Below are 57,238 nucleotides of genomic sequence, written 5' to 3' on the forward strand. Positions count from 1 at the left end.
ATTTCTCAATAATAAAATGAAGAGAAAAGCATGAAGAAGTAGAATGCATTCATTTATAATAGACTTAAATTAATTAATATAATTAATTGTTAATTTTGTTATATTAATTGGATAGGAGAGAATGTTATGGCAAATGTACTCGTAATAAATTTCCCTGGGGAAGGTCATATTAATCCGACTTTAGCTATTGTAAGTGAGTTAATTCAGCGAGGGGAAACAGTTGTTTCTTATTGTATTGAAGATTATAGAAAGAAGGTTGAAGCAACAGGTGCGGAATTCCGAGTGTTTGAGAATTTTCTCTCTCAAATTAATATTATGGAACGAGTAAATGAAGGTGGGAGCCCTTTGATGATGCTATCTCATATGATTGAAGCATCAGAGCGTATTGTTACTCAAATTGTAGAAGAAACAAAAGAGGAAAAATATGATTATTTAATATATGATAATCATTTTCCAGTAGGACGTATTATAGCGAATATTTTACAATTACCAAGCGTTTCATCTTGTACAACGTTTGCTGTTAATCAGTACATTAATTTTCATGATGGGCAAGAATCGAGACAAGTAGACGAAATAAATCCATTATATCAATCTTGTTTAGCGGGAATGGAAAGATGGAATAAGCACTATGGAATGAAATGTAATAGTATGTATGATATTATGAACCATCCTGGTGATATTACGATTGTATATACTTCAAAAGAATATCAGCCGCGTTCAGATTTATTTGATGAATCGTATAAATTTGTAGGTCCATCAATTGCTACTCGAAAAGAAGTGGGGAGTTTTCCTACCGAAGATTTAAAAAATGAAAAAGTGATTTTCATTTCTATGGGAACAGTTTTTAATGAACAACCTGCTTTGTATGAAAAATGTTTTGAAGCGTTTAAAGATGTAGATGCGACAGTCGTATTAGTCGTTGGTAAGAAGATAAATACAAGTCAATTTGAAAATATCCCGAAAAACTTTAAGTTGTATAATTATGTCCCGCAATTAGAAGTTTTACAGCATGCTGATGTATTCGTGACACATGGTGGTATGAATAGTTCGAGTGAAGCGTTATATTACGGTGTTCCATTAGTTGTAATTCCGGTAACAGGAGATCAGCCATTCGTTGCAAAACGATTGACTGAAGTAGGGGCAGGCATAACACTTAATCGTAACGAGTTAACTTCTGAATTGTTACGTGAGACTGTAAAGAAAGTAATGGATGATGTGACGTTTAAGGAAAATAGTCGTAAAGTGGGAGAGTCGCTTAGAAATGCTGGTGGATATCAAAGGGCAGTTGAGGAAATATTTGAATTAAAAATGAAGCCGTACGTAAAGATTAAATAGATGTTAGAAACACACTTACTTTTAATTTGTAAGTGTGTTTCTAGTATTACGTGTTACATAAAAATAGCGATAAAGGTGAAACTTTTTTGTATATAAATCGATACCTTTGAATTAGTAGTAAAATTACGTTAAAATAATACTAAGAAAATATATAAGTTTTGGGGGTAATGAATGAAGAAAGTATTTGAATACGTATTATTAACAATGGGCTCAATTATAGTAGCAGGTTCATTAGAGCTTATTTTAGCACCTAATGGATTAGTAGATGGCGGGGTAACGGCTATTGCTATTATGGCAAATAAAGTCGCAGGATTGCCGCTTTATGGTGTGTTCTTAGGAATTAATATCCCAATTTTATTATTTACTGCAAAAGTAATGGGAAAGAAATTTTTTATCCGTACATCTTATGCGAATGTAGTTACAACACTCGGATTAATTTATTTAAAACCATTTCCAGCAATTACGACTTCTGAGTTATTAATTGTACTTTATGGTGGAGTGCTGTTCGGAATTGGTGTTGGGATTGTTGTTAAAATGGGTGGAGCAATTGACGGTTCGGAAATGTTAGCAGTTTGGATGAATAAACACTTTAATGTACCGATTAGTACATTTTTACTTGCAGTAAATGCAGTTATTTTCATCTTTGTTGCCATTTTATTTTCAATCGAACAAGCGATGTTCTCATTAGCCATTTTCTATATTGTTACGAAAATGATTGATTTTATATTAGATGGTATAAATCAAGGTAAGAGCGTTATGATTATTTCTGGTAAGAATAAAGAAATAGGCGATTTACTTATGAAAGAATTGCAACTATCTGTTACGTATCTACATGGAGAAGGTGGTTTTTTAGGGGAGCATAAGAGAATCATTTATTGCATTACAAACCGATTCATTTATCCGAAAATGAAAGATCTCGTTCTCTCTGTAGATCCAACCGCTATAATTGAAGCTTCTTATTCAACAGAAACGACTGGTGTGAAACGTCCGGGAAGGAAAGCTAGGTCAGGTGAATAACTAGCAGAAGGCTGTCCAAAAAGTTATTTTGGAACAGCCTTCTTTTTTATTTTGTTGAATTGTTAGTATGTTACAAGTTAAACCCACTGTTAACAAGTTTCCTTGCAACTAGGGAACCAAGCGTTTTTCAATAATATAGCCAACGTTTCAATTTTATTTTCTGGAATGCTACCAAAACCGAGTAATACGTATGATTCCTTACGTAAATCATTCACGAAATCATATGGAGAAAGCGGGTATAATTTAACGCTTTGTTTTTTAGCGGATTCAATCAGTTCGTTTTCATTCATACTGTTATTTACACATAAAACAATATGAAGTCCAGACTGTTCGCCAAGAATTTGAACATTAGCCCCCATTTCTTTCATAATGGATTTTACTAACGTATGATGTTTTCTTTTATATAGTGTACGACTCCGGTTAAGATGACGTTCCCAATTCCCGCTTTGTATAAAGTTAGCAAAAGCAAGTTGTTGTATTGTAGCGACTGTTTGTTTAAAAATTCCATGCAGTTCTTGATATATTTTTAAAAGATGTGGTGGTAAAACAACATATCCCATTCGTAAAGAAGGTAAAAAAGATTTTGAGAAAGTCCCCATATAAATAACGCGTTCATTTGAATCAAGACTTTGCAAAGAAGGAATCGGCTTACCAGCGTAGCGAAACTCACCGTCATAGTCATCTTCAATAATGTATCCGCTGCAATCATTAGCCCACTTTAACAATTCTGTTCTTCTAGATAAAGGCATAATAATCCCGAGTGGAAATTGGTGTGATGGTGTAACGTATGCGACATTGGCATTTGTATTATATAAGCTAGAAATATCAATACCTTTTTCATCCAATGGTATGGGATGAATTTGTCTATCACAGCTTTTAATGATTGCGTGTATACGGTGAAATCCAGGGTTTTCAATGCCGTATTCTTTTGTAGGGCCAAGCAGTTGAAGTAGTAGCCAGAGAAGTGGCTGCGTTCCGGCACCGATCACAATTTGATCAGGTGAAGAATGTACACCGCGAGAATGATATAAATATGTTGATATATGCTCTCGAAGAGCGAATTCACCTTGAGGGTCTTCTTTGGCAAATAGTGCATTTTCGTATGTAAGAATGGATTCTTGTAATGCTCGTTTCCAATTTGTAATCGGAAATGTATTTTGATCAATAAGCCCTTGGCTACAATCATATTCGAATTTTTCGTCTATTAAATTGCTCGTCTTCATTGCTGCATTTCGTTTTTTGTTTGGGATAACGTCAATATCGAAATTTGCTACAAAAATACCCCGTTTCGGTTTACTTTCTACATAACCTTCAGCTAATAATTGTTGATAAGCTGATTCAACAGTAATGCGGCTAATATTAAGTTGTGATGCTAAATTTCTGTGTGAGGGTAGACGTGTGCCGACAGAAATAGTCCCTTGTATAATTTCAGCTTTAATATATTCGTAAATTTGCAAGTAAATAGGTGTGTTACTTTGTAATTGCAATGGGATAGTAAAATCCATATAAAACTCTCCTTTAAAACTGGCCTTATAAAAAATACTTAAACTGTCACTTAAGTAAAGGGCAGTTACTTTCTATAATAATGATATAACATTTAGAAAATTAAATAAATAGTTAGGGAGAGTTAAAAATGAATGTTAAAGAAGTAGTAACGGAAGAGCAATTACATGAAGTATTACCTGTTTTACAGCAATTAAGAACGAAACTTTCAAAAGAGGAAACAAGCTCTTTATTTCGAAATATGAAAGAAGAAAATTATAAATTATTTTCGCTGCGTAATGAGGAGGATGAAGTTGTTAGCCTTGCAGGTGTAGCGATTTGTACGAACTTTTATAATAAGAAGCACGTTTTCGTATATGACCTTGTAACGGCAGACGCACATCGTTCAAAAGGACATGGAAATGTATTACTTTCGTATATAGAGAACTGGGGAAAGGAAAACGGATGTGAATCTATCGTCCTCACATCAGCATTTGCAAGAATTGATGCGCATCGTTTTTATGAAAGAGAAGGGTATGATAAGGTGAGTTATTCTTTTCATAAAGAATTATAAATAATAAGAAGAAGCTGTCCCGCAAAAGTTGGGAACAGCCTCTTCTTATTTTTTAAGTTATTATTAAACCGTAAATAGGTTGTAAGTTATGGTATATGTATTTGAAAAGGTTATATAGTGTATTTTGTCGAATTGTTTTAATTTAATAAAGAGAATGATTGGAGCGCTTATACTTGAAGAAAATAAAGAAACTATCAATCCCTAATGATGCTAGAGTTATCGTCATATCTGATATTCATGGAGAATTAAATCTTTTAAAAGAAGCACTACATAAAGTTAACTTTAAAGATGAAGATTATTTAATTATTAATGGAGATCTTTGCGAGAAAGGACGAGATAGCGTAGGTGTAGTAAACTACGTTATGAATCTTGTAAAGAACAATTCAAAGGTTTACGTTGTTGAAGGAAATTGTGAAGTTTTAGTTGATGCTCTTCTAAATGAAAATCCTCGTCTTATTAATTATTTATGTACGAGAAAGCATTCGATTTTTAATGAATGGCTAGAGCAATTGGATTTTTCAGTTCATGAAGGCACTTCAATTCGTGAAGTGAGAGAAGCATTGCAAAGTGAATTTTCACAAGAAATACATTGGCTAACGGAGTTACCGACAGCGATTGAAACAGAAGATTATATTTTTGTGCATGCCGGGCTAGAAGATAGAGTAGATTGGAAAGAAACAGAGCGCAAAAATGCGATAGCAATGCCAGAGTTTTTTTATAAATCACATAAAGCAAATAAGTATGTAATAGTTGGTCATTGGCCTGTCGTGAACTATTCTGAAGAAGCACCGTCTAACAATCCAGTTATTGATGAGGAGAAAAAAATTATTGCAATAGATGGAGGAAATGCAATTAAAGAAGCAGGACAATTAAATGCATTTATCATTCAGAGGAAACAAACGGGCGATACGTTTTCTTATACATATGTAGACTATTTTCCAGGGTACGAAGTAATAGCGGATTTTAATGCGAATTCAGAAATGCAGGGCGGAGTGACATATCCGTATTATTACATAGAGCCTATCGAGAAGATGCAAGATTACACAATATGTAAGCAAAAGGAAACAAATAAATTACTCACTGTAAAAAATGAATACATGAAACAACTTGAGTCAGGTGAATATACAGTGAAAACTGATATTTCTTGTGCGCAAATAAGCGTTAGAAAAGGAGATATCGTTTCTCTCATTGATGGTAGTTGTTCAGGATATGATTTAATTAAAAAAGATGGTGTAGAGGGGTGGATAGAGAAAGGCATTTTGCTTGAGCTGAAATAGGAGGGATGTAACCTCCTATTTTTTATTGCCTATTTTGCGCCTTCGTACTTCAATTAACCTTTTAAATTAGTGGACTGCCTGCTGTCTTTAATAAGTAAATAAATCGTACTCGGTAGAATGATAAGCGTCATTCCTAAAAGAATTGCTAGTATGCCATAACCTCTATAGGGAGCAGAAACGCTAAAAGGAAGTATCGCTAAAAAAATCCCTGCTATCATCATTGAAATACTACTGATATTTGAAGCTCTTTTTTCGAGGTGCTTATCATTCCATTCTAATGAAACGGTTGATTTAGTCGTATCAATTTTGGAACTGAAATAACCTATTAATATAAATAAAAGCCCTAATGCTAAAAATATGAAATGATCAAGAGGAAGTGAAAAGCCAAGAGCGATGAGGGTAATGACAATATCGACAAAAAATAAGAATAGTAACATTGTGTTGCCGATCCAATGGAGAAATTTCTGGTTACTCGCTGCTTTAGATAAAGCTAAAAATACAAAGAATAAGAAGGAACATATAATTATATTTACGATTACAAAAGTGCTTTTATCCATTGTTGATGTAGGCGTTCCATTGAAGTCCCATTTCGTAACAATATTTGATGGTAAGAAGAAATATAGAATAATATTTGTCGTAATAATAGTGAGAAATAAAGCAATACTAAATTGATTATTCATTGAATCACCAGCTTTCTAAATCAATAATTGGTATCTTATAACAAAATTATACAATATAATATATGATATTAGTTTTGATTTTTCTGAAAAAATATTATAATTATATATGAAATAAAGGTGAATGCAGGAGGGAATTATGCAAAACGTTGTATTAAAGGGGAAGAAAGTTACAATTCGTACAATAGAAGAATCGGATATAGAAACATTATGGAATATCATATTTAAAGAAGAAAGCCCAGAATGGAAGAAATGGGATGCGCCATATTTCCCGTTCTCAATGCAAGAATACTCTTCCTATAAAGAGAAGATGCAAACTCGTTTGAAAGAAGAACCACTGTCAAATTTAATTATAGAAAATAACGGTCAAATCATTGGGACAGTCGGGTTTTATTGGGAATATAAACCGACGCGTTGGTTAGAGATGGGGCTTGTGATTTATGACCCAACATACTGGAATGGTGGATACGGTACAGAAACATTGACATTATATAGAGATTTGCTATTTGAAAAAATGGAGATTGGTAGAGTAGGAATCACGACTTGGTCTGGCAATGAACGAATGATGAAAGTAGCGGAGAAAATAGGAATGAGCTTAGAAGGTAGAATGCGAAAGTGTCGTTATTATAAAGGAACATACTATGATTCTATTCGAATGGGAATGATTCGTGAAGAATGGGAAGCACTATGTGTAACGAAGGGGTGAGAAAGACTGTACGCTATTATTGCTACATTTGATCGTGTATTTACTAATAAAATTACAGAACTGCAAAATGAATTAACGAATATAATGGGAACAAATCAATTAGCTGGAGTAGAACCTCATATCACGATTGCGGATTATAATGAGTTAGATGTTCATTTGTATACGGAGAAACTAGGGGAGTTTGTAGCTATTCAAGAAAATATGGACGCAGTAACTTTTCCTTCTGTTGGAATTTTTCCTACTAATGGAACGGTCTTTCTAGCACCGATTGTTACCGATGAATTGTTAAAACTTCATCATTCTTATCATGATTATTTTTAAAATTTTCATGACAATCCAAATTCATATTACGTACCGGGAAAATGGGTTCCGCATTGTACGATTGCAAATAGATTACATACAAAGCAGTTTTTAAGTGTAATGGAATATATTTATGAAAAATTTGATTTTGCAACAGCTTCAATTGAGAAATTAAAATTAATTAAGGTGAATTATAAAAATGGTTCTGCCATTTCTTCTAGTATATTAGCAGAATATAATTTAAAGAGAATGGAGACATCGAGATGACATATGTAATTAGAGAAATGAAGCAAGAAGACATTCACGCTGTACAATCAGTAGCAAAAATAGCTTGGCATGATACATATGAAGGCATTATTCCAAGAGAAATTCAAGACAGTTTTTTAGACGAGGCATATTCTGATGAAAAAATGAAATATCGTCTTAAAAATACACATTTATTCGTTGCGGAAGAAGAGGGAGAAGTAATAGGATTTGCTAACTTTTCACCTGTTAGACTACAAAATGAAGCGGAATTAGGTGCGATTTATTTGTTACCAGATCAGCAAGGAAAAGGGATCGGAAGTGCTTTATTACAAAGAGGGATTAAGGAATTAAATGGGATACGTAAATTGTACATACATGTAGAAGCAGCAAATAAAAAAGGAAAACGCTTTTATGAAGCGAAAGGTTTTGCTGAATTAGAGCAATTTGAAGAAGACTTTGAAGGACATATGATGCAGACAGTAAGGATGGTTTTATACGTATAAGGAGGACTAGCAATGAAAATTTTTGATTTTAGTGAAAAGTAGGAAAGCACATATCAGTATTTCAATCTAATTTCATAATGTCGAAAATAGTAAACCATCAAGGAAATGTACATATCGGTGCTATGCATTTACACGAGAATGGAATCATCGGTAATCATGAAGCAGTTGTATCTCAACTGCTTCTTATTGTGGACGGAGCAGGATATGTATGTGGGGCAAATAAAGAAAAGATAAAGGTAGAGGCGGGACAAGCTGTGTTTTGGGAGAAGGGAGAGCTCCATGAAACAAGTACAGAACAAGGATTAACGGCAATTGTTATGGAAGCGGAGAATCTTGAACAAGGGATAGTAATGCCTATTATTCAAGGGGAGTTGTAAAAAATGATAATTAAGGCGAATCAAGAAGATACCAATGAAATATTAAAATATGCGGCTCAATCGCTTTTTGAAGGGACGAGAGGGAATTGTCAATTAAGTACCGAGAAAGCGATTGAAATTACAAAGCCGATTGTAGAAAAAGGAGCATATTATTTAATCATTAAAGAAGAAAATAAAGTAATGGGATGGATATTAATAGGGGAAAATACAGACTATTTTTCTCGTGAAAAACTTGGATTTATATATGAATTGTACGTTTTCCCAGAATATCGCGGGAGAGGATTATCGCGAGAACTGATGGAAGCTGGTATTAAGGAATTAAAGGAGAAATATTCAGAAATTAGGTTGAATGTATTTGCTGGGAATTTTGCAAAAGAGATGTACGAAGAGTTTGGGTTTGTTGAAAGACAGGTAATTATGACTTTGAAGTGAGTATAATAGTCTGAATGAGGGAAGCGAAAGCATGAGAAAAGAAAATGAGTATGTATAAAAGCCGATTTTAAATCGGCTTTTAATTATCGATACATCGTCTATTCTTATATTTTCTATGTTATTGCCATATAGCCTACCTAAAAAGATTGCTCTTATTACTTTTGTTTTAATTATAGGAGCTATTTCATTGGGGGCGAATAAAGTGGTAGGACGAATACATAACAAATTTAAACAATAATAAAGTTTGAAAAAGGATAGAGGTAATTCAATATTAATTAGGGAAAGAAACGGGATTATACGTTAGAGATGGTTATAGGATAGGTGATACCAATAAATTGAAGGATTAAGAGAGGGGCATATTAATATGCAATCATTTAAGGCCGGAAAATATATTACATATGTTGCAGTTGCGATACTTCTTATATTTGCTATGTTATTGCCATATAGCCTACTTAAAAAGATGGCTCTTATTATTTTTGTTTTAATTTTAGGAGCTATTTCCTTAGGGGCGAATAAAGTGGTAGGACGAATACATAACAAATTTAAACAATAATAAAGTTTGAAAAAGGATAGGGATAATCCACTATTAATTAGGAAAAGAAACGGGATTATACGTTAGAGATGGTTATAGGATAGGTGATACTAATAAATTGAAGGATTAAGAGAGGGGCATATTAATATGCAATCATTTAAGGCCGGAAAATATATTACATATGTTGCAATTGCTATATTACTTGTAGTCGCTATTATGTCTCCTTATGAATTACCTAAAAAGATTGGCTTTATTATAGGTGTTCTTATTTTAGGGGTATGTGCACTTGGTACTAATAAACTTTACGAACGGATATTCCTTATATGGAAGATATAACTGTAACTCAAAAAATGCACGATTTTAGTAGTATTGTAGGTTATGATGAGTATACAGCCAAGGTAGCTGCGGAATATAGTTCGCGCAAGTATGAATTGCTTTTAGAGAAAATTGATGTTCCGGATATTATTCCGTATTTCAGTGATCACGATATAACAATCCGCTTAGAATTGGGAGTAGGGACTTATGGGTATAAGCTTCACATGGGTCAAGAGAAAGGTTTTTATGCATCATACGAAGGTTTTGGAGGAGGTTTTTTCTTGAAACCTGAAAAAAAGGAGTAATCACACATGTTTAAACAAGGACGTATTTTGATGTATATTTTTACCGCGGTTTTATTTTTTTCTTCATTCTTTTTTCCGCAGCCAATGGAAAAAAGGTTTTTAACAGCTATTGCAGCATTGATTATTGGTGGAATAGGTATTGGAATTTCCTATCTATTAGAAATTTTGAGTAACAAGTCGAATATATCTAAAAAGAACGGAGAATGACGATGGAGCTTTTCCCGATTGGTTCAGTTGTGAAGCTAAAAGATCTAAACCAACCTGTTATGATTATTGGAAGAATGGTCATTTCAGCAGATAAACTTGATTTTGATTACGTAGGGGTTCTTTATCCGGTTGGTTATTTAGGCGATGAAAAAGTGTTATGCTTTAATCATGATAAGATTGTAGAGGAAATACATAGAGGGTATTTGAATGAGAGTGAATTAATTTTACGTGAGAGATTAGTAGAATTGTAAAAATATTGAAAAATACATATTGATTTTAAAAATACGATAGGGGAAACAAAATGGGAAAGATAATGAGAACTATAGTAATCATTGGCATACTTGTTCCTCCAGTGCTGCTGTGGAGTGCACCTGGTATTCCTTTAAATGATAAACTGCTGTTTACAGGTTTACAACTAACTGTAGGATTCACCACAGTAGTAGCGTTAGAGATTATATTTAAAAATCGAAAAAAGAAGAGGGCAAAATAGAGATAGATTGTATGGAATAACAGCTGAAAATATGTAACATGTATTATTAATCGTTTTACTTGGGAGGTGACCTACTGGTTGCCTCTTTTAACGTTATGCTTATAGTTTTATCTGAAAAAGAAAAAAGGAGCAATCAAGCATGTTTAAACAAGGGCATATTTTAATGTGTACTTTTACCGCAGTGCTATTTTTTCTTCCTTCTTCTTTCCACAGCCAATGGGGAAAAAGGTTTTAACAGCTATTGTTGCTCTAATTATTGGTGGAGTAGGTATTGGAATTTCCTATTTATTAGAAAATTTCAGTAGCAAGTCGAAAAATATATCTAAATAAGAAAAGAGAATAACGATAAAGCGTTCCTAATTGGTTTAGTTGAAAAGATAAAAGATTTAAATTGTTTTTTTATGTTATAGAAATTAACAAGCGTTAACAAGTAAATACGTAGTATATCATATAGTAACGGCAAGCGGAGTACATGTGAATAGATATTAGTTAAGAAGAGGCTACTTATAATAGGCAGCCTCTCCTGCGTGTATTATGCATTATTATCGATACATCGTCCACATCCCAATGTCTTTAAACCCTAGTCGTTTATAAATACGTCCAGCAGCTGGATTGTTATAAAACAAACAAAGCGTTCGGCCTTCATTCGTAAAGTCTTGAATCATTTTTTGTAATATGAGCGAAGCGTATCCGCTTCCGCGATAATTCGGATGTGTACATACGCCAACTACCATAGCGGATAATGAATTTTCAGCGGAAGTAGAGGCGGATGCAATAATAGCACCGTCTTTTTCAATATAATATGTGCGTCCTGTATTTGTTTTGAGAGCTTGTCTTAATATTTTCTCTGATTCATTAGCAACTGGAAATTCAGCAATGTTACCTCGCAATTGCATAATTCGCTCTACATCATCTAGTGTGGCAAGTTTAATTGTTTCTTGGATAGGCGTGCTAGGTAAGTTGTTGTCATTTAGACATTCGCAAAAATACATTTCATTTTTGGCGCCTAATTGTAGACTTGGAGAAGTTTCAAACCTTTCTACAATAGTTGACTTGCCAGAGAGTTTAAGCGGTTTATATGCGGAAAGAAGTGCCTCATAATCAAGGGTAACAAAGTCTTCTTTACTATATGGTATAAATGAATCGTGGAATCGGAGTAGAATTGATTTTAATGTCCCATTCTCTTTAAATACTCCCCATAATTCTTGGAAATCTGTGTCATAACCGAAAGCTTCAATATCTCCAATAATAAACAAGTTAATGGCTGCTTCTTCTTTTAGGTAAGCGAATACTTGTTCATGATCTTTCTTTGTTAATTTTCGCATCATAAAGAATCGACCTCTTTTTTTATTTTTCTAAATATTACAACTTAAGTTTTTTGAAATCAATATAAAATTTTATGTTTAGTTCACAAACTTTCGGAAAAACTAGGAAAGATATGACAAAGGAGGTTATGAACGGTGGATCATCCAATTCAAGGGTTAATGAAAGCAGCAATGGAAAATTTAAAAGAAATGGTTGATGTAAATACGATTGTTGGAGAGCCTGTTCAAACGGCTGACGGTGGTGTGGTGTTAACGGTTTCTAAAGTAGCGTTCGGTTTTGGAGCAGGAGGTTCTGATTTCCAAACGAATGATAGACAAAGAGCGAACGGTAACCCTGCATTTGGTGGCGGTAGCGCGGGTGGTGTTTCGATTACACCAGTAGCATTTCTTGTGGTGAATAAAGATGGAGTAAATATTCTTCATTTACAAAATGCGACACATTTAGCAGAAAAAATGATTGAATTAGCTCCACAAACAATTGATAAAATTCAATCGATGTTCCAAAAAGAAGAAAAGAAAGAGGGAAATCATCATCCTCAAAACCCTGATGAAATCCTTTAAAAACGCCTGCTTATGAGCAGGCGTTTTTTCTTGTAATCACTATGTAATAAAACACATGAAATTGTAAATAGTTTTTGAAGTTTTTTCTATGTTTCTAAAATTTTTCATGTTAAAATATGCTATAGAATTGAAACATATAAAACGAAGGTGGCTAGGTGCTTTGTCTGGAGGATCTGACCAAGTAAAGAATATGATATATATTAATGGTAATCGTCGAGGTCATTGTTTTATTACATCAGGAATTACGTTTAAAGAGTTTGCGAGTAACATCCCTTCACCGCTTCATCAAGTGTTGCTTTTGAAGCACAACTTTGAATGGACGGATTTTCATTATCATACTTTATTTGAATATGTTGAGGAAGAAAATATACATAAGTTAATTCAAGCAGAGATTGATGAATTTGATGAATTTTGTTGGGTAGATTTTGATGATGCAAGCGATTTAGATGAATTAGAGCCGAAAGAAATTGCAGAATTATTATATTTGGCTCACAAAAAAGAACCACTTGCAAGAACATTCTTTCCGTTACTGAAAAATAGATTTGTTTATTTTTCACATGATGACGGATGGTACAACAAAGTGTATTATCGTAGAATTGCCGATTTTGTAGGAATGTTAAGTAAAGTCATTCCGTATAAACTCGGTGCTTTCGGTAAGAAACGTTTTTCTTTCTTCCAAAAATCAAAAATTTTCCCAGCAATTTCAAAAGAATTGATTATGGGACTTATTCCACTAATGGAAGATGGTCTTTACATAGATCTAGCAGGGAAGATTGAGTCAAGAAGAGGTCTTGAAATTCCGGTATATGTAGTTGGTTCGTATGAAAGTACGGATGAGGTGCTAGATAATATCGATGAATTGAAAGAGGAAGCAACAGAAACAGGTTGGCTCATTTTTGATAAGAAAGAACAAGAGTGGCAATGGGTTGTTGACTAAGAAAACTTGGCGCATGAAGTCAAGTTTTCTTGTCATTTGAAAGGAGTACAAATGAAGAAATATTATACAATTGTGGGTATTGTAAGTATTATTCTCGTGGCAATATTACTTATAACTTGTCCGAAAGAATCAGATTTTAAAGTGTATGTAGAGGATAAGTATGCGTTGAATTGTAATGAGAGTAGTTTTGAATGCACGCAAAATGTAGATGGTAAAAAAGAAAAACTACAATTTGAAAGTACAGATGCACGAAATGGTGTATTCTTTATGACTGTAAAGCAAACATTTAAAACAGAAGCTGGTGTTTCAAAAGAATATAACGGAGTAGGAATGTTTGGTACATTTCTTTTTGTTTCAGAGAAGACTTTCTAGTAATAGAAGGTCTTTTTTTTATGCTTATGTTCATATAGATGAAGTAAGACAAGCATAGGAGGGATAGCGATGAAGAACACATGTATCGTTTGCGGTGGTGAGGAGTTTTTTTCCTCAACATTATATGCACGTACGAAACAAGATTGGGCATATGCACCAAACATGTATCGGTTTGAAAAAGTATTTATTGAGCATAGGGATGAAGAAAATTATCCAGTGTTTCAAGAAATTACAGCGAAACATTGTTGTGGATGCGGTCATATTATGTTGTATCATGAATGAACACACCAAGTATAACTTGGTGTGTTTTTTTAAAACGCTGACAAAGCAAGCGGATAAAGTAAAGTAAATAAAACAGAAAAACTACCAAAACCAATTGCTGTATATCCAAGTGTTCTTGCTCCGAAATTGACAGCTAATAGGCCAACTAAAATTGCTAGGGAGCCGAGCGTAACTGGATAAAAAGCAATGGAGAATAACGAAAGAAATAAAGCGACATAGCCTACCATTGCGCCGGTATTTGTACCTTCTATCTCATTTGCAATTTCTTTACGCTTATGTCTAATTGGAATGCCAGCTGGTGATATTTCAGCAGCATACTCTTCGTTTTTTTCACCACTTTTAAAATGATGATTTCTCTTTCTTCGCATGTACATCCCTCTCTTTCAATTGGGTGTACCTATAGTATCTTTCATAAAGAGAAGAACATGAGTATGAGTTAAACCCAAGTAAAGCAAAAATTGGAGAATACGTATTCCATCGTTAACATATCCATTTCCTATTGAAGATAAAGTGCGGGATTTTTTCCATCACGACTGATTATCAGCCAGCAACAATTGGATTTTTATGAGCAGTTCTCTCCCATTAACTGGTCCGCATCCATTGAATTCTGAGGTAGGTGTCTTACTGCAAGCGGGATAAAACAGGAATTTTGGAAAATGATGTAGAATGAAATGAATGATAATACGTGAAGGTAGGGGAATGTATGACAACATTTAATTGGCATGAATCAGCAGAGAAGAAATGGGATAGTAGTGCGGAGTTTTGGAATAAAAATAGTCAGGAAATGTGGGATAGCGGGAGTAGGAGCACAATTATTCCGTTTTTTGAACAATACGTAAAGAAAGAAGCACAAGTGCTCGATGTTGGTTGTGGTGATGGGTACGGTACATATAAATTAAGTAGCGCAGGCTATAAAGCAGTGGGAGTAGATTTATCGGAAGTGATGATTCAAAAAGGTAAGGAGCGCGGAGAAGGACCAAATTTATCTTTTATAAAAGGAGATCTTTCTGCATTACCATTTGAAAATGAGCAATTTGAATCAATTATGGCAATTAATTCTTTAGAATGGACGGAAGAGCCATTACGAGCGTTAAATGAAATAAAGCGTGTGTTAAAGAAAGATGGATATGCATGTATTGCAATTTTAGGACCGACAGCAAAGCCACGAGAGAACAGTTATCCTCGCTTGTATGGAAAAGACGTTGTTTGTAATACGATGATGCCTTGGGAATTTGAACAGTTAGCGAAAGAACAAGGTTTTAAAGTTATAGATGGCATCGGCGTATATAAGCGCGGAGTAAATGAGAAGATGTTAGGTCAACTACCTACAGAGTTACAACAATCGTTAACATTCTTATGGGTATTTATGTTAAAAAACGTATAAAGAAATGAAAGAATTTTTAGGAGGTAAATAAGTGCAGAAAATACAAAAAACTGATACAATATCATCAGAACCAATTAAAGGGGGACTAGGGTATATGACAACTACTACAACAGTGAAATCCGATATTGAAATCGCACAAGAAGCGAGTATGAAGAAGATTCAAGAAATTGCAGCTGATTTAAATATTTTAGAAGATGAATTAGAGCCATACGGGCATTATAAAGGTAAGTTATCTCTCGATATTTTTAAGCGCTTACAAGATGAGGAAGACGGTAAAGTTGTTTTAGTAACAGCAATTAACCCAACTCCAGCTGGAGAAGGTAAATCAACAGTAACAGTTGGTTTAGGTCAAGCTTTTAACAAAATTGGTAAGAAAACAGTAATTGCACTTCGTGAACCATCTCTTGGACCGACGATGGGATTAAAGGGTGGAGCAGCAGGTGGCGGTTTTTCACAAGTCGTACCAATGGAAGACATTAACCTTCACTTTACTGGAGATATCCATGCGATCACAACTGCCAATAACGCATTAGCAGCGTTTATTGATAATCATATCCAACAAGGAAACACACTTGGAATTGATACGCGTAAAATTGTTTGGAAACGCTGTGTTGACTTAAATGATCGTGCCCTTCGTAACGTAGTAATTGGTCTTGGTGGACCTGTACAAGGTGTACCACGTGAAGACGGTTTTGACATTACAGTCGCATCTGAAATTATGGCCGTATTCTGCCTTGCAACAGATATTCAAGACTTAAAAGCGCGTCTATCTCGCATCGTAGTTGCTTATAACTTTGCAAATCAACCTGTAACGGTTAAAGATTTAGGTGTAGAAGGTGCGTTAACGCTATTATTAAAAGACGCATTAAAACCAAACTTAGTACAAACATTAGAAAATACACCAGCTATTATTCATGGCGGACCATTTGCGAATATTGCTCACGGTTGTAACAGTGTTATCGCTACGACAATGGCAGCAAAATTAGGTGATTATGTTATTACAGAAGCTGGATTTGGTGCTGATTTAGGCGCTGAGAAGTTTTTAGATATTAAAGCTCGTGCAGCTGGCATTAAACCAGAAGCAGTTGTTATTGTTGCGACGATTCGTGCGCTTAAAATGCATGGTGGCGTAGCAAAAGATCAATTAAAAGAAGAAAATGTAGATGCATTAGCAAAAGGTATGGAAAACTTACAGAAGCATGTTGAAACAATTCAAAGCTTTGGTGTGCCTTTCGTAATTGCAATTAATAAATTCATTACAGATACAGATGCAGAAGTTACATACTTACAAGAGTGGTGTAATGAGCGTGGCTATGCAGTATCCTTAACAGAAGTTTGGGAGAAGGGTGGCCAAGGCGGAGTTGACCTTGCTGAAAAAGTACTAAAAGAAATCGAAAAAGGTGAAAACAACTACGCACCACTTTATGGATTAGAATTACCATTAGAAGAAAAAATTCGTACAATTGCTCAAAAAGTGTATGGCGCAAAAGATATTGAATTTGCTCCGAAAGCACGTAAGCAATTAGCTCAATATGAAGGAGAAGGTTGGAGTAACCTACCAGTTTGTATGGCGAAAACACAATACTCTCTTTCTGACGATGCAACAAAATTAGGTCGTCCATCTGACTTTATCGTTACAATTCGTGAGTTAAAACCATCTATCGGTGCAGGCTTTATCGTTGCGTTAACAGGTACAATGTTAACAATGCCAGGTCTTCCAAAACAACCAGCAGCACTTCAAATGGATGTAAATGAAGATGGAAAAGCAGTAGGTTTATTCTAAAAGGTTGTAATTCATCTCGTTTATCTGTAAACTATATATACATCAAGTGGCGCCTTTCCATCGAAAGGCGCCTGTTTTTTGGAGGAAATTATGTTTGATCCAACTGCTTTTGACAATTTAAAAGTAATCGTAGAAGGTGCTGTGTATGATTTTGATCTACATGGAGATATTCTTGTAACAGATCGAAAAGATATGATGGACCTTGCCTCATTAAGTCGTATATATCATATCTCATTTCAATTAACAGAACCGTTCGAACCATTAGTAGAAGCAACATTTTCATTATCTGTGGATGCAAAGAACTTGTCTGGTGAAATACTAGAAGTGCCTCAGTTTACACCAGGTTGTGAAATGAAGCTAGCATTTTCATTCCCGTTAGAACAACCAGAAGTAGGATGCGAAGAAATTGAAACTTTAATGCGTTCTATATGGGGAAAAGAAAGAATGATTATGCAGAAAGTTTCATACGAATATAATAAGCAAGCGATTTCATATCATAATAAGGTAGAGGTTCTATTTCAAAAAGCGATTACAGAAGACCATGTTGATGATTTAATAGCTGTTATTTCACACATGATAGAAACGGTGCGAACAATACAGCATTTTCTTCAAAAATAGAGATAAAGGAGAAAAACAAATGATAAAAGATATGCAACCATTTTTACAAGAAGCTTGGGAGAAGGCTGGTTTTAAAGAATTAACTGAAATTCAAAAACAAGCGATTCCAACTATTTTAGAAGGACAAGACGTTATAGCTGAATCTCCAACTGGAACAGGAAAAACATTAGCGTACTTATTACCCCTTTTACATAAAATTAATCCTGAAGTAAAACAGCCACAAGTTGTTATTTTAGCTCCAACGCGTGAACTTGTAATGCAAATTCATGAAGAGGTTCAAAAATTTACAGCAGGAACTGAAATTTCAGGTGCATCTTTAATTGGTGGTGCAGATATTAAGCGCCAAGTTGAAAAATTAAAGAAACACCCAAGAGTAATTGTCGGTTCACCAGGCCGTATTTTAGAATTAATTCGTATGAAAAAGCTAAAAATGCATGAAGTAAAAACAATTGTATTTGATGAGTTTGATCAAATTGTAAAGCAAAAAATGATGGGTGCAGTGCAAGATGTAATTAAATCAACGATGCGCGATCGTCAATTAGTATTCTTCTCGGCGACAATGACAAAAGCGGCAGAAGATGCGGCACGTGATTTAGCAGTTGAACCACAATTAGTACGTGTAACACGTGCAGAATCAAAAAGCTTAGTTGAGCATACGTATATCATTTGTGAGCGACGCGAAAAAAATGATTACGTAAGAAGAATTATGCATATGGGCGATGTAAAAGCAGTTGCTTTCTTAAACGATCCATTCCGTTTAGATGAAATTACTCAGAAATTGAAATTCCGTAAAATGAAAGCAGCGGCTCTTCATGCAGAAGCAAGTAAACAAGAGCGTGAAGCAACGATGCGTGCTTTCCGCGGTGGAAAATTAGAAATCCTACTTGCTACTGATATTGCAGCACGCGGTATTGATATTGATGATTTAACACATGTAATTCACTTAGAATTACCAGACACAGTAGACCAATACATTCACCGCTCAGGACGTACTGGACGTATGGGTAAAGAAGGAACTGTCGTATCTCTTGTAACTCCACAAGAAGAGCGCAAATTACTACAATTTGCGAAAAAACTAGGCATCGTATTTACGAAGCAAGAAATGTTCAAAGGAACATTTGTAGAATCGAAGCCACCAGCACCTAAGAAAAAGAAACCAGCATTTACTGGGAAGAAAAAGCCTAGATAAATAATGGGGAAGGCGTAACTATTTGTAGTTACGTCTTTTTTATTTGCAATTGAATAATACAAGGAGTTTTATTAATGATTATTGAAATGTATCTATTATCACTTTTTTAATCAACATATGTACAAGGAAGTAATATAAAAAAAGTCGAATATTAAACTGATGCGAAATGATAAAAAGAAGGTTCATATATGGATAGGAAATTAGGAATGTTTTTGAATACGAAACATATTGAAGTAAACGAAGGAATACAAAAAGCAAGGGAATGGGATTTAGAATATATTCAATTATATGCTATGAATAAAAACTTCAACTTAGCTAATATTCCAGTGGTAGAATGGACTGCTTTAAAGAAAAGCTTATCTTTTAATGGAATAAAGATTCCATCATTAGCAATTAGTTTTGGAGAAAATGGAATTACAGGAACAGAAGTTGACAGTGCAATAGATCAGATTAAATATATTACTGACAGAGGTTTGGAGCTGGGAGCAAAGATCATAACAGCTCATATTGGGAAAGTTCCAGATGATGAAAAAAGTGAGTGCTATGATAAAATGATACGGGTTTGTTATGAGATAGGAGAATTAGCATTCAAATTTGGGGGAGTCTTTGCTATTGAGACAGGATCTGAAAAAGCAATAGTATTAAAACGATTTTTAGAAAATGCAAACTCGAAAGGACTAGCTGTTAACTTTGACCCAGCAAATTTAATAAGTGATGTAAATGAAAATCCGTTAGAAGGTTTATTACTATTAAAAGATTATATAGTACAAACTCATATTAAAGATTGTAAAGAAGTGAAAAGTAATAGTTCAAGTAAGTATATAGAAGTAGCAGTAGGAAATGGTGAAGTGGATTTCGATATATTCTTCAAAGTATTAGATGAAATTGGATTCGACGGATATAACATGATTGAAAGAAACAATTATTTTGACGAACTGGATGGGATGAGTCAGTCGATAAATTTTGCAAAGAAGTACATACCAACTCAAAAGGAATAACGATACCAGCTGTAGAAAGCTACATAGAATGTAAAAAAACAATAGGAGGAATACACATGATTCATAAAGTAGGACAAATTATGTTATATGTAAATAATCAAGATGAGGCAGTAAATTTTTGGACGGAAAAGGTAGGGTTTCATGTAGTTGCAGAGGAAGATAACAAGCAAGGAATGAGATGGATTGAAATTGCTCCAACTAACGGTGCTGAAACGAGCATTATATTACATAATAAAGAAGTTATTTCGAAAATGAGCCCAGAATTAAATCTTGGTACACCGTCCTTAATGTTCTTCTCAGAAAATCTGGATCAATTATATGCAGGTTTAAAAAATAAAAATGTTACTGTTGGAGAAATGGTAACTATGCCTTCTGGTAAAGTGTTTAACTTTGCTGATAGTGAAGGGAATTATTTTGCGGTTATGGAGAAGAACCAATAATAATATTGCTATGTGAAAATCCCCCTCAAATATATTGAGGGGGATTAAATCTTTGAAGTGGATTTTTCATGAGAGAGTTGTGTAATAAAAAATGCACCTTTTTCAATAGCGGTTTCAATGTAACCGACAATTTGATTAAACGTAAACACCTGTAAGTCTTCATGCAAATGTTGCTCAGGATACAACATATCTTCAAAAAGATACTTTCGAAAAGCTAAAACGTTTTCTTTAGAAACCTCTTCAATATCCACAATGTGAGCCTCTTGATTGAGAAGAGAGAAGAGCTGTTGTTCTTGATCGTAATGATGAAGCAACTTTGCATTTAACAGTTTAAAATCGTTATAGTACAGGGGTGCGATGGTTTCGTCATTCTCTATTCTATTTTTTAGCCATGGTAGAAAAAAGCCACTTAGCCAATTATCATCGGCAATGAGGTGGGTATAATAGCCTAAAATAAAGGGGGAATCTATATGTGCTTCGTATTTATGAAAGAATGAATCATAATCTATTCTTCTCGTATAGTTCTTCGTTGTACCAGCGTAAAAGTGTGAAGTTCCTTTTTCTTCTGCTGAATGAACCGCATCAGGGGCTACCCCTCCAAGTAAGAAAGAAGTTTTATCTTGAATACATAGTTTCTCAGCAATACCGTTAGCGATAATAACATGCATAATTCGTGATCCCATGAATGCCACCTCTGTTTCAAGTATTCATTTCAGGAAGAAGACTGAACAGTTAGTATTACTTTCCCTGTACTTTTTCTACTTTCGACCCATTCATGTGCTTTCCCTGCATCTTGAAGGGGAAAAGATTTTGTAGCTTTCATTTGCAAACTTCCGTCACGCAAATAACGGAAAACTTCATTTGCCGTTTCTTGGAGTAGTTCAGGACGTTTTTTCCGTGTAGTGCCAAAGCTAAAGCCTAGTATAGAGCGGCAACTTGCGTGTAAATCTTTCGTTTTGAAATTGCCAATTTTACCGCTTGCATTACCGAAATGAACGAGGCGACCGTAATAAGCTAGGCAGTTTAAACTTCTTTCAGAGACAGTTCCAGAAATAGAGTCCAAAATTATATTCACTCCTTCTCCGTTTGTCAGCTCATTGACTTTCTCTACAAAATCTTCATCTTGATGACAAATAACATAATCAGCTCCAGCATCTAAAGCGATTTCTTTTTTCGTTTCACTTCCGACAGTACCGATAACTGTTCCAGCCCCTAATCGTTTTGCAAGTTGAATCGCGGTAGTACCAATTCCGCCAGCAGCTGCATGAATCAGCACGGATTCATTTTGTTGAAGCCTTGCAACATTCACGAGTAAATTATAGCTTGTGAAAGATACGATCGGACAAGCAGCTGCGGTTTGAAAGTCGACTTCATGGGGTAAAACGAAAGTGAGATTTTCATTTGAAACAACGTACTCTGCGTAAGATCCATTTTGAGGAAAAGCAATGACACGCTGTCCAGGTTGAATATTTTTCACATGAGAACCGACGCGTTCTACAATACCAGTTGCATCTATTCCTGGAATAAAAGGTAGTGCTTTATTTCCTTTTTTGCCATAACGTGATTTAATATCAGCGAAATTTACACTAGTAGCAACAACGCGAATTAAAACTTGATCTTCTGAAATAGCCGGTATATCCAAATCTGTATATTTCATCACTTCAGGACCACCGAACGACGTTACAACGATAGCTTTCATCATATATCCTCCTAAATTTGACTATATAAATCATTTTAAATCTTTATCAGAAATTGGAAAATTATATAATAGTTATGTGTGGTTATAAGTGAAGCTTATGAACTCATTGGATCATAATATTAATTTATATAAAAAATTTTTTCGGAAAAATCGAACGAAATATGAATTACTTGCCAATATATAGTGTAAGACAAAGGAGGGCTGGAATATGAAGGCTGAAATAGATTACGCACATTTAATTCGATTAACTTTATCAGGAAATAAAGAAGCGTATAGCGAATTGTATGATGTAACGATTCAAGAAGTATATAAAACAGCACATTTTTTAATTGAAGATAAAACGGATGTAGATGATGTCGTTCAAGAAGTATACATACAGCTATATGAATCGCTTCGTAAATATGATAGCAAGAAGCCATTTCGCCCTTGGCTAATTGGGCTTGCGATTAAACAAATTCATTCTTATAGAAGAAAGAGGTGGATGCGACTACGAATTATGAAAAAAGCAGAAGAGCAAAGAAAGCCAGTGCAAATTGATTTTTCTAACGATGTTGTAAGTAAAATATCAAACCAAAAACTAATCGAACTCATTCATAAATTACCGTATAAATTGAAACAAGTTATTATCTTAAGATACTTATACGAATATTCACAAGAAGAAGTAGCACAAATATTACATATTCCAATTGGTACAGTGAAGTCTAGAATTCATGCGGCATTAAAGAAACTACGTCAAAAATAGCAAGTAGAAGAAATCTTTTTAGGAGAGGTAGGGAATGTGAAATGAGTTTAGATTGTAGAGTTAGAGAATCTATACGAGAAGAAGCGAAGGGGATTGTTGCCCCGCCGGAGTTAAAAGAAAAAGTAATTGTTCAAATCAAAATGAATCGCGGGGGAAGTAAGGTGAAGAAACGTCTTATCGCCGGAGTGCTTGCAGCAGCATTTTTAATCCCTACGACCGGTTTTGCATATCAATCTATTATGGCGGATGGTATATACGGATCTTTTGAGAATTTAAAAAAACACGCCGGAGCGATGACATTAGAAACGTATATGCGTTTTAATGCAAAATTATCAGAAGCGAAAGATGAAATGAGTTCGAAGGAATATGAAGAGTTTACAAAAGAACTGAAAAAATTAACTAATGCAAAGCTTGCGTACGGGGATTCGAATGGTAATATAGATTATGATCAATTATCACCAGCTAAAAAAGAGGAATTGAAAAAGGTAGTAATGGAGCTTCATCCGTATTTTGATAAATTAAATGGCCATAAATCTAGTAAAGAAGTACTAACTCCTGAAGAGTATGAACAATATATGGAGGCATTAATGTCACATCAAACTGTGTTAGTAAAAACGAAATCGAGTGGCGGGATAACAGTAGAAGAAGTGCCTGAGGCGTACAAAGAAAGATTTATTAAAGCGGAGCAGTTTATAGAGTATGTAGATGAAAAGGTGAGATAAGTAAAAAAGCTCAAAGCTTTAGCTTTGAGCTTTCTTTATTAAAAGAAAATAGAGCATTCAATTATATTTTTTCATCGTTGCATTGTCCTTTTGTATAAAACAATCTAATAGTGAATAACCAGCTATTAAACTAATAATCGTAACAAAAGTTGTATTTATTAGAATAATATTAACTAAATAAGGTAGGTATTCGGCAAGTGGTGAAAAGAGTAGTGCTGGGGAAAAGGAAATGAATAGTGTAGGCACTGTAATAGCAATAAATTTATCCGGTTGAAAGCTCCAGTTTTGTTTACTCGTTTCGCGATTAATAGATTGAAGGAAGCGTAATAAAATGCCAACTATAAGAGGGAAGAGTGTAAAGTAGAATAATCTTGGATAAACGTTAAAGTTCACTTGTGCATCTGTATCTAAATAAAATTGAATTTTTACTCCTACAAATAATAATAAGACGATAAATAATGTGAAGCAGAGGTATAGCATCACTTTTTGCATTATATTCCACCATCCTTTACTCAAAATATATTCAAAAAAAGAAGAGATATACAATAACTACTGTTGTATATCTCTTCTTTTACTGTTAGTTAATAGTGGAGTTTGATTTTTCTTGCTTCGTGAAATAATCAATAATGCCCATTGCGCTAATTTCTATATCTAAATGTAAAATATTATAAACGGAATGATCTGATGGAACGTTTAACTTTGTAAGATGAGAAGAGATTTTATCCATTAACAAAGTTTGTAAAGCTTTAGTTGCTTCATCGAAATCATTATACTTTTCAAAGACTTCCTTACCAGTATGAACGAAAATAGGTAGCCAATATTCCAGTTGATTATATACTTCTGTAACATGAGAGGATGCGCCGTAATGACCGAAATAAATAGTATCTACATTCATACTTTGAATGTGATTTTTAGAAGTAATCATCGCATCTGGTTGGAATTGTGAAGGGGACGTTGATGGTAGATATAACTCTACATCAACGTCTGCGAGTTCTCTATAATAAATTCCAATTGTATCGCCAGTAAAAATCCCGTTTGTTAATGAATCGTGAATGCTAATATGGTGCTTCGCATGTCCTGGTGTATCATAAAATGTAAGGGTGCGATCTTTTGCAATTTTTAACGTATCACCATGTTGTACAATATGAACACGTTCTTCTTCAATTGGAAGAATTGGATCAAAGAGTTTATCGAAATCTTCTTTGTAGACAGCTTTTGCACCTAAAATAAGTTTTGTTGGATCAATCATATGACGAGCACCACGAGAATGCACATATAACGTAGCATTTGGGCACTTTTCCATCATTAAACCAGCTGCTCCAGCGTGATCTAAATGCACATGTGTAACGATAATGTTTTTAACATCGTTTAAATCAATATGTAATTGTTGTAAGCCGTCTAAAATATACGGAAGAGAAGGGGCTGCACAAGTTTCAATTAAAGTAATATCGTCACCTAATAAAACGTACGTACCTGTTCGTTCATTATGCTGTAAATCGAAATCATCAATAAGATATAGGTGAGAAGATAATTGCTCTACTTTTTTCATAGTTACCACTCCTTATATACTGCATGTTTTTATTATACGCTAAAATAGAAAAAAGGCAGAAAACGAAGCTCGTCTTCTGCCTTTTTGTAATATTATTATTTCGTTTGTTGTTTATTAATAGACATAATGAATAGTCCAACAATCCCGCCTACTAATGGAAGCATAATCTCTCCTGCTAAATTAAAGTAGGAGCTTAAGAATAAACCATTTACATCGATTACCCAGCCAGTAACATACAATAACATCATATATAGTACGAAATAAAACTCGCGATTTGAAATCGTTTCATGTTGTGCAGTTTTCATAATGAACACCATCCTTTTCTTTTATAATGGAATATAAACTGTCACATTTTGTTCACATTTCAATTGTAAAACTTTCCATCATAAAAGTCTAGTAGTTTGTGTCGAATTTTCGAACAGAAATAAAGCGCTATCATTACAACTTATAAGTACGTAATAAGAGCTGTATATTCACGAATGTAGTATAGTATAAACATAGAATGATAGTGAAGAGAGGGGCAAAGACAATGACAGTTTATGATTTTTCAGCTAAAACAATTACAGGTGAAGAAAAATCGTTAAAAGATTACAAAGGAAAAGCACTTCTTATTGTCAATGTAGCTAGCAAATGTGGTTTCACACCACAATATAAAGGATTACAAGAGGTATATGATAAATATAAAGACCAAGGACTCGAAATACTCGGATTTCCTTGTAACCAATTCGGGGGACAAGAACCAGGTACAGAAGCGGACATTACTAGTTTTTGTGAATTAAACTACGGTGTAAACTTCCCGATGTTTGCAAAGGTTGATGTGAAAGGTGATAAGGCTCACCCTCTATATACATACATGACAGAACAAGCACCAGGTTTACTTGGTATGAAAGCAGTGAAATGGAATTTTACGAAGTTTTTAATCGGAAAAGACGGGAAAGTAGTAGGGCGTTTTGCTCCGCAGACGAAGCCGGTAGATTTAGAGGTTGAGATTGAGAAGGTGCTTGGGGAATAAGTAGGAGTTTCACTTTATTAAAAAACGTCTCAAAGAACAATGTAGTTCTTTGAGACGTTTTCTTTAAACTCAAATTTTCAAGATTAAATAACTGTATCAAAGCCATCTGATTTAGGTGGAGAAGCTGCTTTTTTCATAAGCACTTCCCATAAGTGTACGGATTTCTTCCATTCTACCGTAGCCTGCCCCTGTTGATACATAGCGTTCTCATAACTGGCAGTAAGTTGTTGCATACCGGCCGAGTTGTAAAGTGTATCGATATGGAGAGCGTATTCTCGGAATGTTTGACTTTCACCCCGTGGTATGCCAATTCTCGCAAATTGTTTTAAAAGTGCACCGTAAGCTTTTTGATAAACAGCATCCTCTTTTCGGTATTTATAGAAATGAATAATAAGAAATGTCATCCATTTCATTCTAGTGGTGAAGAGAATGTATCCTATAATACTAATTAGTATCGTAGAGAGGAATACGTACCACCAAGAAAAACTAGTTTTAGAATTTGTGACCTTTTTAGTAGAAGCTTCTTCTGTATTTTCAATTAAACTTTTAAGTTTTGCTTCATTATTTCGTTGTTGTATTTGCTCGTTATTAGAATTATTTGCTTCGCTATTTTGTGAAATAGGAGCAGGCGTATTATTTATAAAATTATAGGGATTAGTAAATCCTTTTGTCGGTTCGAATGGAATCCATCCGTATTCTGGGAAATATACTTCGACCCAAGAGTGTGCGTTATCGTTCGTGATTGTATAAACATCCTCACCTTCTGCAGAGGCAAGTGTATTGTCAAGAGTTCCTTCTGTATAGCCTTTCACCCAGCGAGCTGGAATCCCGGCAGAACGAAGTAGTACAATCATAGACGTCGAAAAATTATTACAGTAGCCGCTTTTTGTATCGAAAAGGAATTGATCTACATAATCTTGGCTTTTGGCAGGGAATGAGACATTCGTTGATTCGTATGTAAAAGAGTTGTCTGTGAAGTAATTTTCAATAGCTAATACTTTATCATATCGGTTGTCTTTATCATTTGTAAGATTGATAGCCAAGTCTTTTACGCGCTGTGGTAATGACTCGGGAAGTTGTGTGTACTTTGTCATAAAATAAGGATTTGTTTCTTGACCTTCATTTGTTTTTACAGCTTTCAAGTTTTTTATGGAAAACTCAGGGATCTCATATGTTACTTTATACGAATGTAAAGTAGTAGAAGAGTCTCCATTCATTGTATAAATTTTTTCTGAAAACGGGTCAACACTGTATGATACATCAGAAGAAGCCTCAACTGATACTAATCCTGCTGGATAGGTAAGGTGAGGGGAACTTTTTTGCATGGTAATTGTTGCCTCAGTAGTTTCCGTTTTTGTATTTTGTTCGTACCAGCTTACGACGTCGTTTTTATTTTTAAAAGAAACCTTTTTCGGATTTTCAGAAACCTCCCAGCCTTTTCCGGTATAAAAATCTTTCGTTTCGACTCTCCAATATTGTTTGTTTTGCGTTCGTGCTGTGAAAACAATTGTAGGGTCCGCCTTAAAAGGACCACCTAATCGTGAGTCATCTAAACCATACCCAATTGTAGAAACTTTTTTTTCTTTACTTGCTTCAGATGTGTTGAATTTTAAAAAATCCATTGGGTTTGGCCATTGAGGGCCAAATTTTGGAGCAAAGTATGCGATGGTTGCTAATAATACAATAAATATTGTAAGTGGTCTAAGTAATTTTGAGATTTCCCTAGCATAATTTTGTAAGTGTTCACGTTCTTTTATTCGTTCTACTTGAAGAAGACTAAGCATAAAAAAGCCGATGACAACAGTACGAATAATAGCGTAGTTTGCATTGTATAAATGTAAGTTATGAAAAGTTGCGATATAAATAATAGTCAATACAAGAAATAGAAACCCACGTTTTTTATGAATAATCCAAAATGAAGTAAAAGAACTCAAAAACCAAAATGAGAGAAAAAATAAAACCGTCGGAAAAACTGGAGAAATATCTAGTAAATTCCCTTGGAAAAACAGGGAGGAATTTCGAAACATATCAGAAAAGAATGCTGTTAGCCAAGATGGATTTATAAAAGCATTTTTATAATATAGGGAATGAATGATAAATAGGACTGTGAAAATTTTTATTGGAATCTGCCACCTCGTTTGAAAAAAAGAGAGAGCGAAGCAAATTCCTATAAATGTTACGAAAATATCTAATCTACCTACATTTGTAATACCTATAAGAGGTCTTAGCCATTCTAGTAAAAGCAGAAATACACATGCATGCATAAAGAATCTGTTCGTATCCCACTTGTATTTTGTTTGTAATGTTATCATTTGCTCACCTCAAAAAACACGTTTGTATACCGGTTTTCATAAACCGTGTTTACAAATATTTGTCGTTTTTTTAGAGTTTCTATTATACTGATTTCTCGGTGTGAAAGTTGATTCGCTTTTTCTTTCACGACAAAAACCATACATTTTCTATTTCTTATAGCAGCACAATCAGCCGCCTTTTGAATATCGGGAGAAAGATTACTGGTCACGAGTATAACCGTGACGGGCTCATAAATTTTTCTTAGTTCCATGTCTACACTCTGGGAGAGCGGGAATACACTGTCTGCTTGCACTTTTGCTAAATGACAAAGGATTTGTTGTAACTGCGTATCTCCATTGTCTAAAGGGAAAATAGTTTGTTCTTTTCCGATAGACACGAATGATGCTGGTGAATTTTGTTTCAAGACAGTCCTTACGATAGAGGCAGTAAATGTGACGACTGATTCGAATAGAGGAGACTCGGTTCTGTCTATGAATATCATGACATTATGGCTGCGCTGTTGTTCAAACTCTTTTGTCATAATAGTGTTTGTTCGTGCAGTTGCTTTCCAATCAATCCATGAAAAGCGATCACCAGGTTTATAGTCTCTGACACCGACAGAGATTGTAGAGTCTTTTGCTGAATTTATATTTGCTGAAAGCGCTCCTTGTTCGAAATGATTTTCCAATTGTCGATATGCTATATCTACATACTGGGGATAGACTAAAAATGTATCTGGAACTGAAAAAGTTACTTCTTTCTCTATCATGCCGAATAAATCGCCAGTTTTTACACGAACGCTTGAAAAAGTGTGCTCGCCTCTAGAGATTGTGTCAATAACATATTGAAACGAAATATTTCGTTTCAATCCTGGGAAGAGTACTACCTTATTCATCTTTGTTTGTTTACAACTTATAAATTGTGGTGGCAGTTCATCTTCTATAACTAAATAAAGTAAGGGAAAAGGAAATTTTCTTTTTATTGTAATCGTGCTTATAAATTGTTCTCCTACTACATATCCATTTTGGTTTGTTATTCGTCTTACTTCAGCGTCCCATAAAGCGTAAAAGGGGAGTAGTAGTGAATAAAGAGCAATGGGAATTGTGCTGTAAAACAAAAACCAACTTACAAACCCTCCTTGAAACATAGCGTACACAAATGTTAAGACTAGACATAAAGGGAGTAGCAATAACTTCGTAACGTGATATAGCGCTCGCAGTATTCGTTTCATCAAGGGTTCATCGTCCTTTGAGTCGGCACAGTAGTTCGTGCAACGATTTTTGCGATAACTTGTTCTCCAGTTATTCCTTCAAATTTTGCTTCCATTTTTAAAATGAGTCTATGTGCTAAAACGTAAGGAGCTAAAAATTTAACATCGTCTGGAATAACATAATTTCTGCCATGGATAAATGCATAAGCTTGTGAAGCTTTCATTAAAGCAATTGAGCCACGTGGACTTGCACCTAGCTGTATAGAACTGTACGTACGAGTCTGATTAACAAGTTTTACAATGTAATGCTTAATTGCTTTGTCCATACTTACTACCCGTACGCTTTGTTGTAAATAAATTAATTCTTCTATTGTAGTAATGGTCTGTAATTGAGAGAGTGGATTTGTTTTTTCCATCCGGTTTAAAATTTCAAATTCTTCTTCTGGTGTAGGATATCCCATTTTTAGTTTCAATAAGAAACGATCGAGCTGAGCTTCTGGTAGAGAATATGTTCCTTCATGTTCGACCGGATTTTGTGTAGCCATGACAAAGAACGGCTTTGGTAAAGGCCTTGTAATGCCATCGATTGTAATATTGCCTTCTTCCATACATTCAAGTAAAGCAGATTGTGTCTTTGGAGATGTACGATTAATTTCATCAGCAAGTACAAAATTCCCCATAATTGGTCCAGGCTTGAACTCAAATTGGAGCTCTTTCGGATTATAAATAGAAACTCCTGTTACATCTGACGGCAATAAATCAGGTGTAAATTGAATTCGCTTATAATCAGCATCAATGGATTTAGAAAGAGCACGTACTAGCATTGTTTTCCCGACACCAGGAACATCTTCTAATAGCACATGACCGTCAGCTAAGAGAGCTGTCAAAGCTAAGATCGTTTCTTTTCGTTTTCCGACCATTATTTTTTCAATATTATTGATTATTTTTTCTACAGTGGGATGTAATGAATCAAGCTGGGGCATCGTAATCCTCCTAATGTTATTATCGTTTTCTAATCTATTTAGTGGACATATTTCTAATTCTATTTGTAGATAGTAAAACTTTTACCTTAAATTCTGAGAATATTCAGATTATTTATTTCGATTACATCTAGTATAATTGTTTCCGTAACTAAGGGCAATACAGTAAATAATGATTTGTAGTTTTATGTAAAATCAGACTCGATATAAAATAATAACATTTGGAAAAAATTTTTTACATACAATTTATACTCTTTTCCTTATGGCAGTTTTGAAATAATATCAAAACTCTTTTTCTTTTGCAAAATAGTCGATACCTCAAAATACCATTCTCCTAATAATTAAGATTAACCATAATCTTCACAACGGAACACAAGATTTTCTCACAAACTTATTTTCTACTGAATTTTTGACAATCTCTTGAACTGTGCGAAATGTCACATCTGTATTTTACAACCTCTCTTATAGTAAGGGTATGTAAGAGAGACGTATTAAAGGAGTGAACAGTATGAAGAAAAAAACTTCAGCACTAATGAGACGTTTAAAATATTTTTCACCAATAGATCGTTATAACGATAATCATACACAAGAAACATATGAAGATCGCGAATGGGAAAATGTGTACAGAAAGCGTTGGCAGCATGATAAAGTAATTCGTTCTACACACGGCGTGAACTGTACTGGTTCATGTAGCTGGAATATATATGTGAAAGATGGAATTGTGACGTGGGAAGGGCAGGAGCTTAACTATCCAACGACAGGTCCTGATATGCCAGATTTTGAACCGCGAGGATGCCCACGTGGAGCAAGTTTTTCTTGGTACATTTATAGTCCACTTCGTGTGAAATATCCGTATGTACGTGGTGTTCTTTGGAGTATGTGGCAAGAGGAACTACAAAATAACGAGTCACCACTAGATGCTTGGAAAAGTATTGTGGAAAACCCTGAAAAAGCACGTAAGTATAAGCAGGCGCGTGGTAAAGGTGGATTTATTCGTGCGAATTGGGATGAAGTATTACAACTCGTTTCAGCTTCTCTACTTTATACAGTAATTAAATACGGGCCAGATCGAAATGTTGGCTTTTCACCAATTCCAGCTATGTCGATGTTAAGTCATGCTGCTGGTAGTCGTTTTATGCAACTTATGGGTGGGCCGATGCTTAGTTTCTATGATTGGTACGCAGATTTACCACCAGCTTCTCCGCAAATTTGGGGCGATCAAACAGATGTACCAGAAAGTAGTGACTGGTATAACTCTGGTTACATTATGACATGGGGTTCAAATGTACCGATGACGAGAACACCCGATGCTCACTTTTTAGCAGAGGTTCGATATAAAGGAACGAAAGTCGTTTCTGTCAGTCCTGACTTCGCTGAATCTACAAAGTTTGCGGATGATTGGATTAGTGTGAAACAAGGTACAGATGGTGCACTTGCGATGGCAATGGGGCATGTGATCTTACAAGAATTTTACGTAGATAATCAAGTGGAATATTTCACAAAGTATGCGAAGCAATATACTGATTTTCCTTTCTTTGTCACATTGAAACAAAAAGGAGATCAATTCGTTGCTGATCGTTTCTTAAACGCTGCTGATATTGGACGCGAAACGAAGTTAGGAGAATGGAAACCTGTTCTTTGGAACGAGAACACGAATGATTTTGCAACACCTCAAGGCACAATGGGCTCACGTTGGGATAACGAAAAGAAATGGAACTTGCGTTTAGAAGATGAAGAAACAGGTGAAAAGATTGATCCACGTCTTTCTTTACTTGGAATGGAAGAAACGATTGGAACGGTACAAATTCCGTACTTCTCTGATGATGGAAACAAAGTATTAGAACGTACAATTCCAGTGAAAAAGGTTATGACAGAAGAAGGCGAAGTGTTCGTTACAACTGTATACGACTTAACGTTAGCAAATTACGGGGTGAACCGAGGGTTTGGCGGACAAGAGCCGAAAGACTTCAATGATGATGTACCGTTTACACCTGCATGGCAAGAGAAAATGACAGGAGTGAAACGAGAACTAATTATTCAAATCGCTCGTGAGTTCGCACAAAATGCCGCTGATACAAATGGTCGTTCGATGATTATTGTTGGAGCTGGTATTAACCATTGGTTTAATTCTGATACGATTTATCGCGCAGTTTTAAATCTTGTTCTTCTAGTTGGGGCACAAGGAGTAAACGGCGGGGGATGGGCGCATTATGTTGGTCAAGAAAAGTTACGACCTGCAGAAGGATGGCAAACAATCGCGATGGCAAAAGATTGGCAAGGGCCACCAAAATTACAAAATGGTACGTCTTTCTTCTATTTCGTAACAGATCAATGGCGCTATGAAGATACACCTGTTGGACATTTAGCATCACCAATTGAAGGTAACTCACGTTATCAACATCACGGTGATTACAATGTATTAGCAGCACGACTCGGCTGGTTACCTTCTTATCCAACATTCGAGAAAAATGGAATTGAATTATATAAAGAAGCTGTTGCTGCTGGTGCAACAACGCAAGAAGAAATCGGAAAATATGTTGCACAAAAATTAAAAGAAAAAGAACTGAAATTTGCGATTGAAGATCCTGATAATAAAAACAACTTCCCGCGCAACTTATTCGTTTGGCGTGCGAATTTAATTTCAAGTTCTGGTAAAGGGCATGAATATTTCTTAAAACATTTATTAGGTACAACAAACGGATTAATGAATGACGATAGTGATTCATTACGACCAGAAGAAATTAAGTGGCATGAAGAAGCACCAGAAGGGAAGCTTGATTTACTCATTAATTTAGATTTCCGTATGGCTGGAACAGCGCTGTATTCTGATATCGTCTTACCTGCTTCAACTTGGTACGAAAAACATGATTTAAGTAGTACAGATATGCATCCATTTGTGCATCCATTTAATCCAGCAATCGGTTCACCGTGGGAAGCACGCTCTGACTGGGATATTTTCACTTCACTTTCTAAAGCTGTGTCAGATTTAGCGAAGAAAATAGATCTTGAACCAATGAAAGAAGTTGTTGCAACACCACTTCTTCATGATACACCGCAAGAATTAGCGCAACCACTTGGCAAGGTTAAAGATTGGAGTAAAGGTGAATGTGAACCAATCCCGGGTAAAACGATGCCACAAATTCATGTTGTTGAAAGGGATTATAAAACGATTTATGACAAAATGACAGCACTTGGACCAAATGCCGGAAAACAACCGATTGGTACGAAAGGGATCTCTTGGTCAGCTGAAAAAGAGTATGAGCAATTAAAGAGCAAATTAGGAGTTGTTCGAACGGATACTATTGCGAAAGGTTGCCCAGACATAAAAGAAGCAATCAATGCTGCTGAAGCGGTATTAACGCTTTCTTCTACAACAAACGGTCATATGGCAGTAAAAGCATGGGAAGCACTTGAAAAACAAACAGATCTAAAATTACGTGATTTAGCAGAAGAACGTGAAGAAGAATGCTTTACATTCGAACAAATTACAGCACAACCGAAAACAGTAATTACTTCTCCGGCCTTTACAGGTTCAGAAAAAGGTGGACGACGTTACTCACCGTTTACAACAAATGTGGAACGTCTTATTCCTTGGAGAACGATAACTGGTCGACAATCTTTCTACTTAGACCATGACATGATGAAAGAATTTGGTGAAACGATGGCAACATTTAAACCAATTCTGCAACATAAACCGTTCCGTAAGTCACGCCCTGAAGTAGAAGGGAAAGAGATTACACTAAACTATTTAACACCGCATAATAAGTGGTCGATTCATAGTATGTATTTCGATTCATTACCGATGTTAACGCTGTTTAGAGGTGGTCCAACTGTTTGGATGAATAAAGAGGACGCTGCAGAAGCTGGCGTTGCTGATAATGATTGGATCGAGTGCTTTAACCGTAACGGTGTTGTCGTAGCGCGTGCTGTTGTAACGCACCGTATACCGAGGGGAATGGCATTTATGCACCATGCGCAAGATCGCCACATTAACGTGCCTGGTACGAAATTAACAAGCACCCGTGGGGGAACGCATAATAGTCCAACCCGTATCCATGTTAAACCAACACATATGATTGGTGGATATGGCCAATTAAGCTATGGATTTAACTATTATGGTCCGACTGGGAACCAGCGTGATTTAAATGTTGTAATCCGTAAACTGAAGGAGGTAGATTGGCTTGAAGATTAAAGCGCAAGTCGGAATGGTAATGAACCTAGATAAATGCATCGGCTGTCATACTTGTAGCGTAACGTGCAAAAACACCTGGACAAATCGTCCAGGTGCGGAATATATGTACTTCAATAACGTAGAAACGAAGCCCGGAATTGGTTATCCGAAACAATGGGAAGATCAGGAGAAATATAAAGGCGGCTGGGAATTGAAAAATGGTGAAATTCAGCTGAAATCTGGTTCGAAAATGAAACGTCTTATGAACATTTTCCACAATCCAGATCAACCAACAATTGATGATTACTTTGAACCTTGGAATTATGATTATGAAACATTAACAAATAGCCCGCAGCGTAAGCATCAACCAGTTGCTCGTCCGAAATCAGCAATTACAGGCGAATTTATCGACAAAATTGAATGGGGTCCGAACTGGGAAGATGATTTAGCTGGTGGACATATAACAGGATTACAAGATCCGAACGTAAAGAAAATGGAAGAAGAAATTAAAACAGATTTTGAAAACGTCTTTATGATGTATTTACCACGCATATGTGAACATTGTATGAATCCGTCTTGCGTATCATCTTGTCCATCTGGTGCGATGTATAAACGTGAAGAAGACGGCATTGTTCTTGTAGATCAAAATGCATGTCGTGCTTGGAGGTTCTGCGTATCATCTTGTCCATATAAAAAAGTGTATTTTAACTGGCAAACGAATAAAGCTGAAAAATGTACAATGTGTTTCCCACGTATTGAGGCTGGTATGCCAACAATTTGTTCAGAAACATGTGTGGGACGTATCAGGTATATTGGGGTAATGCTATATGACGCTGATAAAGTAAAAGAAGCAGCTTCTGTTGAAGACGAAAAAGATTTATATGAATCTCAGCTTACTGTTTTCCTAGATCCAAATGATCCAGAAATAGCAGCTGAAGCGAAAAAACAAGGCATTCCTGAAGAATGGATTAAAGCAGCACAACAGTCACCGATCTATAAAATGATTATCGATTGGAAAGTTGCTCTGCCTCTTCATCCAGAGTATCGTACAATGCCGATGGTTTGGTATATTCCGCCGCTTAGCCCAATTATGAATATGGTGGAAGGGAAAGGCAGTAACTGGCAAGCAGAAGAGATTTTCCCTGCTATCGATAATATGCGTATTCCAATTCAATATTTAGCGAATTTACTCACTGCAGGAGATGAATCACACATTCGTCTTACATTGAAGAAAATGGCTGTTATGCGAACGCATATGAGAGCGCTGCAAATTAATAAAGAGCCAAATGAAGCTGTATTAAAAGAACTTGGTTTAACAAAACAGGATGTAGAAGATATGTATCGTCTTCTTGCTATTGCGAAATATAAAGATCGTTTTGTTATCCCGACGTCTCACCGAGAACAAGTTGCAGATTTATATAGTGAACAAGGAAGCTGTGGTTTATCATTCGCAGGTGGCCCAGGCTCTTGTATGACAATTTCTTAAATAAAGGGGGCAGCAAATTATGAAACAAAGTTTACGAACTGCTTTTTCTTGTTCTTCATTCCTTCTCTCCTACCCGGAACTCGGGTGGAGGGAAGCTTTAACTGAATTACTAGAAGAGATGGAAGCGATTGAACAGGACGATGTTAAAGCTTCACTTACAACATTTATAAAACAAGCGCTACATAAAACGAACGATCAACTTATTGATGGTTACGTATATACATTTGATTTTGGTAAAAAGACGAATATGTATTTAACGTATATGAACACTGGTGAACAAAGAGAAAGAGGGATTGAATTACTAGAGTTAAAGCAGCATTATAAAAAATCGGGTTTTGAAGTAACAGATAAAGAACTACCTGATTATTTACCGCTATTACTCGAGTTTTTTGCAAATGCAAATGAGCAAGACAGTGAACCAATTATGAGTAAATACAAGGAGAATATACAAGCATTACACGTTCAGTTAAAAGAAGCAGGTAGTATGTATGAACCAATTCTTGCGGCTGTTCTACTCGCTATCGAAGCATGGGATGTACAGACAAATTAGAAAGGAGAGTTGTTAAAATGATGAATCAATTTCTATGGGTATTGTTTCCCTATATCATTTTTGCAATCTTTATCGGTGGACATATTTTTAGATACAACTATGATCAATTTGGATGGACATCAAAATCTAGTGAACTATTAGAAAAGAAAATGCTCCGAATCGGAAGTCTATTATTCCACTTTGGGATTATGTTCGTAATTGGCGGTCATGTTATGGGGATATTAATTCCAGAAGCTGTATACCGTTCGATAGGTATTTCTGAGCATACGTATCACATAATGGCAATTAGTTTCGGGCTTCCGGCAGGTGTTGCTTCTATCATCGGTTTAATTATATTAACGTACCGCCGCGTAACTGTAAAACGTATCATTGCAACGAGCACAAAGGGAGATTATATTGCGCTTATTTTATTACTTATCGTAATGTTAGCAGGACTTTCTTCAACATTTTTAAATATCGATTCAAAAGGATTTGATTATCGTACAACAATTGGCCCTTGGTTCCGAAGTCTCTTTATTTTCCAACCGAAAGTTGAATATATGACGGAAGTACCAGTATGGTTTAAAATTCATATTCTTGCAGGGATGGGTTTATTCGCAGTGTGGCCATTTACAAGACTAGTACATGTATTTAGTGCCCCAATTAAATATGTAAGCCGTAGTTATGTAATTTACAGAAGACGTATTCCTAATGAGTTGAAAAAATAATACTGCTGTAAACGGATAGGAGTTAGCAGCTAAAACGAAACGAGGTCTCATATGGCAGGCCTCGTTTTTGTTTACATAGGAAATAATCGTTAATAAGTAGTTTAAATTGAAAAAAGATTAGCATCTAAATAAGATGCTAATCAATGCTACAAACAGAAGCAGAGCAATCTTCACAAGCAATTTCACATTTTAAAAATTGTAAATCGTGGATTGTAATCTTTCCTTTATGAATCGAAATTGTACCTTGCTTTTTTAATTCATTTAACATTCGATTTACACTTTCACGTGAAGTTGCACAGAAATTAGCAAGTTCTTGATTTGTTAATGGTAAATCGATGAGAATCCCATTTTCTTTTAATACACCGTAACTATTTGTCATTCGTATAAGAGTAGAGTACAGGGCACCTTTTTTGCCGTGTAATACTAAATCTCGGAACTTCGTTTGCATTCTTCTTAAATGTTCACTAATCCATTTCATAAATTCAAATACAAGTGCTGGTTTTTGGAGTAATGCTTTTTCTAACGCTTCACGCTTTATAACTCCTACTTCAACATCTTCAAGGCATTTTGAATTTAATAAGTATTTCGCATTGTCCGTGAATAATGTTAGTTCTCCAATAATGTCATATTCCGAACAAATTCGAAGTGTCAATTCTTGTCCGTCAGCACTTAATTTACTAATTTGTACTTTTCCTGAGTGGATGATATAGAGCTCTGTTGCCTCCATACCTTCTTGAAAAATAAAACTACCTTTTTTAATTTGCATTTTATATTCAACAGATGCAAGTAATTCTTTTAAATCTTGAGATAATGTCATACTGTTTGCCACAGTGATCACCTTTCTTCTTATAAGCAATACATTTCCTATTTTGAGTGTAAGTATGATGAAAATGCAAGAGCTATTTTAAAAATAAATTGAAATTTCAATGACCGTAAGGGGGAAGAAATCTTCAGTTTTTAGTTTGAAAAATTCAATAGACAAAGTGGATGAGATTAAAGATGTGAACAAAATTCGAACGGATTTGTGAAGAATTTTTGAATGGGGAAAGTAATGTGAGAAAAGTCACATTGAATATGTAGCTTCTTTTTTATAATGAAGGCAAATAAAAAAATTGAAAGCTTACTAAGGATTGCAGCAGAAAAGAAGGGATATAGATGCATGAGAACATGAAAGATTCTTTAGAACGGCCACTTCAAGATTTACGTATTTCAGTTATTGATCGTTGTAATTTTAGGTGTACATACTGTATGCCTGCTGAAGTGTTCGGACCTGATTACGCTTTTTTAAAGGAAGAGCTTTTATTAACGTTCGATGAAATAGAAAGATTAGCGAGATTATTTATAAGTATGGGAGTCAATAAAATTAGGCTTACTGGCGGTGAACCTTTATTGCGTAAAGACTTACCGACGTTAATTGCAAGACTTGCAAAGCTAGAAGGCTTAAAAGATATTGGACTCACAACAAACGGTATTCATTTAGCAAAACAAGCAAAGGCGTTAAAAGAAGCGGGATTAAAACGTGTAAATATTAGTTTAGATGCGATAGAGGATTATGTCTTCAAAAAAATTAATGGACGAAATGTAAGCACAAAACCTGTATTAAAAGCAATTGAAGAAGCGAAGAACGCAGGGTTAGAAGTAAAGGTAAATATGGTCGTAAAAAAAGGAATGAATGATAGTCAAATTCTTCATATGGCTCGTTACTTTAAAGAACAAGAAATTCAGCTCCGTTTTATAGAGTTTATGGATGTGGGCAGTACAAACGGCTGGAACTTTGAACAAGTTATTACGAAGGAACAATTAATAGAGAAGATTAATCGTGTATATCCGATTGAGCCTGTTAAACCTCGTTACTTTGGAGAGGTTGCGAAAATGTATCGATATGTAGGGAGCGATGCAGAAGTTGGATTTATTACTTCTGTTTCTGAGTCATTTTGTTCTTCTTGTACGAGAGCCCGTATTTCGGCAGACGGTAAGTTTTTTACATGTTTATTTGGAACAAAAGGAACGGATTTGCGAACGCTTCTTCGAGAAAATATTTCTGACGCCTCATTATTAAAAATTTTACAACATACATGGCGATATAGAACAGATCGATATTCAGATGAAAGAACAGTTGAAAGTACAAGTAAACGTCCAAAAGTTGAAATGTCTTACATTGGTGGATAGTGAAAGGCGGAGTTCTTATGCAAGAGCGTTATGCAAGACAAGTATTGTTTTCTAGAATTGGTGAAATGGGACTAAGAAAAATAAGAGAAAAGCATGTGCTCCTAATCGGTGCGGGTGCACTAGGAGCTGCAAATGCAGAAGCTCTTGTTAGAATGGGAATTGGGAAATTGACAATTGCTGACCGTGACTACGTCGAATGGAGTAATTTACAACGGCAACAGTTATATACAGAAGAAGATGCACAGCAGTGCAAACCGAAAGCAATTGCAGCGGCAGAGCATTTAAGAAAGATTAATTCTGAAGTGGAAATTGTACCAGTTGTATCGGATGTCACACTGCAAGAAATAAAAGAGTTAACAAAAGAAGTGGATCTCATATTAGATGCGACTGACAATTTTGATACGCGCTTACTTATAAATGACATTTCACAAAAAGAAAATATACCTTGGATATACGGTGGATGTATTGGAAGTTACGGTGTAACGTATACAATTCTTCCAGGGAAAACACCATGTTTTCGCTGCTTAATGGATCATCCTATGGGCGGTGCAACATGCGATACAGCAGGAATCATTCAACCAGCTGTACAAATGGTCGTTGCTCATCAAGTAACAGAGGCGATGAAAATATTGGTGGATGATTTTGAGGCGCTAAGAGGAACAATGTTATCATTTGATATTTGGAACAATCAATATCTCTCATTAAAAGTAAATAGACAGAAGAAAAATACATGTCCCTCTTGTGGAAATACACGCACGTACCCAAGTTTAACATTTGAAGCACAGATGAAAACGGAAGTGCTATGCGGACGGAATACGGTTCAAATCCGTTCAGGGGTAAAACGTGTTCTTCATTTAGAGGAAGTTCAAAAACGAATACAAAAAAGTGTACTTGTCCAAAAAACGCCTTACTTACTATCATTTCTAATTGATGAATATCGTTTCGTTTTATTTACAGACGGTAGGGCATTTATTCATGGAACAAATGATGTGAAAATAGCAAAACGATTATACGCAAAATATATAGGATGAACAGAAAGAGAGTTGTCCCTTATTAAAACGAGGTGAAAAAGAATGTTAGAAAAACGTATACCAATTCCAGTGGCAGAAGCAGTTGCACGTGTAATGGAATATGCTTACCAAGGTGAAATAGAAAAGGTTTCTCTTATAGAAAGCTACGGTAGAACACTTGGAGAAGATGTTATTGCAGATCATGATGTCCCGCATTTCAATCGTTCTCCATATGACGGATTTGCGATTCGAGCAGAAGACACAAAAGAAGCAAGTAGCAGTAATCCCATTCTGTTTGAAGTGATTGGTGAAATTGGAGCAGGTTTTGTTTTTACAGAAGATGTGAAAGCATTTCAAGCTGTCCGTATTATGACAGGTGCGGCAATTCCTGCGGGGTGTAATACAGTAGTTATGTTAGAGCTAACGGAAGGATTTGAAGAAAACGAAAAGACTTATATGAAATTGAAACGCTCCTTTGTTGCTGGGGATAACATTTCTTTTAAAGGAGAAGGTGTAAAACAAAATAGCATTCTGGTGAAAAAAGGGACTGTTATTAATCCTGGAGTTGCAGCACTTCTTGCTACGTTTGGTTATAGTACGGTATATGTTGTAAAACAGCCAGTCATTGGAATTGTAACGACAGGAAGTGAACTGCTCGAAGTACATGAACAATTAAAGCCAGGGAAGATTCGAAATAGTAACTCCTATATGATAGCTGCTCAAATTGAACGAGCAGGGGGGATTGTACAGTATTATGGGCAATTCGCTGACGATTTTGAGACGTGTTATAACACTGTAAAAAAAGCGATAAAAGAAGTTGATATATTAATTACAACTGGTGGCGTTTCAGTAGGAGACTATGATTATTTACCGGATATTTATGAGAGATTACAAGCTAATGTACTTTTTAACAAAATAGCGATGCGACCAGGAAGTGTGACAACTGTAGCTGAGTTAGAGGGAAAACTATTATTTGGTCTATCTGGTAATCCTTCTGCTTGTTATGTCGGATGTGAATTGTATGTTCGACCTGTCATTGGAACATACTTGCATAGGAAAGATCCGCACATATATCGTGCAGAGGCAATTTTACAGAAAGACATTTCGAAAGCAAATCCGTTTACTCGTTTTGTAAGAGGGAGAGTAGAAATTGTAGATGGGCAATTGCAAGTTACACCAGTCGGTTTAGATAAATCTAGCGCAATTTCTTCACTTGCAGAAGCGAATGCATTTATCGTTCTGCCGGGAGGAACGAGAGGATTTGAAACAGGAATAACCGTTTCGGTACTGTTATTAGAATCGAACGTCGGAAGTGAGTGGCCGTGGGAAGAGCCGCTTCGATCATACAAGTAATAGAGAAAGAGATTGCTAACTTATATAAGGGTCAGAGGTGCAAGATGACACATACGTATTATGAAGTAATTGATACACCTATTTCAATTGAAGAAGTTACAAACAAAGTAATTCGTCGTGAGTGTGGTGCGGTTACTACTTTTATTGGTACTGTTAGAGAATTTACGAAAGGTCGACGTACACTTTGTTTAGAGTATGTAGCTTATAAGACAATGGCGGAGAACCAGCTTGAGAGAATTGGCACTGAAGTAGGAGAGAAGTGGCCAGGGACATATGTCGCTATTACACATCGCATTGGTACATTACAAATTTCTGATCTTGCTGTTGTTGTCGCTGTTTCGACACCACACCGGAAAGCTGCATATGAGGCGAACGAATATATTATGGAGCGTATTAAACAAATTGTTCCAATTTGGAAGAAAGAGTTTTGGGAAGATGGTGAGTCATGGATAGGTGATCAGTTAGAGAAGGTAACATATGCAAATGGTGAGCCTGGAAAGGGGATGAGTATATGATTGAAGTACTATTATTTGCACATTTACAAGAAGAAGTAAGTAAGCCAGTATTACACATAGATTGTGAAAATATTACAGTTGCGAAGCTGAAGGAAGTTCTGATTAAGGAATATAATGTAGAAATTTTAAACGAGATTATGGTCGCGATAAATGAAGAATACGCAAATGAGGATGACATCATTCAAACTGGCGATATCGTAGCAATGATTCCGCCAGTAAGTGGTGGTTGATTCTTTTCAGCCTAATCATGTAAGAACGTGATTAGGCTGGAGGGAATGAATATAACTACGTATACATAGGAGGGAACAGGATGAAAAGTCCTAATTTTCAATTAAGTTTACAAACTTCTAATCTAATTATCGGTTTTATGGTGTGGGTTATTTTATCATCATTAATGCCCTATATTAAAGTGGATATCCCATTAACTGCGGGACAAATTTCTATAGTAACAGCAGTACCGGTTATTTTAGGTTCTGTTCTTCGCATTCCAATTGGTTATTGGACAAATCGTTTCGGAGCAAGAAAATTATTCTTTATTAGTTTTATTTTATTATTATTTCCTGTCTTTTATATTAGTGTTGCCAATTCTATGATGGATTTAATTATAGGTGGATTATTTGTCGGAATCGGTGGTGCTGTATTCTCTGTAGGGGTAACTTCTTTACCAAAATACTTTCCGAAAGAGAGTCACGGTTTTGTAAATGGTATTTACGGTGTAGGTAATGCCGGAACAGCCATTACTTCATTTTTAGCGCCTGTTATCGCAACTTCAGTTGGCTGGAGAGCGACAGTACAATGTTATTTGGTTTTACTTGCAGCATTTGCACTTATGAATTTTTTATTAGGCGATCGTAAAGAGAAAAAGGTGAATACACCATTAATGGAACAAATAAAAGGTGTATATAAAAATGAAAAACTTTGGTTTTTATGTATCTTTTACTTTTTAACATTCGGATCATTTGTCGCATTTACCGTATACTTACCAAACTTTTTAGTATCTCACTTCGGATTAGAGAAAGTAGATGCAGGAATGCGGACAGCTGGATTCATCGTACTCGCAACAATTATGCGCCCAATTGGTGGTTGGCTCGGTGATAAGTTTAATCCATTTAAAATATTAATCTTTGTATTTATCGGTTTAACACTTTCAGGTATTATTTTATCATTTATGCCTAGCATGAACGTGTATACATTTGGTTGCCTACTAGTCGCATTTTGTGCAGGTATAGGTAATGGTACAATCTTTAAACTCGTTCCAATGTATTTCTCAGAACAAGCTGGTATTGTAAATGGTCTCGTATCAGCTTTAGGTGGACTAGGAGGATTCTTCCCACCGCTAATTTTAACGTTACTATTCCAATTAACAGGTCATTATGCAATTGGATTTATGGCGTTATCAGAAGTCGCACTTGCTTGTTTAATCATTACAGTATGGATGTATAGCCAAGAGAAATTGTTAGTGATGTTAAAGAATCATTAATAAGGAAAAAGAACTGTCCCAAAGTATTTTGGGATGGTTCTTTTTGTAATAGGCTTCAACATGTTTTTATTGCTATCTCAACAAACGCTCGTTTTCTAAAAGAGTGTGTTTTTAAAATGAAAAACAGAAGGTTTATGGAATTTTATTTTAAAATATAGAAGTCAAAAGTTATTCAATTAAAGGGTAGATTAGTGAAGGAAATCTTAAATCTATTCTAAAGATCGAACTCATTTTTAGAATGCAAATATTTAATTGAATCGGGATGTTTAGATGAAAAAAATATAAGTCCACTCAAGATAAACAAGTATCAAGTATGTTAGGTGTTTTAAGCGACAAGTATGGAATTGATGTAAGTATTCTTCGCATAGTAACTGCAGTATCAGATTTTTCTAGGGCCAGATTTTTTGGTAAGGCTAATGGATATTGTGAAAAAGAATACTTAAAATAAAAAATACCGTTTAGGTTGATAAGATAAAATTATGAATTTGTATAAACAATCCATAATTTTCTTTATGAGTTATATTTGATATGTTAAAGAAAAGAGAGGGGAGGGAAATGAAATAAGAATTTTTGATGAGCATTTTCATATTATTGATTTCAGTTTTCTGATTATTAAGAACTGAGGGTGTTTTCCGATGAATAAAATGTGGTCCATATTTAGTAAAGAGTTTAATCCAACTATAATATATTTGGAATGAGGTTTTACATGTTTGTTTTTATTATATTAGACGTGATATTACCAATATTAATATTGATGCTAATTGGTGCAATCTTACAAAGAAAGTTTCAATTTAACTTAAAGCAGCTATCTACACTTATTACTTATTGCTTGATGCCAGCGGCTGTATTTGTGAATATATATGATATTCGTATAGAAACAGGTTTGTTGCTCCAGATAATATACTATTTAATGCTTTATAGTCTGAGTCTGATCATAGTAAGTCATTTCATTTCAAAAATATTAAAGTTAGAAAAAGGAGAAAGTGCAGCTCTAAAAAATAGCATTTCGTTAATGAATTCCGGTAATTATGGGTTACCAGTAAGTCAATTGATTTTCAGTCACAATCCAGTGGGGGTTTCCATTCAAATTTTTATTGTTATTTTCCAGAATCTTTTAACTTATTCATATGGGATATATAACTTACTATCAGCAACAAAAACAATCGGAGGTATTATTCAATCATTTCTAAGACTGCCTGTATTTCATGCACTCGTATTAGGGGTTTTCTTTCAATCTTTTACAATTCAAATACCTAATTCTATCTTTATTCCTCTTAATCAGCTTGCGAATGGTTTTGTTGCAATAGCACTCATATTGCTAGGGGCACAATTATCCAACATTAAGCTTAATTTTTTCCATCGAGTCATAACATGGGCTTTAATTGGAAGGTTACTGATGGGACCATTATTAGCACTTGCTATGATATATCTACTAAACATGGATGGTATTGTTGCACAATCATTATTTATTGCAAGTTCTTTTCCTACTTCAAGAAATACATCAACCATTGCTATGGAGTATCAAATAGAACCTGAATTACATGCACAAATCGTTTTATTTTCAACACTTTTCAGCATTATTACAGTAACTGTCGTTATTTATTTGTCATATATTTTGTTTTGAATGTACGTGCAAAAAACGAATAGATTTGAGGTGGTAAATGATGGACGGAAATCCCATCGATATGAGAAGAAAACAGTCTTAAATATATTGAGTGTCGTTTACAATTGTACTATGTCTGATAATCAAGTGGCTTAATTCAAAAAAAGGAAACTCATTAGGGGTTATTTCGTATGTAAATCTTTAAAGCATCTACATATAGATTTGCGAAAAAAGACACAATCTCGCTTATAATTGACGTTACATGAGCTTAGGTTGATAGTGATGGGGGAGCGTCAAGTAAGAATTTTATCTTTATTGATTCCATGTAGTTTTTCCGTATTATTGTAAATAAGGGGGATGATTCTAAGTTGAGTAAACAGAATATTAGCACAACGGTTTCGGGAGATATAATTGTTACCCATCTAGTTGGTAATATAAAAACAGATGATGTGTATGAATGGTTTAATGGTTTCGAGCAGGTTTGTCAGCAATTCATTTCCGAAGGGCGGAAATACAAATTGTTGGTGGATAGAAAAGGATACACGCCAAATCATTTTTCTGTTCAAAAAGTATGGAAAGAGAAGTTTTTCAATGAAACCATTTTGAATCACAGTAAGGCAATTGCATTTCTCCTTGAAGAGGGGGAGATAATGGATTATTTACAACAATCTAATACGAAAGAATCTGTGAGATTTTTTGATGAGTATGAATATGCGCTAATTTGGTTGAATGAATATCCAATATAAAACCTGTATTGAAGCAGTTGCTCTCAAGCAACTGTTTTTTATGTCCGTAATTGTTGTCGTTATTTTTCTTCACAGATTCTTGTCCAATTGCTTGTCTGAGCCTAAAAAACGAAACTAAAGCAAAAAGAACAAACGCCTCTAAAAACGTTTGTTCAAAGTTAATTACTATTTTAGCTGAGTGATAGATTACAATTTGCGAGTATGAGAAAGTTTTTTTATAAGTTTAGGAAGTATAGATGTTAATTCTTGCTTCATGCGCTTCGTAAACGATGGGTCCTTACCGGAAGTTGAAATAGTGACAACATATTCATCATTTCGAATGACACCAGGTGTGTGAAAAGATGATGCTGTACTACCACTTACAACGTTAACCCACTGGAAATCATGAGCGGCCTGTTTGACCATCATATTTACAGCATGTTGATTTGTAGCTGCATAAATAAGATGAGCATCTTTAATATCATCATTACTAAAAGTTTTTTGCTTCCAAGTAATATAAGAAAGTTCCTTCATTTCCTCGCAAATTTCTGGGCTGACAACAGTGACGAAAGCACCTGTATTTTTTAATCCAGACGCTTTTCGATATGCAATTTTACCTCCACCAATGATAACGACCACTTTATTTTGTAGATTAAACATAAGAGGGTACATGTTATACATATATGCATTCCTCCATTCGTTCTAATAATGTTAACTTCATGTATGTATCAAACTGAAGACAGTTACAAGTCGTAACGTGATCATATTTTTTTGTATGCAATTTAATTTTTTGAAGTAATAATCCGGTAAAGAGAAGGTACGGCATGACATATACGTGGGACGCAGTCGATGTTATAGCCTTGAGCTCGGCAGTAAAAGAGGGAGTTCCTTTCGTTAAAAAGGAACGGGATACTGGCATACCGAGTTTGCGTTCGACAGCTGCTCCGATTTGTTGTAATTCATGTATCGGTTGTGGATCACTGCTGCCTCGTCCTACGAGTAAAATACTACTATTTTGCATTGGCATAGCTTCACGTATTCTTTTCACTACAAGTTCCACCATATGTGGATGTGTACTAAAAGGAGGTACAACTGAAAATGTTATTTGTGGATATTTCTTTTGTAGTTGCTCTATTTCAAAAGGAATATCACGTTTATAGTGAGCTGCTGCAAATAATAAAACAGGTACAATCATTATTTCAGTTACTCCCTCTATTATCGTTTCTGTAACTGCATCCGAAATAGTAGGTGTCGTTAGTTCTAGAAAAGCTATTTTTTGAATTCTTTCGTTTCGCTCTTTCATAACAGATTGAATAAATTGAATGAATTGTTCATTACCTTCTTGTAGCCGGCTCCCATGTCCAACATATACAATTCCTTTCATTGTCTCACCATGTCTTTCTTCATAAGAGTTTCTTGTAATTGATGATCTACGTTATGAAACCCAACTTTATTTGCATAGTATAAAGTTGGAACGTCGGTATACGAGAATGGGAGAGTAAGAATATTGATAAAGCCAAGGCGTTTTATTTCTGCTAGAAACGTATCAATAGAAGCATGACCTTCAAATACAATGCTATCCCATGAGAATTCAGAAAGCATACGTGAATGAATTTCATCGAAGCGATGATCAATTGTGTATTCATGAGTCATCATATAGGAACCAGCACCAATTTTTTCTTGAATAACAGCAATTCGGTTAATGTTTCGTCCTAAATAAATCGTTGAATTCGAAGAAAATTGCGCAGGTTTACTTAACAATCCATATTGCATGAGCTTTTCTTGAATAGAAAGGTTCATATACTGAAGTTCTGCCTGTAAGGAACGAATATCTTTATGATATTTACTGCATGATTGCATTAAGATGTCTACACTGTCAGCGGAACAAAATACAAGACGATCAACGTTAAAAATCTTATTGATTTGTTCAGAGGTTAATGTGTATGCTTTCTTTTTGAAAGTTGGAATTTGATATATTTCTGCACCGGACTCTTGTAACATTTGCTTTATTGCGCTTTTTTTATTTGTTGCAGATGCAAATAAAACTTTCTTGCTGTGCAATGGCTTGCGTTCTTTCCAAGAGATTTGATTACGTAAGGAAACGACATCACCAACAATTGTCATAGAAGGATTAGAAATATTTTCGTTTTTGACAATAGAAACAATGGTAGACAGTGTCCCTGTGACAACGCGCTGTTTACCAGTTGTACCCCATTCAATGACTGCTACTGGCGTATCTTCTTTTTTTCCTGCTTGTAGTAAGTTTTCACAAATTGTAGGTAAGTTTTTTATACCCATGTAGTAGGCAATCGTGTCGCTATTGTAAGATGAATTATATTTTCCATGATCGCTTAAAGGACCTTTTGCATGTCCAGTTAATAAAGTGACACTATTACTGTAGTCACGGTGGGTGAGGGGAATACCTGCATAGATACTAGCGGCGATGCTAGATGTAATACCTGGTACAATTTCATATGGAATATTTGCTGATGCTAAAGTTTCTGCTTCTTCACCAACACGGCCAAAAATAGATGGATCTCCGCCTTTTAAGCGGACTACGATTTTTCCTTCTTTCGCAAATTGAAGGAGGCGTGAGTTAATCATTTCTTGACGCATAGTATGATTCTTTGGCATTTTTCCGCAATAAATAAGTTCACATGTTTCTTTTGTATAATTAAGAAAGGAAGGGTTTAATAAGCGGTCATATAAGACGATATCTGCACGATTTAAGCACTCTATCGCTTTTTTTGTAATAAGCCCTTCATCACCTGGTCCTGCACCAACTAAATATACATATCCGTTCATATTCGCACCTCGTCTATTTTTATTTAAAAGGAAGCCAGGGGAGGCTTCCTTTTGTAAATTACATGTATATATAAATATCTCCGTCAATAACTTCTACTTCATACGTTTGAATACAACCGTCATCAGGTTTTTGAACTTCACCTGTTAGTAGTGAAATTTTCCAATCATGTAGTGGACAAAAGACGAATTCTCCAGATACAATACCTTCCGCTAATGGCCCGTTTTTATGAGGACAACGATTTTCTACAGCTCGAATATCGCCATTTGAAAGGCGGAATAGGGCGAAAGACATACCTTTCATTTGCACCTCTTTACCGATTTGAATAGGAAGGTCTTCTGCACGCATAACTTTTATTTTTTCTTTCGTTTGTATCATATAGGTCACAGCTCCTTATTTCACAGTTTCTACTTCATACATCGCTTTTAATGATTTCGTTTCTAGTGCTTGTCCCCATGCTTCTTTATATGTGCCACGAGTTTTTTGGAAACGTTCATTTAACGTAGTAATCATATTTGCATCTTGCAGTATTTCTTTTATGTGATCGAAGCCTAAACGTTCTGTCCAGTAGGCAGTACGCTCTCCGTAAATACCAGTTTCACGATAATATTGCATGTAAGCTGTAGCGATGCGAAGGACATCATCTTCAGTAGGGACAATCATTACAAAATCAGCTTCACGTACTTCTGTACCACCATTTCCGCCAATATAAAGTTGATATCCATTTTCGACACAAACAACGCCAAAATCTTTCGTCAGTACTTCCGCACAGTTACGCGGACAACCAGTTACACCCATTTTCATTTTATGAGGTGTATCTACCATTTCTAATGATTGTTCAAGCAACATACCAAGTCCTAATGAATCTTTCGTACCGAAACGGCAAAAACGAGAGCCAACACATGATTTTACATTACGAAGAGATTTTGAATACGCATATCCAGAAGTCATATTTAAGTCAGCCCATACGTTAGGTAAATCTTGTTTCTTGACACCGTATAAGCCAATTCGGCTTGCACCGGTAATTTTCACAAGTGGAACATCATACTTCTTCGCAACTTCAGCAATTTTCATTAAATCATCTGCTGTTGTAACGCCTCCGTACATACGTGGAATAACAGAGAATGTACCATCGTGCTGGATGTTACCATTCATTCTTTCATTAACGAAACGGGACGATTTATCATCTTCATATTCTTCTGGAATCGCCATACGTAAATAGTAGTTTAAAGCAGGGCGGCATTTCGAACAGCCGTCTTCATGTGCAAAACCAAGAACATTTCGTACTTCTTTTGGAGATTTTAAGCCTTTCTCGTAAATGGCCGCTACGACTTCATCACGGGATAAAGGTGTACATCCACACATACCGGCAGATTGCGCTGAGGCATCAAAAGCATCTCCAAGTGTATGAGATAAAACTTGTTCCACAAGCGGACGACATTTACCACAAGACCCTGCGGCTTTCGTACAGCCTTTAACTTCTTCAAAAGTCGTTAACTCTTGTTCTAAAATGGCGTGAACGATTGTACCTTTCGTAACACCATTACATCCGCAAATCGTGTCATCAGCACTCATAGTAGCAACGTTAAGTTCACTTTCTTCACCAGCTTTGTGAAGAAGAGAAGCGGCTGTATATTCTTGTATATCTTCTTCTTTCTTTAACATGCTAAAGAGGCGTGTTCCGTCAGCTGTGTCACCATATAAAACGATACCGATGACTTTATTGTCACGAATTAATACTTTTTTATAGGAACGTTTACATTCATCAAAGATTGATATTGCTTTCGTTTGAGCATCTTCATAAATTTGACCAGCAGAGAATAAATCACAACCTGCAACTTTTAATTGCGTACCGACGATACTGCCCGAATATCCATCAGTTTGTAAATTTGTTATATGTTTTGCTAATATCGCACCTTGTTCATAAAGAGGAGCAACAAGTCCATATGCGATACCGTCATGCTCTGCACATTCTCCAACTGCATAAATGGACTCGTCATTTGTTAGCATATAGTCATTGACTACAATACCGCGATTTACAATTAAACCAGCATCTTTTGCTATTTGCGTATTTGGGCGTATTCCGACAGCCATTACGACTAAATCACAATCTACAACTTCACCATCTTCAAATTGAATGCCCTCAACATGGTCTGTACCAAGAATTTTTACAGTTTTCTTTTCCATTAGAAATTGCATGCCTTGCGCTTCCAAATCTTCGCGTAATAGAGAAGCTGCTTTCGTATCTAGTTGCTGCTCCATTAAGTTTGGCATTAAATGAACAACATGTACGTCCATCTCTAAGTCAATAAGACCTCTTGCGGCTTCTAAACCAAGTAACCCACCACCAATAACAACGGCCTTTTTCTTTTCTTTAGCGGTGTCTATCATAAATTGTGTATCTTCAATTGTTCGAAATCCTGTTACACCAGGAAGAGTAGAACCTTCAACAGGTAAAATAAAAGCACTAGAACCTGTTGCGATAATGAGTTTGTCATATGTAAGAGTACGATTTTTTTCTGTGATAATGATTTTTGCTTCTCGGTTAATACTTTGAACTCTTTCGTTTGTATATAAAGTTATTTCGTTTTCTTCATACCAACTGTATTCATTCATAATGATATCTTGCATATTTGTTTTGCCTTGTAAAACGTGAGAGAGCATAATGCGATTGTAGTTTGGATGCGGTTCATCTCCCAAAATAGTAATCTCATATGAATCACTATTATGTTTTAATATTTCTTCCATACAGCGTATTCCAGCCATACCATTTCCGATCATAACTAAACGTTTTTTCATTTTCGTTTCCCCTTTTTCTGTGAAATGTTGAACAAAGGATTATATTTCTATTATAGAAAATCCAAAAAAGGGGAGATGTGATATTTATCACATTTTTATAATGATTCACAAATTGTTAAAATTCGGATTTATTCGAGAGGGATGTGTATATTCTTTACCAAATGAAAAAACAGGACATAAGTATGTATACTCATGTCCTGCACTTGATTTATACTCTCGTAATTGCACGTGGAAATAAAATGTTATTTTCTAAATGAATATGCTCAAATAAATCAGACTCTAGTGCTTCAAGGCGTTGGTAAACAAGTCGATAAGTGCCGCAAGCTCCTTCTGGAGGAGTAAAGTCATTTGTAACTTTACGAAGCTCTTTAATAATGTTGCCTGCGTGGTTATGTTCATTTTCCAACTTATCTACTACTTTACGTAAATTCACATAGTTTTCTTCATTTGGATTTTGTTCAAATTCTAAAATTAATGGAAAATCTTCTGTTTCTTCTTTAATTAAATGTTGTTCTAATTCCATCTTTAATTCGTGAAATAGCTTATGAATTTGAGCTAAGTGAGGCTGACTTGCTCCGTGGACGCGTAATACTTTCGTCACATACGGACTTAATTGTGGTAATTCTTCATTTAAATAGCGATGATGCTTATTTATAACATAATCAATCAATTCACGATAAGAAGCATTTTTCCAATCAATTTCAGATTCATTTAATCGTTTCGTATTATTATAAAGTGTATTTAATTCTGTAAGTACTTCTGTTGCTGATAAATTTCTTTCATGAATTGCATCAATAAGTGGTTTATTACCACCACAACAAAAGTCTATTCTATATGATTTAAAAAGATCGCTAGCTTTCGGAAATTGTGTAACGATCTCACCGACAATAGAAGTTTCAGTAAATGCATGTTTCATATGAACGCCTCCATAAAGTTTGAATGTAATAACTAAATTAAGAATAGCGATAAATTAACATCTATGTAGTGATTGAAATCACTTATTCTGTGTCGTTTTTGAGAATAATAAGAAGAATGTTATTAAAATAAGGGGGAAAGTAATAAGTGGTAATATTTTGCGTTAATAAAAAAGAAGCTTCTTTTTTATTGCTATTTTTCACATGCAATTCCATCGCCATCACGATCAAGATGAGAGCTATAACCTGGTTGCCCTTTATGTAAAGGGGCTTTCCCAGCTGCTCTAACTGCAGCACAATTTTTGTAGTATGCACTACTAGTATTTTCTGAAGCGGGTTGTGTTTGAGTTTGCTATGCTTTTTGCTCTTCTTGTTGTTTACGAGCCTGTTCGTCAGCCTTACGTTTTTGTTCTTCTTGTTGTTTACGAGCTTGTTCCTCGGCTTGACGCTTCTCATCTTCTTGCTTTTGAGTTTTTTCGTCCGCCTCTTTCTTTTCTAGCTCTTTTTTCTGTTCACTATCTTTTTGTTCTTCATTGTTATATGCCACTTTTGTACTAGTTGCTGTCGTTTTTTCAGAAGAAGGAGCTGAAATACCTAATAGCGCAACAAAAATGACAAATAATACGGCTGTAATAATAAATTGTTTTTTCGCTACACCTGTTTTCTTAATTACAGATAAGATTGCTATAACAAGGAAGAATATAAATAGAATGAAACTTAAAGTAGAAAAAAACTCGACGACGGGGTGTTCCGATTTTGTTGTATCGGTCGTTATTAATATAATAGAAATCATAAAAAGAATAACGGTAGGACGTCCATATTGTTTTGCTTTTCCATTTTTCTTAAAGAATGAAATGATACATAAGATTAAAAGAATAAAAGCAATAGAAAATAAAGCTGCACCAATATTACTCAAAATCGCCATTTTCATACCTGCATTTGTAAGATTTTTCTTATTGATTATATAGGAACTTATTGGATATTACACGTTTTATATAAATTTAGAAAATTAATATTTTTACTAGACTTATAAACGATTATTTTATATATAGAGAAAAATAGATATATTTCCTATTACTTTTTGAAAGATATTTCATAAATTATAGTATATCGATTGAAAGGAGGAGATTTGAATGGAATTTCAATTGTTAGTAACTTGTATATTACAAGAAGGTAATGCTTACTTTTTAGTAACGAAGGTAGACGATGTTATTACGTTAAAAGTACCGATTACTGCGGGAGTAGCAGGTTTATTTTTAGCTTTAGGTGTACCAAGATGTTCTTAATTTAAATCTCTATAGTAGAAGGGGGAGGGACATGCCTTCCTTTTCTGCTATTACATAATATAATTATGTAAACTTAAATATCATATTTGTGATAGCACGTTTGAAATGGACATGCATATACTATAATGTTTCATTGGATGTTAGCGGTGAAAGGTAGTTTTAATAAGTGCATCCAGTGATGTTTTTAAGCTATGAAAATAAAAGAGGTGCTATTATATATGAAAAGAAAAACATTGGATATTCCAGTTACATTGCGAAGAGAGTGGTTTTTAATAGAGTTAGCTCATTTAACGAAAAAATATGGAATTGAAATTGCAACTAGCAAAATGGATGCTGCACCGTTTTTAAGAGATCAAGTTACAGAATCAAAGATAGGGAAAGGGTTACAATACGATAAATATGATGATGAATATATAATTGAAAATTAAAGGGTAACAACAAAATTAAATTAATTTATAACAAAATATAAAATAAAGCAGATTCTAAATATAGAATCTGCTTTATTATGAAATACTTGTAGTCAACTAACCTCTTTCTAGTGTTTTTCCTACATATTTCTCTTGCGTTATTCCAAAAGATTCACGAAGAATGCGAGCGTAATCTTTAGATTCTATTGGTCGTTTATTTTTAGTGCCTTTAAAGGTTTCTGTATAATTTTTATTTGTTAATGATATGTGACCATAAGTAGTTAATTTACAAGTGATAGCCCCTTTATTAAAAGGAGATTCTTTATGCTCTACAATCACTTTTTGAATGTTATTCACTTTTTTCTCATCTATTGGATCTACAGTGAAAGCATAGCCTATTTTCCATTCATTTGAAGGTTCAGATTGTAAGAAACTTGTAGATTCTCCGTTAGCTCCTTTTCTCATTTCTAAAATATGCGTACCTTTTCGAGTATTTCGCTTACGAATTCGATATTCTCCTGTTTGAGAGGAGATGACATCTCCGTTAAAAGGGACTGGATGTAAAGGGAGATGAGATGCAAAACCTGCATCCACAACATAATCTTTATCCTCATGACTTAATATGATAATGACATGACCATCATCGGGTTTCCATTTATTATCGTACAGATCATAAACAGTACCGGCTACTTTGTATACTTGAAACCCACAATCAATTAAAAAATAATACAATAAGGAGTTTAATTCATAACAAAGTCCACCTCGTTTTTGAATAAGTAACTTTTCTATTAAGTTATCTTTTGAGATATTTTTAATAGTGCCAGCCATAATATCAAGATTTTCATAGGGGAGAATCATTCCCATTTTTAAGAGAATTTCATCTAAATCATCAAATGTTATTTCTTTTGCAGGAATTTTTAAGCGTTTAAAAAACTCCTTTTGTAAATTGGTCATCATAAAGTATTCTCCTTTCTTTTTACAGAATTTTCTTCTGCTCACCGATAGGTTAGTACTTCTAAAAAGTTAATTCAAGTGCGCGGAAATTATCATAATATATGTTTCTGGAAATGTGATTTTCTATTCTGAAATTTCAGTTTAATTTTTAATCGTAGGAAAGTCTTATAATATAAGCTCCTTTAAAATTAGTTTGTATTTAATGAAAAGAAAGTACATATATTTATTATATTTTTAAATAACTAACTAGTAATAAAATGTTTTTTCACTAAAATTTTTTCAAGATTTGTATGCTTTATATAAACAATAATAATTTAAAAAATATCTGGATGTAGCGAAGTTAACAATTATTGAGAAACTTTTTTGTTGTATTCTATCAAAAGGAAGAGGTAGAAACAAAGAGAATAACGAGAGTTAAGGAAGAGGGTACACAACTAGTAACCTTCTAAAAATAGGGCTAACATCTTTTTAAAATAAAAGATTAGCTATTATTAAGGAAGGGAAAATATAAAATATTATAAAGAACACCTTCTTTCAAAAAAATAGGGGGAGTAATATGCGACTGATGAGAAGATTTGTGGTCTTACTAATTGTATTTTTTATCATGGCTCCAACGATTAGCACAAATGTACAGGCAGAAGTTGTAAAAGAGCTTGGAAAGGGGTTTCCTGATACAGAAGTATTCACACCTGGAGAATGGTTTTTAGGCCAAAAACCTGCTAATTATGATGAGAATAAACCACCAATTCTCTTTGTACAAGGAAGAAATGGTAATGCAGATAGTTGGTATGGAAAGACAGTATATCATGATATAAATGATATGTATGATTATGCTTTGAAAGCAGGCTATCAAACAGTGTTTATACAATTATATGATGCTGCTGGGAAAGGTTCGGCTAGTCAGTGGGATAACGGAAAATTGTTAGCACAAAAACTTGAAGAAATATATAATCATTTCGGTAAAAAAGTTAATATTGTAGCACATAGTAAAGGTGGTATTGATACACAAGCTGCATTAGTTGAATATGGTGCGAATCGATTTGTTGGAAATGTTATTACACTTGCTACACCGCATCACGGCTCAAATTTAGCAGATTTATCATATAGTTGGTGGGCAGGGTGGCTTGCTTCTATATTAGGTCAAAAAGATGATGGTACGTATTCGTTACAAATAGGTGAAATGGCAAAGTTTCGTTCAACAATAGATAACAACCCAGCAGCTAAATTAAACCGTTACTATACGGCTACTGGGACTAGCTGGGGGCCAACATTTTCTGCATTATCTATGGGCGGGTTATATTTATCGTCGTACGGTTCAAATGATGGACTAGTAAATGAATGGAGTGCGAAGCTATCGTACGGTACACATTTATTTACAGATTCAAGATTTGATCATGACAATATAAGAAAAGGATCAGCTGTTTTTGCACGAATTG

The 57,238-nt window shown here is 35.0% G+C and carries 61 protein-coding genes and 4 pseudogenes (1 of these 65 cut by a window edge); 44 read left to right on the forward strand and 21 right to left on the reverse strand.

What is annotated here, in order from left to right; translation table 11 throughout:
* The first annotated feature begins 126 nt into the window (after positions 1 to 126).
* Both ACO6VI_RS20085 and ACO6VI_RS20090 read left to right on the forward strand, forming a co-directional pair.
* Positions 127 to 1,335 carry a macrolide family glycosyltransferase gene (locus ACO6VI_RS20085; protein ID WP_023521761.1) on the forward strand — a complete coding sequence of 403 codons (1,209 nt, stop codon included), beginning with the start codon at positions 127 to 129 and terminating at the stop codon, positions 1,333 to 1,335.
* A 171-nt stretch (positions 1,336 to 1,506) separates the two neighbouring features.
* A complete protein-coding gene (locus ACO6VI_RS20090; RefSeq protein WP_023521762.1) occupies positions 1,507 to 2,352 on the forward strand; it encodes a YitT family protein in 846 nt (281 codons plus the stop codon).
* An 89-nt stretch (positions 2,353 to 2,441) separates the two neighbouring features.
* Here the strand turns inward: ACO6VI_RS20090 and ACO6VI_RS20095 are convergent, their stop codons facing one another.
* Positions 2,442 to 3,857: a PLP-dependent aminotransferase family protein gene (locus ACO6VI_RS20095; protein WP_078993384.1), complete on the reverse strand. Its 1,416-nt coding sequence runs from the start codon at positions 3,855 to 3,857 to the stop codon at positions 2,442 to 2,444.
* A gap of 128 nt (positions 3,858 to 3,985) precedes the next feature.
* Between ACO6VI_RS20095 and ACO6VI_RS20100 the strand changes: the two genes are divergently transcribed.
* Together ACO6VI_RS20100 and ACO6VI_RS20105 are read left to right on the forward strand one after the other, a co-directional pair.
* A complete protein-coding gene (locus ACO6VI_RS20100) occupies positions 3,986 to 4,408 on the forward strand; it encodes a GNAT family N-acetyltransferase (RefSeq protein ID WP_001101119.1) in 423 nt (140 codons plus the stop codon).
* Positions 4,409 to 4,581: 173 nt separating this feature from the next.
* Positions 4,582 to 5,685, forward strand: a complete 1,104-nt coding sequence (locus tag ACO6VI_RS20105; protein WP_422423914.1) for a metallophosphoesterase — start codon at positions 4,582 to 4,584, stop codon at positions 5,683 to 5,685.
* 53 nt (positions 5,686 to 5,738) lie between these two features.
* Here the strand turns inward: ACO6VI_RS20105 and ACO6VI_RS20110 are convergent, their stop codons facing one another.
* Entirely contained in the window at positions 5,739 to 6,365 is a 627-nt protein-coding gene (locus ACO6VI_RS20110) for a DUF1648 domain-containing protein (RefSeq protein WP_422423916.1), read from the reverse strand.
* 136 nt (positions 6,366 to 6,501) lie between these two features.
* On the opposite strand from ACO6VI_RS20110, the gene ACO6VI_RS20115 reads away from it, so the two are divergent.
* The 12 genes and pseudogenes from ACO6VI_RS20115 (at position 6,502) to ACO6VI_RS20170 (ending at position 11,105) form a co-directional block, all read left to right on the forward strand.
* Entirely contained in the window at positions 6,502 to 7,068 is a 567-nt protein-coding gene (locus ACO6VI_RS20115; RefSeq protein WP_001181849.1) for a GNAT family N-acetyltransferase, read from the forward strand.
* A 6-nt stretch (positions 7,069 to 7,074) separates the two neighbouring features.
* Positions 7,075 to 7,635, forward strand: a pseudogene (locus ACO6VI_RS20120) (2'-5' RNA ligase family protein).
* A complete protein-coding gene (locus tag ACO6VI_RS20125; RefSeq protein ID WP_063547113.1) occupies positions 7,632 to 8,117 on the forward strand; it encodes a GNAT family N-acetyltransferase in 486 nt (161 codons plus the stop codon). The pseudogene ACO6VI_RS20120 and the gene ACO6VI_RS20125 overlap by 4 nt, the downstream one beginning before the upstream one ends.
* A 12-nt stretch (positions 8,118 to 8,129) precedes the next feature.
* Positions 8,130 to 8,494, forward strand: a pseudogene (locus tag ACO6VI_RS20130) (cupin).
* A gap of 3 nt (positions 8,495 to 8,497) precedes the next feature.
* The gene (locus tag ACO6VI_RS20135; RefSeq protein ID WP_000584237.1) at positions 8,498 to 8,926 is read left to right on the forward strand and encodes a GNAT family N-acetyltransferase; all 429 of its coding nucleotides are present in this window, start codon (positions 8,498 to 8,500) and stop codon (positions 8,924 to 8,926) included.
* Positions 8,927 to 9,290: 364 nt separating this feature from the next.
* Complete coding sequence (locus ACO6VI_RS20140; protein ID WP_001190441.1) at positions 9,291 to 9,479, forward strand: hypothetical protein; 189 nt, start codon at positions 9,291 to 9,293, stop codon at positions 9,477 to 9,479.
* A gap of 126 nt (positions 9,480 to 9,605) precedes the next feature.
* Complete coding sequence (locus ACO6VI_RS20145; RefSeq protein WP_003270359.1) at positions 9,606 to 9,794, forward strand: hypothetical protein; 189 nt, start codon at positions 9,606 to 9,608, stop codon at positions 9,792 to 9,794.
* Positions 9,782 to 10,078, forward strand: a complete 297-nt coding sequence (locus ACO6VI_RS20150) for a hypothetical protein (RefSeq protein ID WP_422423918.1) — start codon at positions 9,782 to 9,784, stop codon at positions 10,076 to 10,078. The genes ACO6VI_RS20145 and ACO6VI_RS20150 overlap by 13 nt, the downstream gene beginning before the upstream one ends.
* 6 nt (positions 10,079 to 10,084) lie before the next feature.
* The gene (locus tag ACO6VI_RS20155; protein WP_000476183.1) at positions 10,085 to 10,285 is read left to right on the forward strand and encodes a hypothetical protein; all 201 of its coding nucleotides are present in this window, start codon (positions 10,085 to 10,087) and stop codon (positions 10,283 to 10,285) included.
* Between the two features lie 2 nt (positions 10,286 to 10,287).
* On the forward strand, positions 10,288 to 10,536 hold the full coding sequence (locus tag ACO6VI_RS20160) for a DUF4176 domain-containing protein (RefSeq protein WP_000418713.1): 249 nt from the start codon (positions 10,288 to 10,290) through the stop codon (positions 10,534 to 10,536).
* A gap of 50 nt (positions 10,537 to 10,586) precedes the next feature.
* Positions 10,587 to 10,775: a hypothetical protein gene (locus tag ACO6VI_RS20165; RefSeq protein ID WP_000516417.1), complete on the forward strand. Its 189-nt coding sequence runs from the start codon at positions 10,587 to 10,589 to the stop codon at positions 10,773 to 10,775.
* Between the two features lie 139 nt (positions 10,776 to 10,914).
* Positions 10,915 to 11,105 (forward strand): annotated as a pseudogene (locus ACO6VI_RS20170) (hypothetical protein).
* A 212-nt stretch (positions 11,106 to 11,317) separates the two neighbouring features.
* Here the strand turns inward: ACO6VI_RS20170 and ACO6VI_RS20175 are convergent.
* Positions 11,318 to 12,103 (reverse strand): GNAT family N-acetyltransferase, encoded by a 786-nt coding sequence (locus ACO6VI_RS20175; protein WP_000984746.1) that lies wholly within the window; start codon positions 12,101 to 12,103, stop codon positions 11,318 to 11,320.
* Positions 12,104 to 12,235: 132 nt separating this feature from the next.
* On the opposite strand from ACO6VI_RS20175, the gene ytfJ reads away from it, so the two are divergent.
* From ytfJ to ACO6VI_RS20195, 4 genes are all read left to right on the forward strand, one after another.
* Positions 12,236 to 12,661 (forward strand): GerW family sporulation protein, encoded by a 426-nt coding sequence (ytfJ, locus tag ACO6VI_RS20180; RefSeq protein WP_078993379.1) that lies wholly within the window; start codon positions 12,236 to 12,238, stop codon positions 12,659 to 12,661.
* Between the two features lie 160 nt (positions 12,662 to 12,821).
* A complete protein-coding gene (locus tag ACO6VI_RS20185) occupies positions 12,822 to 13,598 on the forward strand; it encodes an oxalate:formate antiporter (protein WP_000014087.1) in 777 nt (258 codons plus the stop codon).
* Positions 13,599 to 13,649: 51 nt separating this feature from the next.
* Positions 13,650 to 13,970, forward strand: a complete 321-nt coding sequence (locus tag ACO6VI_RS20190; protein ID WP_098033291.1) for a hypothetical protein — start codon at positions 13,650 to 13,652, stop codon at positions 13,968 to 13,970.
* A 69-nt stretch (positions 13,971 to 14,039) separates the two neighbouring features.
* Positions 14,040 to 14,252 (forward strand): hypothetical protein, encoded by a 213-nt coding sequence (locus ACO6VI_RS20195; RefSeq protein ID WP_000798747.1) that lies wholly within the window; start codon positions 14,040 to 14,042, stop codon positions 14,250 to 14,252.
* Between the two features lie 29 nt (positions 14,253 to 14,281).
* On the opposite strand, the gene ACO6VI_RS20200 is transcribed toward ACO6VI_RS20195, so the two are convergent.
* A complete protein-coding gene (locus ACO6VI_RS20200; RefSeq protein WP_001253201.1) occupies positions 14,282 to 14,620 on the reverse strand; it encodes a hypothetical protein in 339 nt (112 codons plus the stop codon).
* 335 nt (positions 14,621 to 14,955) lie between these two features.
* On the opposite strand from ACO6VI_RS20200, the gene ACO6VI_RS20205 reads away from it, so the two are divergent.
* From ACO6VI_RS20205 to ACO6VI_RS20230, 6 genes are all read left to right on the forward strand, one after another.
* Positions 14,956 to 15,636 carry a class I SAM-dependent methyltransferase gene (locus ACO6VI_RS20205; protein ID WP_000206577.1) on the forward strand — a complete coding sequence of 227 codons (681 nt, stop codon included), beginning with the start codon at positions 14,956 to 14,958 and terminating at the stop codon, positions 15,634 to 15,636.
* Between the two features lie 94 nt (positions 15,637 to 15,730).
* Entirely contained in the window at positions 15,731 to 17,419 is a 1,689-nt protein-coding gene (locus ACO6VI_RS20210; RefSeq protein ID WP_422423965.1) for a formate--tetrahydrofolate ligase, read from the forward strand.
* A gap of 90 nt (positions 17,420 to 17,509) precedes the next feature.
* Positions 17,510 to 18,037, forward strand: coding sequence for a hypothetical protein (locus ACO6VI_RS20215; protein ID WP_000460216.1), 528 nt, complete (start codon positions 17,510 to 17,512; stop codon positions 18,035 to 18,037).
* A 19-nt stretch (positions 18,038 to 18,056) separates the two neighbouring features.
* Entirely contained in the window at positions 18,057 to 19,226 is a 1,170-nt protein-coding gene (locus tag ACO6VI_RS20220; protein ID WP_000588597.1) for a DEAD/DEAH box helicase, read from the forward strand.
* Between the two features lie 188 nt (positions 19,227 to 19,414).
* Complete coding sequence (locus ACO6VI_RS20225) at positions 19,415 to 20,224, forward strand: sugar phosphate isomerase/epimerase family protein (RefSeq protein ID WP_000375200.1); 810 nt, start codon at positions 19,415 to 19,417, stop codon at positions 20,222 to 20,224.
* Between the two features lie 56 nt (positions 20,225 to 20,280).
* Positions 20,281 to 20,664: a VOC family protein gene (locus ACO6VI_RS20230; RefSeq protein ID WP_000581475.1), complete on the forward strand. Its 384-nt coding sequence runs from the start codon at positions 20,281 to 20,283 to the stop codon at positions 20,662 to 20,664.
* 44 nt (positions 20,665 to 20,708) lie between these two features.
* Here ACO6VI_RS20230 and ACO6VI_RS20235 read toward each other — a convergent pair whose 3' ends face one another.
* Both ACO6VI_RS20235 and ACO6VI_RS20240 read right to left on the reverse strand, forming a co-directional pair.
* On the reverse strand, positions 20,709 to 21,347 hold the full coding sequence (locus ACO6VI_RS20235) for a hydrolase (protein WP_088020748.1): 639 nt from the start codon (positions 21,345 to 21,347) through the stop codon (positions 20,709 to 20,711).
* A 29-nt stretch (positions 21,348 to 21,376) separates the two neighbouring features.
* A complete protein-coding gene (locus tag ACO6VI_RS20240; protein ID WP_000644636.1) occupies positions 21,377 to 22,363 on the reverse strand; it encodes a quinone oxidoreductase family protein in 987 nt (328 codons plus the stop codon).
* Between the two features lie 208 nt (positions 22,364 to 22,571).
* Here ACO6VI_RS20240 and ACO6VI_RS20245 point away from each other — a divergent pair, with 208 nt between their 5' ends.
* Positions 22,572 to 23,105, forward strand: coding sequence for a sigma-70 family RNA polymerase sigma factor (locus ACO6VI_RS20245; protein ID WP_422423926.1), 534 nt, complete (start codon positions 22,572 to 22,574; stop codon positions 23,103 to 23,105).
* 41 nt (positions 23,106 to 23,146) lie between these two features.
* Complete coding sequence (locus ACO6VI_RS20250) at positions 23,147 to 23,827, forward strand: DUF3600 domain-containing protein (protein ID WP_422423928.1); 681 nt, start codon at positions 23,147 to 23,149, stop codon at positions 23,825 to 23,827.
* 57 nt (positions 23,828 to 23,884) lie between these two features.
* Here the strand turns inward: ACO6VI_RS20250 and ACO6VI_RS20255 are convergent, their stop codons facing one another.
* From ACO6VI_RS20255 to ACO6VI_RS20265, 3 genes are all read right to left on the reverse strand, one after another.
* Entirely contained in the window at positions 23,885 to 24,319 is a 435-nt protein-coding gene (locus tag ACO6VI_RS20255) for a hypothetical protein (protein ID WP_001174535.1), read from the reverse strand.
* 85 nt (positions 24,320 to 24,404) lie between these two features.
* Entirely contained in the window at positions 24,405 to 25,376 is a 972-nt protein-coding gene (locus ACO6VI_RS20260) for an MBL fold metallo-hydrolase (protein ID WP_043938463.1), read from the reverse strand.
* Positions 25,377 to 25,471: 95 nt separating this feature from the next.
* On the reverse strand, positions 25,472 to 25,681 hold the full coding sequence (locus ACO6VI_RS20265) for a DUF3925 domain-containing protein (protein WP_000844984.1): 210 nt from the start codon (positions 25,679 to 25,681) through the stop codon (positions 25,472 to 25,474).
* Positions 25,682 to 25,905: 224 nt separating this feature from the next.
* Between ACO6VI_RS20265 and bsaA the strand changes: the two genes are divergently transcribed.
* Positions 25,906 to 26,388 (forward strand): glutathione peroxidase, encoded by a 483-nt coding sequence (gene bsaA / locus ACO6VI_RS20270; protein WP_000219440.1) that lies wholly within the window; start codon positions 25,906 to 25,908, stop codon positions 26,386 to 26,388.
* An 83-nt stretch (positions 26,389 to 26,471) separates the two neighbouring features.
* Here the strand turns inward: bsaA and ACO6VI_RS20275 are convergent, their stop codons facing one another.
* From ACO6VI_RS20275 to ACO6VI_RS20285, 3 genes are read right to left on the reverse strand one after another with little or no spacing between them, the layout of a single operon-like run.
* The gene (locus ACO6VI_RS20275) at positions 26,472 to 28,700 is read right to left on the reverse strand and encodes a transglutaminase TgpA family protein (RefSeq protein ID WP_088020747.1); all 2,229 of its coding nucleotides are present in this window, start codon (positions 28,698 to 28,700) and stop codon (positions 26,472 to 26,474) included.
* Positions 28,697 to 29,911, reverse strand: a complete 1,215-nt coding sequence (locus ACO6VI_RS20280) for a DUF58 domain-containing protein (RefSeq protein ID WP_000821909.1) — start codon at positions 29,909 to 29,911, stop codon at positions 28,697 to 28,699. Before ACO6VI_RS20280 ends, ACO6VI_RS20275 begins: the two co-directional genes overlap by 4 nt.
* Positions 29,911 to 30,873, reverse strand: a complete 963-nt coding sequence (locus ACO6VI_RS20285; protein ID WP_001135797.1) for an AAA family ATPase — start codon at positions 30,871 to 30,873, stop codon at positions 29,911 to 29,913. Before ACO6VI_RS20285 ends, ACO6VI_RS20280 begins: the two co-directional genes overlap by 1 nt.
* 505 nt (positions 30,874 to 31,378) lie before the next feature.
* On the opposite strand from ACO6VI_RS20285, the gene ACO6VI_RS20290 reads away from it, so the two are divergent.
* The 4 genes from ACO6VI_RS20290 to narI are packed head-to-tail and all read left to right on the forward strand — an operon-like array spanning position 31,379 to position 37,784.
* Positions 31,379 to 35,062 (forward strand): nitrate reductase subunit alpha, encoded by a 3,684-nt coding sequence (locus tag ACO6VI_RS20290; protein WP_078993376.1) that lies wholly within the window; start codon positions 31,379 to 31,381, stop codon positions 35,060 to 35,062.
* The gene (gene narH, locus ACO6VI_RS20295) at positions 35,052 to 36,527 is read left to right on the forward strand and encodes a nitrate reductase subunit beta (protein ID WP_065483369.1); all 1,476 of its coding nucleotides are present in this window, start codon (positions 35,052 to 35,054) and stop codon (positions 36,525 to 36,527) included. Before ACO6VI_RS20290 ends, narH begins: the two co-directional genes overlap by 11 nt.
* 19 nt (positions 36,528 to 36,546) lie before the next feature.
* A complete protein-coding gene (narJ, locus tag ACO6VI_RS20300) occupies positions 36,547 to 37,077 on the forward strand; it encodes a nitrate reductase molybdenum cofactor assembly chaperone (RefSeq protein ID WP_049107457.1) in 531 nt (176 codons plus the stop codon).
* A gap of 17 nt (positions 37,078 to 37,094) precedes the next feature.
* Positions 37,095 to 37,784 (forward strand): respiratory nitrate reductase subunit gamma, encoded by a 690-nt coding sequence (narI, locus tag ACO6VI_RS20305; RefSeq protein WP_000981851.1) that lies wholly within the window; start codon positions 37,095 to 37,097, stop codon positions 37,782 to 37,784.
* A gap of 136 nt (positions 37,785 to 37,920) precedes the next feature.
* Here narI and ACO6VI_RS20310 read toward each other — a convergent pair whose 3' ends face one another.
* On the reverse strand, positions 37,921 to 38,613 hold the full coding sequence (locus ACO6VI_RS20310) for a Crp/Fnr family transcriptional regulator (RefSeq protein WP_000013866.1): 693 nt from the start codon (positions 38,611 to 38,613) through the stop codon (positions 37,921 to 37,923).
* A gap of 326 nt (positions 38,614 to 38,939) precedes the next feature.
* On the opposite strand from ACO6VI_RS20310, the gene moaA reads away from it, so the two are divergent.
* From moaA to ACO6VI_RS20350, 8 genes are all read left to right on the forward strand, one after another.
* The gene (gene moaA / locus ACO6VI_RS20315; RefSeq protein ID WP_063547126.1) at positions 38,940 to 39,953 is read left to right on the forward strand and encodes a GTP 3',8-cyclase MoaA; all 1,014 of its coding nucleotides are present in this window, start codon (positions 38,940 to 38,942) and stop codon (positions 39,951 to 39,953) included.
* A 17-nt stretch (positions 39,954 to 39,970) separates the two neighbouring features.
* Entirely contained in the window at positions 39,971 to 40,984 is a 1,014-nt protein-coding gene (locus ACO6VI_RS20320) for a molybdopterin-synthase adenylyltransferase MoeB (protein ID WP_422423935.1), read from the forward strand.
* 42 nt (positions 40,985 to 41,026) lie between these two features.
* The gene (gene glp, locus ACO6VI_RS20325; protein WP_422423937.1) at positions 41,027 to 42,316 is read left to right on the forward strand and encodes a gephyrin-like molybdotransferase Glp; all 1,290 of its coding nucleotides are present in this window, start codon (positions 41,027 to 41,029) and stop codon (positions 42,314 to 42,316) included.
* Positions 42,317 to 42,360: 44 nt separating this feature from the next.
* Entirely contained in the window at positions 42,361 to 42,831 is a 471-nt protein-coding gene (locus tag ACO6VI_RS20330) for a molybdenum cofactor biosynthesis protein MoaE (RefSeq protein ID WP_063547129.1), read from the forward strand.
* Positions 42,828 to 43,061 carry a molybdopterin converting factor subunit 1 gene (gene moaD, locus ACO6VI_RS20335; protein ID WP_088020742.1) on the forward strand — a complete coding sequence of 78 codons (234 nt, stop codon included), beginning with the start codon at positions 42,828 to 42,830 and terminating at the stop codon, positions 43,059 to 43,061. Before ACO6VI_RS20330 ends, moaD begins: the two co-directional genes overlap by 4 nt.
* 80 nt (positions 43,062 to 43,141) lie before the next feature.
* Complete coding sequence (gene narK, locus ACO6VI_RS20340) at positions 43,142 to 44,311, forward strand: nitrate transporter NarK (RefSeq protein WP_063547131.1); 1,170 nt, start codon at positions 43,142 to 43,144, stop codon at positions 44,309 to 44,311.
* 706 nt (positions 44,312 to 45,017) lie between these two features.
* Positions 45,018 to 45,935, forward strand: coding sequence for an AEC family transporter (locus ACO6VI_RS20345; RefSeq protein WP_000497496.1), 918 nt, complete (start codon positions 45,018 to 45,020; stop codon positions 45,933 to 45,935).
* A gap of 317 nt (positions 45,936 to 46,252) precedes the next feature.
* Entirely contained in the window at positions 46,253 to 46,660 is a 408-nt protein-coding gene (locus tag ACO6VI_RS20350) for an STAS/SEC14 domain-containing protein (protein WP_232357456.1), read from the forward strand.
* Positions 46,661 to 46,846: 186 nt separating this feature from the next.
* Here the strand turns inward: ACO6VI_RS20350 and ACO6VI_RS20355 are convergent, their stop codons facing one another.
* The 7 genes and pseudogenes from ACO6VI_RS20355 to ACO6VI_RS20385 form a co-directional block, all read right to left on the reverse strand.
* Complete coding sequence (locus ACO6VI_RS20355; RefSeq protein ID WP_000282601.1) at positions 46,847 to 47,320, reverse strand: precorrin-2 dehydrogenase; 474 nt, start codon at positions 47,318 to 47,320, stop codon at positions 46,847 to 46,849.
* Positions 47,313 to 48,023, reverse strand: coding sequence for a sirohydrochlorin chelatase (locus ACO6VI_RS20360; RefSeq protein ID WP_088020741.1), 711 nt, complete (start codon positions 48,021 to 48,023; stop codon positions 47,313 to 47,315). The genes ACO6VI_RS20355 and ACO6VI_RS20360 overlap by 8 nt, the downstream gene beginning before the upstream one ends.
* Complete coding sequence (locus tag ACO6VI_RS20365; RefSeq protein ID WP_161519892.1) at positions 48,020 to 49,444, reverse strand: uroporphyrin-III C-methyltransferase; 1,425 nt, start codon at positions 49,442 to 49,444, stop codon at positions 48,020 to 48,022. Before ACO6VI_RS20365 ends, ACO6VI_RS20360 begins: the two co-directional genes overlap by 4 nt.
* A 58-nt stretch (positions 49,445 to 49,502) precedes the next feature.
* Complete coding sequence (nirD, locus tag ACO6VI_RS20370; protein WP_000616683.1) at positions 49,503 to 49,820, reverse strand: nitrite reductase small subunit NirD; 318 nt, start codon at positions 49,818 to 49,820, stop codon at positions 49,503 to 49,505.
* Positions 49,821 to 49,835: 15 nt separating this feature from the next.
* Complete coding sequence (nirB, locus tag ACO6VI_RS20375; protein WP_023521787.1) at positions 49,836 to 52,241, reverse strand: NADPH-nitrite reductase large subunit; 2,406 nt, start codon at positions 52,239 to 52,241, stop codon at positions 49,836 to 49,838.
* 208 nt (positions 52,242 to 52,449) lie between these two features.
* Positions 52,450 to 53,157, reverse strand: coding sequence for an iron-sulfur cluster repair di-iron protein (gene ric, locus ACO6VI_RS20380; protein ID WP_000679632.1), 708 nt, complete (start codon positions 53,155 to 53,157; stop codon positions 52,450 to 52,452).
* Positions 53,158 to 53,348: 191 nt separating this feature from the next.
* A pseudogene (locus tag ACO6VI_RS20385) lies at positions 53,349 to 54,080 on the reverse strand (excalibur calcium-binding domain-containing protein).
* Between the two features lie 208 nt (positions 54,081 to 54,288).
* Between ACO6VI_RS20385 and exsG the strand changes: the two are divergent.
* Both exsG and ACO6VI_RS20395 read left to right on the forward strand, forming a co-directional pair.
* Entirely contained in the window at positions 54,289 to 54,441 is a 153-nt protein-coding gene (gene exsG, locus ACO6VI_RS20390; protein WP_000395679.1) for an exosporium protein ExsG, read from the forward strand.
* A 218-nt stretch (positions 54,442 to 54,659) separates the two neighbouring features.
* Positions 54,660 to 54,869: a hypothetical protein gene (locus ACO6VI_RS20395; RefSeq protein WP_000824207.1), complete on the forward strand. Its 210-nt coding sequence runs from the start codon at positions 54,660 to 54,662 to the stop codon at positions 54,867 to 54,869.
* 96 nt (positions 54,870 to 54,965) lie between these two features.
* Here the strand turns inward: ACO6VI_RS20395 and ACO6VI_RS20400 are convergent, their stop codons facing one another.
* Positions 54,966 to 55,805, reverse strand: a complete 840-nt coding sequence (locus ACO6VI_RS20400; protein ID WP_000988898.1) for an arylamine N-acetyltransferase family protein — start codon at positions 55,803 to 55,805, stop codon at positions 54,966 to 54,968.
* Positions 55,806 to 56,358: 553 nt separating this feature from the next.
* Here ACO6VI_RS20400 and ACO6VI_RS20405 point away from each other — a divergent pair.
* Positions 56,359 to 57,238 carry the 5' portion of an esterase/lipase family protein gene (locus ACO6VI_RS20405; RefSeq protein ID WP_001238730.1) on the forward strand. 722 nt of this gene lie beyond the right edge of the window, so the window shows 880 of its 1,602 coding nt (coding positions 1-880); the start codon lies at positions 56,359 to 56,361; its stop codon lies beyond the right edge, outside the window.

Origin of the sequence: Bacillus sp. PSXD-155, assembly GCF_049310765.1 — a bacterium.
Taxonomy (GTDB): domain Bacteria; phylum Bacillota; class Bacilli; order Bacillales; family Bacillaceae_G; genus Bacillus_A; species Bacillus_A cereus.

Excerpts from the sequence above, each read along its gene's own strand:
- ACO6VI_RS20085 (WP_023521761.1), top strand. The coding sequence starts at position 127 with ATGGCAAATGTACTCGTAATAAATTTCCCTGGGGAAGGTCATATTAAT.
- ACO6VI_RS20090 (WP_023521762.1), top strand. The coding sequence starts at position 1,507 with ATGAAGAAAGTATTTGAATACGTATTATTAACAATGGGCTCAATTATA.
- ACO6VI_RS20095 (WP_078993384.1), bottom strand. The coding sequence starts at position 3,857 with ATGGATTTTACTATCCCATTGCAATTACAAAGTAACACACCTATTTAC.
- ACO6VI_RS20100 (WP_001101119.1), top strand. The coding sequence starts at position 3,986 with ATGAATGTTAAAGAAGTAGTAACGGAAGAGCAATTACATGAAGTATTA.
- ACO6VI_RS20110 (WP_422423916.1), bottom strand. The coding sequence starts at position 6,365 with ATGAATAATCAATTTAGTATTGCTTTATTTCTCACTATTATTACGACA.
- ACO6VI_RS20115 (WP_001181849.1), top strand. The coding sequence starts at position 6,502 with ATGCAAAACGTTGTATTAAAGGGGAAGAAAGTTACAATTCGTACAATA.
- ACO6VI_RS20125 (WP_063547113.1), top strand. The coding sequence starts at position 7,632 with ATGACATATGTAATTAGAGAAATGAAGCAAGAAGACATTCACGCTGTA.
- ACO6VI_RS20135 (WP_000584237.1), top strand. The coding sequence starts at position 8,498 with ATGATAATTAAGGCGAATCAAGAAGATACCAATGAAATATTAAAATAT.
- ACO6VI_RS20140 (WP_001190441.1), top strand. The coding sequence starts at position 9,291 with ATGCAATCATTTAAGGCCGGAAAATATATTACATATGTTGCAGTTGCG.
- ACO6VI_RS20145 (WP_003270359.1), top strand. The coding sequence starts at position 9,606 with ATGCAATCATTTAAGGCCGGAAAATATATTACATATGTTGCAATTGCT.
- ACO6VI_RS20150 (WP_422423918.1), top strand. The coding sequence starts at position 9,782 with ATGGAAGATATAACTGTAACTCAAAAAATGCACGATTTTAGTAGTATT.
- ACO6VI_RS20155 (WP_000476183.1), top strand. The coding sequence starts at position 10,085 with ATGTTTAAACAAGGACGTATTTTGATGTATATTTTTACCGCGGTTTTA.
- ACO6VI_RS20160 (WP_000418713.1), top strand. The coding sequence starts at position 10,288 with ATGGAGCTTTTCCCGATTGGTTCAGTTGTGAAGCTAAAAGATCTAAAC.
- ACO6VI_RS20165 (WP_000516417.1), top strand. The coding sequence starts at position 10,587 with ATGGGAAAGATAATGAGAACTATAGTAATCATTGGCATACTTGTTCCT.
- ACO6VI_RS20175 (WP_000984746.1), bottom strand. The coding sequence starts at position 12,103 with ATGATGCGAAAATTAACAAAGAAAGATCATGAACAAGTATTCGCTTAC.
- ACO6VI_RS20190 (WP_098033291.1), top strand. The coding sequence starts at position 13,650 with ATGAAGAAATATTATACAATTGTGGGTATTGTAAGTATTATTCTCGTG.
- ACO6VI_RS20195 (WP_000798747.1), top strand. The coding sequence starts at position 14,040 with ATGAAGAACACATGTATCGTTTGCGGTGGTGAGGAGTTTTTTTCCTCA.
- ACO6VI_RS20200 (WP_001253201.1), bottom strand. The coding sequence starts at position 14,620 with ATGCGAAGAAAGAGAAATCATCATTTTAAAAGTGGTGAAAAAAACGAA.
- ACO6VI_RS20205 (WP_000206577.1), top strand. The coding sequence starts at position 14,956 with ATGACAACATTTAATTGGCATGAATCAGCAGAGAAGAAATGGGATAGT.
- ACO6VI_RS20210 (WP_422423965.1), top strand. The coding sequence starts at position 15,731 with ATGACAACTACTACAACAGTGAAATCCGATATTGAAATCGCACAAGAA.
- ACO6VI_RS20215 (WP_000460216.1), top strand. The coding sequence starts at position 17,510 with ATGTTTGATCCAACTGCTTTTGACAATTTAAAAGTAATCGTAGAAGGT.
- ACO6VI_RS20220 (WP_000588597.1), top strand. The coding sequence starts at position 18,057 with ATGATAAAAGATATGCAACCATTTTTACAAGAAGCTTGGGAGAAGGCT.
- ACO6VI_RS20225 (WP_000375200.1), top strand. The coding sequence starts at position 19,415 with ATGGATAGGAAATTAGGAATGTTTTTGAATACGAAACATATTGAAGTA.
- ACO6VI_RS20230 (WP_000581475.1), top strand. The coding sequence starts at position 20,281 with ATGATTCATAAAGTAGGACAAATTATGTTATATGTAAATAATCAAGAT.
- ACO6VI_RS20235 (WP_088020748.1), bottom strand. The coding sequence starts at position 21,347 with ATGGGATCACGAATTATGCATGTTATTATCGCTAACGGTATTGCTGAG.
- ACO6VI_RS20240 (WP_000644636.1), bottom strand. The coding sequence starts at position 22,363 with ATGAAAGCTATCGTTGTAACGTCGTTCGGTGGTCCTGAAGTGATGAAA.
- ACO6VI_RS20245 (WP_422423926.1), top strand. The coding sequence starts at position 22,572 with ATGAAGGCTGAAATAGATTACGCACATTTAATTCGATTAACTTTATCA.
- ACO6VI_RS20250 (WP_422423928.1), top strand. The coding sequence starts at position 23,147 with ATGAGTTTAGATTGTAGAGTTAGAGAATCTATACGAGAAGAAGCGAAG.
- ACO6VI_RS20255 (WP_001174535.1), bottom strand. The coding sequence starts at position 24,319 with ATGCAAAAAGTGATGCTATACCTCTGCTTCACATTATTTATCGTCTTA.
- ACO6VI_RS20260 (WP_043938463.1), bottom strand. The coding sequence starts at position 25,376 with ATGAAAAAAGTAGAGCAATTATCTTCTCACCTATATCTTATTGATGAT.
- ACO6VI_RS20265 (WP_000844984.1), bottom strand. The coding sequence starts at position 25,681 with ATGAAAACTGCACAACATGAAACGATTTCAAATCGCGAGTTTTATTTC.
- bsaA (WP_000219440.1), top strand. The coding sequence starts at position 25,906 with ATGACAGTTTATGATTTTTCAGCTAAAACAATTACAGGTGAAGAAAAA.
- ACO6VI_RS20275 (WP_088020747.1), bottom strand. The coding sequence starts at position 28,700 with ATGATAACATTACAAACAAAATACAAGTGGGATACGAACAGATTCTTT.
- ACO6VI_RS20280 (WP_000821909.1), bottom strand. The coding sequence starts at position 29,911 with ATGAAACGAATACTGCGAGCGCTATATCACGTTACGAAGTTATTGCTA.
- ACO6VI_RS20285 (WP_001135797.1), bottom strand. The coding sequence starts at position 30,873 with ATGCCCCAGCTTGATTCATTACATCCCACTGTAGAAAAAATAATCAAT.
- ACO6VI_RS20290 (WP_078993376.1), top strand. The coding sequence starts at position 31,379 with ATGAAGAAAAAAACTTCAGCACTAATGAGACGTTTAAAATATTTTTCA.
- narJ (WP_049107457.1), top strand. The coding sequence starts at position 36,547 with ATGAAACAAAGTTTACGAACTGCTTTTTCTTGTTCTTCATTCCTTCTC.
- narI (WP_000981851.1), top strand. The coding sequence starts at position 37,095 with ATGATGAATCAATTTCTATGGGTATTGTTTCCCTATATCATTTTTGCA.
- moaA (WP_063547126.1), top strand. The coding sequence starts at position 38,940 with ATGCATGAGAACATGAAAGATTCTTTAGAACGGCCACTTCAAGATTTA.
- ACO6VI_RS20320 (WP_422423935.1), top strand. The coding sequence starts at position 39,971 with ATGCAAGAGCGTTATGCAAGACAAGTATTGTTTTCTAGAATTGGTGAA.
- glp (WP_422423937.1), top strand. The coding sequence starts at position 41,027 with ATGTTAGAAAAACGTATACCAATTCCAGTGGCAGAAGCAGTTGCACGT.
- ACO6VI_RS20330 (WP_063547129.1), top strand. The coding sequence starts at position 42,361 with ATGACACATACGTATTATGAAGTAATTGATACACCTATTTCAATTGAA.
- moaD (WP_088020742.1), top strand. The coding sequence starts at position 42,828 with ATGATTGAAGTACTATTATTTGCACATTTACAAGAAGAAGTAAGTAAG.
- narK (WP_063547131.1), top strand. The coding sequence starts at position 43,142 with ATGAAAAGTCCTAATTTTCAATTAAGTTTACAAACTTCTAATCTAATT.
- ACO6VI_RS20345 (WP_000497496.1), top strand. The coding sequence starts at position 45,018 with ATGTTTGTTTTTATTATATTAGACGTGATATTACCAATATTAATATTG.
- ACO6VI_RS20355 (WP_000282601.1), bottom strand. The coding sequence starts at position 47,320 with ATGTATAACATGTACCCTCTTATGTTTAATCTACAAAATAAAGTGGTC.
- ACO6VI_RS20360 (WP_088020741.1), bottom strand. The coding sequence starts at position 48,023 with ATGAAAGGAATTGTATATGTTGGACATGGGAGCCGGCTACAAGAAGGT.
- ACO6VI_RS20365 (WP_161519892.1), bottom strand. The coding sequence starts at position 49,444 with ATGAACGGATATGTATATTTAGTTGGTGCAGGACCAGGTGATGAAGGG.
- nirD (WP_000616683.1), bottom strand. The coding sequence starts at position 49,820 with ATGATACAAACGAAAGAAAAAATAAAAGTTATGCGTGCAGAAGACCTT.
- nirB (WP_023521787.1), bottom strand. The coding sequence starts at position 52,241 with ATGAAAAAACGTTTAGTTATGATCGGAAATGGTATGGCTGGAATACGC.
- ric (WP_000679632.1), bottom strand. The coding sequence starts at position 53,157 with ATGAAACATGCATTTACTGAAACTTCTATTGTCGGTGAGATCGTTACA.
- exsG (WP_000395679.1), top strand. The coding sequence starts at position 54,289 with ATGGAATTTCAATTGTTAGTAACTTGTATATTACAAGAAGGTAATGCT.
- ACO6VI_RS20395 (WP_000824207.1), top strand. The coding sequence starts at position 54,660 with ATGAAAAGAAAAACATTGGATATTCCAGTTACATTGCGAAGAGAGTGG.
- ACO6VI_RS20400 (WP_000988898.1), bottom strand. The coding sequence starts at position 55,805 with ATGATGACCAATTTACAAAAGGAGTTTTTTAAACGCTTAAAAATTCCT.